Source organism: Pseudomonas sp. PDM01 (assembly GCF_014852325.1).
GTDB classification, from domain to species: domain Bacteria; phylum Pseudomonadota; class Gammaproteobacteria; order Pseudomonadales; family Pseudomonadaceae; genus Aquipseudomonas; species Aquipseudomonas migulae.
Genome location: NZ_JACVBK010000007.1, coordinates 1 through 57671, shown reverse-complemented (window position 1 = coordinate 57671; position 57671 = coordinate 1). Strand labels below are relative to the sequence as shown.

Annotated in this window: 51 protein-coding genes, 3 tRNA genes and 1 other RNA gene (1 of these 55 running past the window's edge); 16 read left to right on the top strand and 39 right to left on the bottom strand. The window is 57.1% G+C overall.

Going from position 1 to position 57671, the window contains the following annotated elements:
- The 4 genes from IB246_RS18465 to IB246_RS18450 form a co-directional block, all read right to left on the bottom strand.
- Window positions 1-478, bottom strand: partial view of a methyl-accepting chemotaxis protein gene (locus IB246_RS18465; RefSeq protein WP_008036228.1) — the beginning only. 1553 nt of this gene lie to the left of the window's left edge; only the first 478 of its 2031 coding nucleotides appear in the window; its start codon is at window positions 476-478; its stop codon lies beyond the left edge, outside the window.
- Window positions 479-728: 250 nt separating this feature from the next.
- Window positions 729-1565: a regulatory signaling modulator protein AmpE gene (gene ampE, locus IB246_RS18460; protein ID WP_008036227.1), complete on the bottom strand. Its 837-nt coding sequence runs from the start codon at window positions 1563-1565 to the stop codon at window positions 729-731.
- Complete coding sequence (gene ampD / locus IB246_RS18455; RefSeq protein WP_008024447.1) at window positions 1562-2122, bottom strand: 1,6-anhydro-N-acetylmuramyl-L-alanine amidase AmpD; 561 nt, start codon at window positions 2120-2122, stop codon at window positions 1562-1564. The genes ampE and ampD overlap by 4 nt, the downstream gene beginning before the upstream one ends.
- A gap of 64 nt (window positions 2123-2186) precedes the next feature.
- Window positions 2187-4397, bottom strand: coding sequence for a DUF1631 domain-containing protein (locus IB246_RS18450; RefSeq protein ID WP_008036226.1), 2211 nt, complete (start codon window positions 4395-4397; stop codon window positions 2187-2189).
- Window positions 4398-4757: 360 nt separating this feature from the next.
- Between IB246_RS18450 and nadC the strand changes: the two genes are divergently transcribed.
- The gene (gene nadC / locus IB246_RS18445; RefSeq protein ID WP_192230114.1) at window positions 4758-5606 is read left to right on the top strand and encodes a carboxylating nicotinate-nucleotide diphosphorylase; all 849 of its coding nucleotides are present in this window, start codon (window positions 4758-4760) and stop codon (window positions 5604-5606) included.
- Window positions 5607-5711: 105 nt separating this feature from the next.
- On the opposite strand, the gene IB246_RS18440 is transcribed toward nadC, so the two are convergent.
- The gene (locus IB246_RS18440) at window positions 5712-6017 is read right to left on the bottom strand and encodes a DUF6388 family protein (RefSeq protein ID WP_008024451.1); all 306 of its coding nucleotides are present in this window, start codon (window positions 6015-6017) and stop codon (window positions 5712-5714) included.
- A 316-nt stretch (window positions 6018-6333) separates the two neighbouring features.
- On the opposite strand from IB246_RS18440, the gene IB246_RS18435 reads away from it, so the two are divergent.
- Window positions 6334-7371 (top strand): hypothetical protein, encoded by a 1038-nt coding sequence (locus IB246_RS18435; protein WP_008035869.1) that lies wholly within the window; start codon window positions 6334-6336, stop codon window positions 7369-7371.
- Window positions 7372-7378: 7 nt separating this feature from the next.
- On the opposite strand, the gene IB246_RS18430 is transcribed toward IB246_RS18435, so the two are convergent.
- The 16 genes from IB246_RS18430 to rlmE form a co-directional block, all read right to left on the bottom strand.
- Window positions 7379-7454 (bottom strand) — tRNA-Thr (locus tag IB246_RS18430).
- A gap of 139 nt (window positions 7455-7593) precedes the next feature.
- On the bottom strand, window positions 7594-9699 hold the full coding sequence (gene pnp / locus IB246_RS18425; RefSeq protein ID WP_008024453.1) for a polyribonucleotide nucleotidyltransferase: 2106 nt from the start codon (window positions 9697-9699) through the stop codon (window positions 7594-7596).
- A 196-nt stretch (window positions 9700-9895) separates the two neighbouring features.
- Complete coding sequence (gene rpsO / locus IB246_RS18420) at window positions 9896-10165, bottom strand: 30S ribosomal protein S15 (RefSeq protein ID WP_003177875.1); 270 nt, start codon at window positions 10163-10165, stop codon at window positions 9896-9898.
- A 117-nt stretch (window positions 10166-10282) separates the two neighbouring features.
- Window positions 10283-11200 carry a tRNA pseudouridine(55) synthase TruB gene (truB, locus tag IB246_RS18415; protein ID WP_008024455.1) on the bottom strand — a complete coding sequence of 306 codons (918 nt, stop codon included), beginning with the start codon at window positions 11198-11200 and terminating at the stop codon, window positions 10283-10285.
- A 3-nt stretch (window positions 11201-11203) separates the two neighbouring features.
- Window positions 11204-11605, bottom strand: a complete 402-nt coding sequence (rbfA, locus tag IB246_RS18410) for a 30S ribosome-binding factor RbfA (protein ID WP_008024456.1) — start codon at window positions 11603-11605, stop codon at window positions 11204-11206.
- 159 nt (window positions 11606-11764) lie between these two features.
- Window positions 11765-14293, bottom strand: coding sequence for a translation initiation factor IF-2 (infB, locus tag IB246_RS18405; RefSeq protein ID WP_008024457.1), 2529 nt, complete (start codon window positions 14291-14293; stop codon window positions 11765-11767).
- Between the two features lie 27 nt (window positions 14294-14320).
- Window positions 14321-15802, bottom strand: coding sequence for a transcription termination factor NusA (nusA, locus tag IB246_RS18400; RefSeq protein WP_008024459.1), 1482 nt, complete (start codon window positions 15800-15802; stop codon window positions 14321-14323).
- Window positions 15803-15849: 47 nt separating this feature from the next.
- A complete protein-coding gene (gene rimP / locus IB246_RS18395) occupies window positions 15850-16308 on the bottom strand; it encodes a ribosome maturation factor RimP (RefSeq protein WP_032828556.1) in 459 nt (152 codons plus the stop codon).
- Between the two features lie 138 nt (window positions 16309-16446).
- Window positions 16447-16523, bottom strand: a tRNA-Met gene (locus IB246_RS18390).
- 96 nt (window positions 16524-16619) lie between these two features.
- Window positions 16620-16705 (bottom strand) — tRNA-Leu (locus IB246_RS18385).
- Between the two features lie 22 nt (window positions 16706-16727).
- Entirely contained in the window at window positions 16728-17111 is a 384-nt protein-coding gene (secG, locus tag IB246_RS18380; protein WP_017336473.1) for a preprotein translocase subunit SecG, read from the bottom strand.
- A 4-nt stretch (window positions 17112-17115) separates the two neighbouring features.
- Window positions 17116-17868, bottom strand: a complete 753-nt coding sequence (tpiA, locus tag IB246_RS18375) for a triose-phosphate isomerase (protein ID WP_008035871.1) — start codon at window positions 17866-17868, stop codon at window positions 17116-17118.
- A gap of 66 nt (window positions 17869-17934) precedes the next feature.
- Window positions 17935-19272 carry a phosphoglucosamine mutase gene (gene glmM, locus IB246_RS18370; RefSeq protein ID WP_008035886.1) on the bottom strand — a complete coding sequence of 446 codons (1338 nt, stop codon included), beginning with the start codon at window positions 19270-19272 and terminating at the stop codon, window positions 17935-17937.
- A gap of 16 nt (window positions 19273-19288) precedes the next feature.
- The gene (folP, locus tag IB246_RS18365) at window positions 19289-20140 is read right to left on the bottom strand and encodes a dihydropteroate synthase (protein WP_192227692.1); all 852 of its coding nucleotides are present in this window, start codon (window positions 20138-20140) and stop codon (window positions 19289-19291) included.
- Window positions 20141-20148: 8 nt separating this feature from the next.
- Window positions 20149-22059, bottom strand: a complete 1911-nt coding sequence (ftsH, locus tag IB246_RS18360) for an ATP-dependent zinc metalloprotease FtsH (RefSeq protein ID WP_032828773.1) — start codon at window positions 22057-22059, stop codon at window positions 20149-20151.
- A gap of 202 nt (window positions 22060-22261) precedes the next feature.
- Complete coding sequence (gene rlmE / locus IB246_RS18355; RefSeq protein WP_008029769.1) at window positions 22262-22891, bottom strand: 23S rRNA (uridine(2552)-2'-O)-methyltransferase RlmE; 630 nt, start codon at window positions 22889-22891, stop codon at window positions 22262-22264.
- Between the two features lie 101 nt (window positions 22892-22992).
- On the opposite strand from rlmE, the gene IB246_RS18350 reads away from it, so the two are divergent.
- Window positions 22993-23301, top strand: coding sequence for a YhbY family RNA-binding protein (locus IB246_RS18350; protein WP_007942889.1), 309 nt, complete (start codon window positions 22993-22995; stop codon window positions 23299-23301).
- Between the two features lie 9 nt (window positions 23302-23310).
- Here the strand turns inward: IB246_RS18350 and IB246_RS18345 are convergent, their stop codons facing one another.
- From IB246_RS18345 to grpE, 8 genes are all read right to left on the bottom strand, one after another.
- Window positions 23311-23715 (bottom strand): hypothetical protein, encoded by a 405-nt coding sequence (locus tag IB246_RS18345; protein ID WP_008036520.1) that lies wholly within the window; start codon window positions 23713-23715, stop codon window positions 23311-23313.
- A gap of 28 nt (window positions 23716-23743) precedes the next feature.
- Window positions 23744-24220 carry a transcription elongation factor GreA gene (gene greA, locus IB246_RS18340; protein ID WP_008029775.1) on the bottom strand — a complete coding sequence of 159 codons (477 nt, stop codon included), beginning with the start codon at window positions 24218-24220 and terminating at the stop codon, window positions 23744-23746.
- A complete protein-coding gene (gene carB / locus IB246_RS18335; RefSeq protein WP_008029777.1) occupies window positions 24217-27438 on the bottom strand; it encodes a carbamoyl-phosphate synthase large subunit in 3222 nt (1073 codons plus the stop codon). The genes greA and carB overlap by 4 nt, the downstream gene beginning before the upstream one ends.
- Before the next feature lie 118 nt (window positions 27439-27556).
- On the bottom strand, window positions 27557-28693 hold the full coding sequence (carA, locus tag IB246_RS18330; RefSeq protein ID WP_008029779.1) for a glutamine-hydrolyzing carbamoyl-phosphate synthase small subunit: 1137 nt from the start codon (window positions 28691-28693) through the stop codon (window positions 27557-27559).
- Between the two features lie 259 nt (window positions 28694-28952).
- Window positions 28953-29759, bottom strand: coding sequence for a 4-hydroxy-tetrahydrodipicolinate reductase (gene dapB / locus IB246_RS18325; protein ID WP_008036522.1), 807 nt, complete (start codon window positions 29757-29759; stop codon window positions 28953-28955).
- Window positions 29760-29768: 9 nt separating this feature from the next.
- The gene (gene dnaJ, locus IB246_RS18320; protein WP_008029785.1) at window positions 29769-30893 is read right to left on the bottom strand and encodes a molecular chaperone DnaJ; all 1125 of its coding nucleotides are present in this window, start codon (window positions 30891-30893) and stop codon (window positions 29769-29771) included.
- Between the two features lie 296 nt (window positions 30894-31189).
- On the bottom strand, window positions 31190-33106 hold the full coding sequence (gene dnaK, locus IB246_RS18315) for a molecular chaperone DnaK (protein ID WP_008029786.1): 1917 nt from the start codon (window positions 33104-33106) through the stop codon (window positions 31190-31192).
- Between the two features lie 102 nt (window positions 33107-33208).
- The gene (gene grpE / locus IB246_RS18310; protein ID WP_008029789.1) at window positions 33209-33775 is read right to left on the bottom strand and encodes a nucleotide exchange factor GrpE; all 567 of its coding nucleotides are present in this window, start codon (window positions 33773-33775) and stop codon (window positions 33209-33211) included.
- A 241-nt stretch (window positions 33776-34016) separates the two neighbouring features.
- Between grpE and recN the strand changes: the two genes are divergently transcribed.
- Window positions 34017-35690 carry a DNA repair protein RecN gene (gene recN / locus IB246_RS18305; protein ID WP_007942901.1) on the top strand — a complete coding sequence of 558 codons (1674 nt, stop codon included), beginning with the start codon at window positions 34017-34019 and terminating at the stop codon, window positions 35688-35690.
- A 75-nt stretch (window positions 35691-35765) separates the two neighbouring features.
- Here recN and fur read toward each other — a convergent pair whose 3' ends face one another.
- Complete coding sequence (gene fur, locus IB246_RS18300; RefSeq protein WP_003197684.1) at window positions 35766-36170, bottom strand: ferric iron uptake transcriptional regulator; 405 nt, start codon at window positions 36168-36170, stop codon at window positions 35766-35768.
- Between the two features lie 97 nt (window positions 36171-36267).
- On the opposite strand from fur, the gene IB246_RS18295 reads away from it, so the two are divergent.
- Window positions 36268-36795 (top strand): outer membrane protein assembly factor BamE, encoded by a 528-nt coding sequence (locus IB246_RS18295; RefSeq protein ID WP_008029791.1) that lies wholly within the window; start codon window positions 36268-36270, stop codon window positions 36793-36795.
- 61 nt (window positions 36796-36856) lie between these two features.
- Here IB246_RS18295 and IB246_RS18290 read toward each other — a convergent pair whose 3' ends face one another.
- The 3 genes from IB246_RS18290 to IB246_RS18280 are packed head-to-tail and all read right to left on the bottom strand — an operon-like array spanning window position 36857 to window position 39009.
- Window positions 36857-37171: an RnfH family protein gene (locus IB246_RS18290; protein WP_008036537.1), complete on the bottom strand. Its 315-nt coding sequence runs from the start codon at window positions 37169-37171 to the stop codon at window positions 36857-36859.
- Complete coding sequence (locus tag IB246_RS18285; RefSeq protein ID WP_008029796.1) at window positions 37164-37598, bottom strand: type II toxin-antitoxin system RatA family toxin; 435 nt, start codon at window positions 37596-37598, stop codon at window positions 37164-37166. The genes IB246_RS18290 and IB246_RS18285 overlap by 8 nt, the downstream gene beginning before the upstream one ends.
- 7 nt (window positions 37599-37605) lie before the next feature.
- Window positions 37606-39009: a sodium-dependent transporter gene (locus IB246_RS18280; protein ID WP_008029797.1), complete on the bottom strand. Its 1404-nt coding sequence runs from the start codon at window positions 39007-39009 to the stop codon at window positions 37606-37608.
- 118 nt (window positions 39010-39127) lie between these two features.
- Here IB246_RS18280 and smpB point away from each other — a divergent pair, with 118 nt between their 5' ends.
- Window positions 39128-39610, top strand: a complete 483-nt coding sequence (gene smpB, locus IB246_RS18275; protein ID WP_008029800.1) for an SsrA-binding protein SmpB — start codon at window positions 39128-39130, stop codon at window positions 39608-39610.
- Between the two features lie 110 nt (window positions 39611-39720).
- Here the strand turns inward: smpB and IB246_RS18270 are convergent, their stop codons facing one another.
- Entirely contained in the window at window positions 39721-40488 is a 768-nt protein-coding gene (locus IB246_RS18270) for a GntR family transcriptional regulator (RefSeq protein WP_008029801.1), read from the bottom strand.
- Window positions 40489-40750: 262 nt separating this feature from the next.
- Between IB246_RS18270 and IB246_RS18265 the strand changes: the two genes are divergently transcribed.
- The 10 genes from IB246_RS18265 to IB246_RS18220 all read left to right on the top strand — a co-directional run bounded on the left by IB246_RS18265 (window position 40751) and on the right by IB246_RS18220 (window position 53081).
- Window positions 40751-42445 carry a lactate permease LctP family transporter gene (locus tag IB246_RS18265; protein WP_008036538.1) on the top strand — a complete coding sequence of 565 codons (1695 nt, stop codon included), beginning with the start codon at window positions 40751-40753 and terminating at the stop codon, window positions 42443-42445.
- A 151-nt stretch (window positions 42446-42596) separates the two neighbouring features.
- Window positions 42597-43421, top strand: a complete 825-nt coding sequence (locus IB246_RS18260) for a (Fe-S)-binding protein (RefSeq protein ID WP_008036539.1) — start codon at window positions 42597-42599, stop codon at window positions 43419-43421.
- Window positions 43418-44872: a LutB/LldF family L-lactate oxidation iron-sulfur protein gene (locus IB246_RS18255; RefSeq protein WP_008029808.1), complete on the top strand. Its 1455-nt coding sequence runs from the start codon at window positions 43418-43420 to the stop codon at window positions 44870-44872. Before IB246_RS18260 ends, IB246_RS18255 begins: the two co-directional genes overlap by 4 nt.
- On the top strand, window positions 44872-45543 hold the full coding sequence (locus tag IB246_RS18250) for a LutC/YkgG family protein (protein ID WP_008036540.1): 672 nt from the start codon (window positions 44872-44874) through the stop codon (window positions 45541-45543). The genes IB246_RS18255 and IB246_RS18250 overlap by 1 nt, the downstream gene beginning before the upstream one ends.
- Entirely contained in the window at window positions 45540-48359 is a 2820-nt protein-coding gene (locus IB246_RS18245) for an FAD-binding and (Fe-S)-binding domain-containing protein (RefSeq protein ID WP_008036544.1), read from the top strand. Before IB246_RS18250 ends, IB246_RS18245 begins: the two co-directional genes overlap by 4 nt.
- 120 nt (window positions 48360-48479) lie before the next feature.
- Window positions 48480-48752: a hypothetical protein gene (locus IB246_RS18240; RefSeq protein ID WP_008036547.1), complete on the top strand. Its 273-nt coding sequence runs from the start codon at window positions 48480-48482 to the stop codon at window positions 48750-48752.
- Window positions 48753-49083: 331 nt separating this feature from the next.
- Window positions 49084-49338, top strand: coding sequence for a hypothetical protein (locus tag IB246_RS18235; protein ID WP_008036550.1), 255 nt, complete (start codon window positions 49084-49086; stop codon window positions 49336-49338).
- Window positions 49339-49451: 113 nt separating this feature from the next.
- Window positions 49452-49845, top strand: a transfer-messenger RNA (tmRNA) gene (gene ssrA, locus IB246_RS18230).
- Window positions 49846-50032: 187 nt separating this feature from the next.
- Window positions 50033-51289: an integrase domain-containing protein gene (locus tag IB246_RS18225; RefSeq protein ID WP_192230112.1), complete on the top strand. Its 1257-nt coding sequence runs from the start codon at window positions 50033-50035 to the stop codon at window positions 51287-51289.
- Between the two features lie 874 nt (window positions 51290-52163).
- Window positions 52164-53081, top strand: a complete 918-nt coding sequence (locus IB246_RS18220; RefSeq protein ID WP_192230110.1) for a hypothetical protein — start codon at window positions 52164-52166, stop codon at window positions 53079-53081.
- Window positions 53082-53206: 125 nt separating this feature from the next.
- On the opposite strand, the gene IB246_RS18215 is transcribed toward IB246_RS18220, so the two are convergent.
- The 5 genes from IB246_RS18215 to IB246_RS18195 form a co-directional block, all read right to left on the bottom strand.
- Window positions 53207-53962 carry a hypothetical protein gene (locus IB246_RS18215; protein WP_192230108.1) on the bottom strand — a complete coding sequence of 252 codons (756 nt, stop codon included), beginning with the start codon at window positions 53960-53962 and terminating at the stop codon, window positions 53207-53209.
- 514 nt (window positions 53963-54476) lie between these two features.
- Window positions 54477-55466 carry a reverse transcriptase family protein gene (locus IB246_RS18210; protein ID WP_192230106.1) on the bottom strand — a complete coding sequence of 330 codons (990 nt, stop codon included), beginning with the start codon at window positions 55464-55466 and terminating at the stop codon, window positions 54477-54479.
- On the bottom strand, window positions 55420-55749 hold the full coding sequence (locus IB246_RS18205; protein WP_192230104.1) for a helix-turn-helix transcriptional regulator: 330 nt from the start codon (window positions 55747-55749) through the stop codon (window positions 55420-55422). Before IB246_RS18205 ends, IB246_RS18210 begins: the two co-directional genes overlap by 47 nt.
- Window positions 55750-55788: 39 nt before the next feature.
- On the bottom strand, window positions 55789-55956 hold the full coding sequence (locus tag IB246_RS18200) for a hypothetical protein (RefSeq protein ID WP_192102760.1): 168 nt from the start codon (window positions 55954-55956) through the stop codon (window positions 55789-55791).
- 870 nt (window positions 55957-56826) lie between these two features.
- Window positions 56827-57297 carry a hypothetical protein gene (locus IB246_RS18195; protein WP_192230102.1) on the bottom strand — a complete coding sequence of 157 codons (471 nt, stop codon included), beginning with the start codon at window positions 57295-57297 and terminating at the stop codon, window positions 56827-56829.
- Window positions 57298-57671 lie beyond the last annotated feature (374 nt).

Below are 57671 nucleotides of genomic sequence, written 5' to 3'. Positions count from 1 at the left end.
AAATCTGTGCATTGCCGAGCAACTTGCCGATCAGCGCACTTTTACTTTGCAGGGAGTTTTCCGCTTGCTGGGCCTTGAACGCGCTGATCATTTCGTCGCGTTTGCCATCGAAAACGGTGACCAGTTCCGGATCGGTGGTCATCGCTGTCAGCCCTTGCAGGCGGGCCAGAACGTTTTGTTCCAGGGATGTGATCTGGGATTCGAGATTACCGGCCTTGCCGGACTGGCCAAGGATGACGTTGATCTGCACCAGGTTGTTCAGGGTTTCCAGGTCGCGTCGAAGCGACAGGCTGCTGCCCAGCAGGTCGAGGCTCTGCAGTTCCACCCGGGTGCCCTGGAATTCGCGATAGGAATCACGCACCAGATAAAAGTTGGTCACCAGCATGGGCACCAGGAACAGAACGCTGATCAGGCTGAACTTCATGCCGAAGCTCAGGCGATTCATTAGCGCGACGGCGGGATAGAGCAAGCTCTTCACTGGAAGTCTCCCTTGGGTTTCTTATTTTTATTGGCAGGCACAGACAAGCAGCAGATAGCCACTATTGAGTGCTATCTCTGTATAGCTTAAATCGACGGGAGGTTTTGTAACTTAAGGTTAACGGCACAAATCGCCTTGCCGCTAACGCCCGTGTAGGAGCCGGCTTGCTGGCGATGGTTGCACCTCGGTGTCTCAGGAACACCGCGTCGATGCTATCGCCAGCAAGCCGGCTCCTACAGGGGTGTGGTGTTTAGGGGAAGACTGTCCACAGCGCGAAACCGGCGTACCAGAGCACTGCCGCACGCAGCAGCAGCTCCCAGATCCGGTCGAGGCTGTTGATGCCATCGGGCCCGACCACCGGCGCAGGAATTTCACCGGCCACCAGCCCGACCTTCTCGATCAGTTGGGCGGCACTGATGTTCCAGTTCAGCAGTTCGCTCAGCATCACCCGACTGACGGCAACAAAGTTGCCGACCAGCGCGAAACTCGCCGCCAGCAGACGCACCGGCACCCAATCGAAGGCGTGACGCAGTTGTGCGGCGCGCTCGACGACGGCCGGGTTCTGCCCGTGTTCTTCGGCGAGGGCCAGCAGTCGATAGCTCAGCGCCGCCACCGGGCCCAGCAGGAAATACCAGAAAATCACCGCAAAAAAACTCTGGTACGCCTCCCAGAGCAGATGCCCCTCAACCCGTTCCAGTAGTTGCTCGCCGTTTTCGGCACAAATGTCCAGGTCACGTTTCGCTACATGAGCGGCAGCTTGCAGGTCTTCCCGGCGCCAGGCATCGCGAAACGGTCCGAGATCGGCCAGCAGATCACCGCGCCCCAGGCTATAAATCACCACCAGCAAATGCACCGGCAGCGCCAACAGACCGTAAGCGACCGGCTCCAGCACCACCAGCAGCAACCCCAGCAGTGCCACCGGCAGCAGCACCAGAATCAGCAAAATCAACCACGGGCGATTGACCATACGCGGGTTGGCTTCAAGCTTGTGCAACTCGGCCACCCAACCGCCATCACGTTGAACCCGATGGCGCAGGGCCGAGAACTTCTCGATCCAGACCGCCAACAGCAACACCAGAAAACTCATTGTGGTTCCTCTTTAGCCAGGGCCGCGCGATAACGCGCCCAGTCGAACGCAGGTCCGGGATCCGTCTTGCGCCCCGGCGCGATGTCGCTATGCCCGCAGATGCGCTGCGCGGTGATGCCCGTAAAAGCGCTTTGCAGTTGCAAGGTCAGGGCCGTCAACGCGTCATATTGAGCATCGGTGAACGGCAGATCATCCGTGCCTTCAAGCTCGATGCCCACGGAAAAATCGTTACAGGTTTCCCGGCCGTCGAAACACGACACACCGGCATGCCAGGCGCGTTCAAGACAAGAGACAAACTGAGTGACGGTGCCGTCACGCTCAATCAGAAAATGCGCAGACACCCGTAGGTCAGCGATCCCTTCAAAGTAGGGATGCTCTGTGACATCCAGCCGGTTCTGGAAAAATTCCTGCACCTTGCCGGTGGCAAACTGCGCCGGCGGCAGACTGATGTTGTGGATCACCAGCAGGGAAATTTCGCCCGTGGGGCGCGCATTGAAGTTGGGTGAAGGGCAAACGTTCACGCCCTGACACCAACCGCTCGCGGGGTCCAACTGCATACAGGTTCCTTCAACGACGACTGTGTTGGTGCCCAGTATGCCGCGATAGACCCTCGGCGCGCGATCACTTGCCGCGATTGAGCCGCCGCAGGTTGCCGACCACCGACTCCAGGGCCCGATCGAACAGCAAGGTGTCGTCGAGGGTGCGCACCGCGCCACGACGGAAATCCAGTGCCAGCCCGGTACGGCTGCGCTCCAGCACTTTCATGCCGGTGCGGTTGACGAAAATGTACTTGCCCGTGGCTTCGATGATCGCGGCGAGCTTGCAGCGCAGGGTGTTTTCCTCGTCTTCCTGAAATTCGACCCAGCAGCCCGCGTGCAACTGATCGACCTGAAGCAGGCCCGGATCATCCGCCGGCAAGCGCACCGAGACCGATTCCACCGGCCCTTCGTCGGCGGTGAGCAGCACGATTTCTTCGCGCACTTCAACCATCAGCGGCGCATCGGCAGGACGGGTGGCGGCCGGTGCCTGGTCCGCTCGTTCGAACAATTGAACGTGCAAGCCTTCCAGCTCGCTGAAAAACTCTCCGGTGGCGAACGGATCGAACGCCGAACTGCTCAACCCGTCGCGCAAGGACTTGAGCAACCCCGGCACCAGTGCCAACAGGCGCAGGCTTGCGTCAGCGTCGTCATGGCGCTGCACGCTCCAGATCAATTGCTCCATGGTTTGCACATCCGCATGCCACTCGGCGGACTGATCGCCGTGCTTGAGGCAGGTCAGCAGCAGCACCTGGCTCCAGGCGTCCTGAACAAACGCCACCACCCGTTGCGGCAGCACTTTGCCCAACAACGCCTGATTCAACGCCAGCTCGACGCGTTGCCGGGCCAGTTCGGTTTTGGCGCGGCCCTCTTCGGCGTCGCGGGTACGCTGCTCCAACAAATCGCTGCGACGACGCTCGTCGCTGGTGAACGCCAGAAAATCCGCCAGCAATTCGGAGAAGATCGCCGGATCGTCGACAAAGTCGTTCAACAAACGCTGCACCACTTGCTCGATGCGCAGGTACAGGCTGTCGCGCTCGTGGTCATCGCACTCGCCCCAGCCCAGGGCCGCGGCGGCGATTTCGTTGAGCAGACGGCGGGCCGGGTGACTGCTGCGGCTGAAGAAACTCTTGTCGATCACCGCCACTTTCAGCATCGGGATCTGCAAGCGCCCGATCAGCGCCTTGAGAGAATCCGGCAGATTGCGGTCATCGAGGATGCATTCGAAGAGCATGGCGATCAGGTTGATCACATCTTCGTCAGCGACGCCGACTACACGCGACTTGCCACTTTTGACGCTGACCCGGGTCAGCAGTTGCTCAAGCTGGTTTCGCAGGTCGAATTCGTCCTGGACCGCCGGAGCCGGCACGTACTGCTGCAAGTGCGAGAGCAGCCGCAGCAGGTCGCGGGTGGATATCGGTTGCGTCTGAGCACTGGTTTCCAGCGTTGGCGCGACACTGCCACGCACGTGGAGCAGCAATTCCTGCAATGCCGCGAACACTTCCTGCACGCTGTCGTCGATTGGCGTGCTGTCCCAACGGTTGCCAGCCTCGTCGGGCTCGGCACGAACACTGGCCTGCGCACGATCAATGGCACGCCGATTCGGGGCCGGCTTCAGGTCGGGCAATATGCCGGTGGCGATCAATATCTGATTGGCTTCGGTGTAGAGCTGATCGGCATCACTGAGCACATAACGCTCGAAAAGCTTGAGGATGATCAACTTGACCTTGATCTCGACCCCCAGGTTACGCCCGGCCTGCATGAAATACTCACAGAGCATCGCCGGGCCCAGGGGATTGCGCGTAGTCACCAGCTGCTTGCCCAGCAACGTGCTGAGCCGGGCGGTCAATTGATCAAGCGCAAAACCGTCGCGGCTCAGCACTTTATTGACCATGGCCTCCACCGCCACGCGACGTTCCAGCTCATCACCGGACTGTTGCGCCTGAATATCGAGGGTCAATGTCTGCGGCAAGACCGTCTGAATACTGCCTGCGAGACCGACAAACGCTTCGAAGAACTGTTCGAGAAACGCCCGCTCGATATTTTTGCGCTTGAGGCGCAAATCGCGCATGGCTTCAAAAAAGATGTTCTGCTCGACGTCATTGCGGGCCCGGTCAGCCATTTCGAACAGCGTGTCGTCGGCGTTATCGAACAACTCCTGCAGAGCATGCCGGAGCTGTTGAGCGGCCTTGTCGCGAACCTGAAGCAGAATCACAGGCAGGCGGGCGAGCGGCGAGTGACTCGCCTGATCGGTAGTTGCCTTGTGCAAAGGCACTACATTCCCGTCGTTGTGCATCCTGGCCTCCTGAAACGGTGATGCTTCGGTTCGGTTGGAAAGATCGAGTACGCCAGCCTCACAGCCGTGCGCAACAGAAGACAATGCCCGCCCGCTGTCATTCAATAATCGGCGAACCAAAGACACGTCAAAGTCATGACGTCAAATGCAAGGCGCATTATCTTGCAAAAGATGTCCCGTATGCCAGCAGACTCTGTGTTTCTCTTTGAAATAGACGCCCGCAAAGGACCGCTGCTGAACCTCGCAGGCTCAAGAGATTCGACCAAATGCAGGTTTCAGAACGACCGGAAGGTCTCGCGCGCCTTGGGTTGCCCCGCGCCATGGCCCTATAATCGAGCCACTTTGTTTGTGGAGTCCGTTATGCCGAATCTACGTCTCGCCGATCTGACCGCCGAAATCGAAGCCAACGTACGCCGTGCGTTGCGCGAAGACATCGGCAGCGGCGACATCACCGCGCAGCTGATCCCGGCCGAACGCCTGGCCAAAGCCACCATCATCACGCGCGACGCCGCGGTCATCGCCGGCACCGCTTGGGTTGACGCGGTTTTCCGGCAACTGGACCCACGAGTTGCCGTGCATTGGCAGGTGGCCGATGGCGAACGGGTGAAGCCCAATCAAGTGCTGTTCCACCTTGAAGGCCCTGCCCGCTCGCTGCTCACAGGCGAGCGCAGTGCGCTGAATTTCCTGCAATTGCTCTCCGGCGTGGCCACTCGTGCGCAATACCTGGCGGATTTCGTCGCCGAGACGCAAGTGAAGCTGCTCGACACCCGCAAAACCCTGCCGGGGCTGCGCCTGGCGCAAAAGTACGCCGTGACCTGCGGCGGCTGCCACAACCACCGCATCGGCCTGTACGACGCCTTCCTGATCAAGGAAAACCACATTGCTGCCAGCGGCGGCATCCCTGAAGCGATCAACGCCGCGCACAAGATCGCCCCGGGCAAACCGGTGGAGATCGAAGTGGAAAGCCTAGATGAGTTGAAAGAAGCGCTTGCGGCGGGTGCCGACATCATCATGCTCGACGAGTTGAGCCTGGATGACATGCGCGAGGCCGTGCGCCTGAATGGCGGCAAGGCAAAACTGGAAGCCAGCGGCGGCATCAACGAAAGCACGCTGCTGCCGATCGCCGAAACCGGGGTGGATTACATTTCGATTGGTGCGATGACCAAGGACGTGAAGGCTGTCGATCTGTCGATGCGACTCAGCCTCTGAAATTTCCTGAACGACATGAAACTGTAGGAGCCGGCTTGCTGGCGATCCAGGCGACGCGGTTTACCCGTTACGCCGCCTTCGCCAGCAAGCCGGCTCCTACATGGGTCAGACCACCAGATTATTCATCTCGCAGTACTCTTCCCACTCGACGCCCAATACCTCGGCCGCCTCTTTGTGCAGCACCAGTCGCGCCGCTTCAAACTCTTCCGGGCTCGAGGTGTACTTGAGCGTCAGCTCCCACGGCTGCAGGCCCTGGGCTTCTGCTTCATCCTCGAACGCCCATTGAATCTGGTCTTTTTGATCGTCGGCGGGCAAGTCCTTGATCTCTTCCAGCAGTTGGGGCGCGTCCAGCACGTACTTCTTCAGCGCTTCTTCGTGCCTGGCTTCCTGGGTCAATTCTTTAACGGTCATGTCGTTCTCGCTGATCGGGGGAATGGAAGATGGATCTGGATCATCAAGGATCTCTCTGACGCAAAAAACCGTGTGAAGCCCGGTTTGTCTGGCCTTCAGAACCATTCGTGGATCATTTGAAAACTGCAGGGTGATGCTCGTGCAATATCCGAATATAGGACGTTTGGAAGACGATTTATATGGACTTTTACATCAAATCTACAAAAAAAATGCCGAGCGGTTTTTCTGAAAATATTCCCTCGCCACACAGGAACAACCTTCAAAAAGCAAAGTCATAGCGATGTGCCATCTAGGCACTTCACAAGGAACTCAGGTGATGCGTATTTTCAAGAAGCTTCCGTCTACCCTGTTGGCAACAGGCATGGCCGCCCTTTTTCTTGGCAACATGGCAATGGCCAATACGGCCCAAGCCGGTCTGGAGTTCGCCTCAGACAACCCTTCCTCCACCGACAGCTTCCTCGTCTTTCACAGACTGTATGGTAAAGACGTCATGGTCAGGAGCAATCTCAGTGTCGAGGGTGTGGAAACACTGCAACGCACCGCTAAAACCAACACGGATGACATCAAGGAACTCAAGAATCTCCTCGAAGCGCAGGCTCGTCTCATCGAGGAACTCAAGCGCAACAACGGAACAAGCTCCAGTTCGAGTGCCAGTGAAATAACCAACCTCAAACGCACTGCCACCGAACAGGACAAGGACCTGAAAGAACTCACCAAGCAATTGGAAGAGTTCAAACGCAACAGTGGTTCGAGTTCCAGCTCCAGTTCCAGCGAAGTGGCCAACCTCAAGCGCACGCTCACTGAACAGGAAACCGGCCTGAGAAACCTCGCCAAAGCAGTGGACGAACTCAAGCGCAACAGCAGCTCGAACTCCGGTTCAAGCGCCAGTTCCAGCGAAGTGAGCGACCTCAAGCGCACGGTCAGTGAACAGGACAACGGCCTGAAAAACCTTGCTAAAGCGGTGGACGATCTCAAGCGCAGCAGCAGCTCGAATTCCGGCTCAAGCGCCAGTTCCAGCGAAGTGAGCGACCTCAAGCGCACGGTCAGTGAACAGGACAACAGCCTGAAAAAGCTCGCCAGCCAAATGGACGATCTCAAGCGCAGCAGCGGCTCGAACTCCAGTTCAAGCTCCAGCTCCAGCGAAGTGAGCGACCTCAAGCGCACCGTCAGCGCACAGGACAACGACTTGAAAAGGCTCGCCAGTCAGGTGGAAGACTTGAAACGTAGCGCCGGGTCGAGTTCCAGCGCGAGTTCCAGCGACCTGTCCAGCCTCAAGCGGGACGTCAGCAATCAGGACAGCCAACTGGATCAGCTGAAACGTGCCGTGGATGATCTGAGAAGCAAGGTGAAATAACAGGGGATGGTGCCCGAGACAGGAATCGAACCTGCGACCTTCGCGTTACGAGTGCGCTGCTCTACCGGCTGAGCTACACGGGCGGTGAGCTAAACCTAGCATCGAGATTGGAAGCGGGCAAATCCACAAACCGTTTCCAGTTTTCGCAGACAAAAAAATGCCCCGCAGTTTTCACTGCGGGGCATTTTTTATAACGTTGAAGCGGTCAGGCGTGGGGAGTGATTAAACGCCCGAAGCCTTGGCTGCTGCTACGTCTTTGATGGAGAGCTTGATACGGCCGCGGTTATCCACGTCCAGTACCAGCACTTCCACTTCCTGGCCTTCTTTCAGGATGTCGGTCACTTTCTCAACGCGAGCATCGCTCAGCATGGAGATGTGAACCAGACCGTCCTTGCCCGGCAGGATGTTGACGAATGCGCCGAAATCGACGATGCGCTCAACTTTACCGACGTAGATCTTGCCGATTTCAGCTTCTGCGGTGATGCCCAGAACGCGCTGACGTGCTGCTTCAGCCGCTTCCTTGGTTTCGCCGAAGATCTTGATCGAGCCGTCGTCTTCGATGTCGATCGAAGCCTTGGTCTCTTCACAGATCGCACGAATGGTCGCGCCGCCTTTACCGATGACATCACGGATTTTGTCGGTGTCGATTTTCATCGCGATCATGGTCGGAGCGTTTTCCGACAGTTCGGTACGCGACTGGCCAATGATCTGGTTCATCTGACCGAGGATGTTCAGGCGCGCTTCCAGGGCTTGGCCCAGAGCGATCTCCATGATTTCTTCGGTGATGCCTTTGATCTTGATGTCCATCTGCAGCGCGGTAACACCTTTGGCGGTACCCGCTACTTTGAAGTCCATGTCGCCGAGGTGGTCTTCGTCACCCAGGATGTCGGTCAGGACAGCGAATTTCTCGCCTTCTTTAACCAGACCCATCGCGATACCGGCAACCGGTGCCTTCATCGGAACGCCGGCGTCCATCAGGGCCAGGGAAGCGCCGCAGACCGAAGCCATGGAGCTCGAACCGTTGGATTCGGTGATTTCCGATACAACACGGATGGTGTACGGGAACACGTCGGCAGCAGGCAGCATGGCCTGAACCGAACGACGGGCCAGACGGCCGTGACCGATTTCGCGACGACCAGCGCCACCCATGCGACCACACTCACCTACCGAGAACGGAGGGAAGTTGTAGTGCAGCATGAACGGGTCTTTTTTCTCGCCTTCCAGGGTGTCCAGCAGTTGTGCGTCACGGGCGGTGCCCAGTGTTGCAACGACCAGAGCCTGGGTTTCGCCACGGGTGAACAGAGCCGAACCGTGGGTCTTTGGCAGAACACCGACTTCGATGTTCAAAGGACGTACGGTCTTGGTGTCGCGGCCGTCGATACGTGGCTTGCCGTTTACGATGTTTTCGCGAACGGTGCGGTATTCGATTTCGCCGAAGGCAGCTTTGACTTCGCTGGAAGAAGGCTGGCCTTCTTCACCGGACAGCTTGGCAACAACCTGATCCTTCAGCTCACCCAGGCGAGCGTAACGGTCGGCCTTGATGGTGATGGTGTAAGCCTGGGAGATCGCGTCGCCGAACTCGGCACGGATAGCGCCCAGCAGAGCAGTGGCTTCTGGTTGTGGAGCCCAGGTCCAGGTCGGCTTGGCAGCTTCGGCGGCCAGTTCCTTGACGGCGTTGATCACCACCTGGAACTCGTCGTGAGCAAACAGTACCGCGCCCAGCATCTGGTCTTCGGTCAGCTCTTTGGCTTCCGATTCAACCATCAGAACGGCTTCCGAAGTACCGGCAACGACCATGTCCAGGCTCGATGCTTTCAGTTGTTCGTAAGTCGGGTTCAGCAGGTAACCGGTGCTTTCGTGGAACGCAACGCGGGCAGCGCCGATCGGGCCATCGAAAGGAATGCCGGAGATGGCCAGCGCAGCCGAGGTACCGATCATCGCAGCGATGTCCGGATCGGTCTTCTTGCTGGTGGAAACGACGGTGCAGACAACCTGCACTTCGTTCATGAAGCCTTCCGGGAACAGCGGACGGATCGGACGGTCGATCAGTCGGGAAGTCAGGGTTTCTTTCTCGGAAGGACGGCCTTCGCGCTTGAAGAAACCGCCAGGGATCTTACCGGCAGCGTAAGTCTTTTCCTGGTAGTGAACGGACAGAGGGAAGAAGCCCTTGCCTGGATCGGCTTGCTTGGCACCGACTACGGTCACCAATACGCTGACGTCGTCGTCAACGGTGACCAATACTGCGCCGGAGGCCTGACGGGCGATACGGCCAGTCTCGAGGGTAACGGTCGACTGACCGAACTGGAATTTTTTGATTACCGGGTTCACGGTGTCCTACCTTCTTTTGTGGCTCTTGGGGAACTTGTCTTCTTGCGAAATTCTTGGGCAATGTCGGGAATCGGCCCAACGCCTGTCCAGGGTAAAACGGTGTATCCAGATAAAACTTGAGGCTGGGAGCCTGCCATGCACCAGCGGGAAACCCACTGATGCACGGCAGACAACCAACCTCTAGCGCAATCGCTTATTAGCGACGCAGACCCAGGCGACCGATCAGAGTCTGATAACGACCCAGATCCTTGCCTTTCAGGTAGTCCAGCAGCTTACGACGCTGGTTTACCATGCGGATCAGACCACGACGGGAGTGGTGATCTTTACCGTTGGCCTTGAAGTGACCTTGCAGCTTGTTGATGTTGTGGGTCAGCAGTGCAACTTGCACTTCTGGCGAACCAGTGTCACCAACAGCTTGCTGGTAGTCAGCTACGATTTGAGCTTTTTCTTGAACGTCGAGAGCCATGAGGCAATCCTTTTATCAGGAAACTGTTTCAAAGAAACAGTTTCAACAGGCCAGGGACAAATCCCTGTATCTAAAAATGAGTAGTGACCGTGCCTGTTAACAGCCACCCTCGTCCGGTCATTCTGACCGAATCAGTCGACGCGGCGCGATGCGCCCGTCTTCGCTCACTTCACCGATACCGATGAAGCGACCATTGTGATCCTGTACCCGTACCATGCCGAACTTCGGAGCATCCGGGGCGCGAACCGGCTGGCCGTTGAGCCAGTAGAACGCGCTCGCTTCCGAGAACTGCAGCAGCGGCCAATCCAGCAGCCCGCTGTCCGATGGCATCAGGAAGCGGTCGACCGCTTCGTTGCCGCCTTCGGCATGTACCGCTTCCAGCTCTTCAAGCGTGACAGTCTGCGCCAGCGTGAAAGGCCCGGCCTGGGTACGTCGCAATTCAGCAACGTAAGCGCCACAACCGAGTTGCTCACCGATATCCTCCACCAGGGTGCGGATATAGGTGCCTTTGCTGCAATCCACCGCAAGCCGCGCAGTATCACCTTCAAAGGCCAGCAATTCCAAGCGCGCAATAGTAACAGAACGCGGTTCGCGCTCCACTACTTCGCCTGCACGTGCCAGCTTGTACAGCGGCTGGCCATCACGCTTGAGCGCCGAGTACATCGGCGGTATCTGACTGATTTGCCCACGAAATTTCGGCAGTACCGCTTCGACATCGGATCGACCAACGGTCACCGGGCGCTCCTGCAAAACTTCACCTTCGGCATCCGCCGTGGTGGTGGTTTTGCCCAGTTGCGCCAGGGTTTCATAACCCTTGTCGGAATCGAGCAGGTATTGCGAGAACTTGGTCGCCTCACCGAAGCACAACGGCAACACGCCGGTGGCCAGCGGATCAAGACTGCCGGTGTGCCCGGCCTTCTCGGCGTTCAGCAACCAGCGAACCTTCTGCAACGCTGCGTTGGAGGTGAACCCCAGCGGTTTGTCGAGCAGGATAATGCCGCTGACGTTACGACGGATACGTTTGACCTGAGCCACCGATTACTCCTTGGTGTCTTCGACTTCTGCCGCAACCGGGTGCTGATTGTCTTCAGCCACCGCACGCTCGATCAGGGCCGACAGGTGCGCACCACGCACGACGCTTTCGTCGTAGTGGAAGTGCAACTGCGGAACGCTGCGCAACTTCATTTCGCGGGCCAACTGCATACGCAGGAAACCGGCGGCGGAGTTGAGCACCTTGATGCTTTGCGCGATATCTTCGGCGCTGTCCTGGCCCATCACGGTGATGAAAATCTTGGCGTGACCGACGTCACGACTGACTTCAACAGCGGTAATGGTGACCAGGCCTACGCGCGGATCTTTGACTTCACGACGGATCAGCTGTGCCAGCTCACGCTGCATCTGATCGCCGATACGCTGGGTACGGCTATATTCTTTTGCCATGTCTTGTTACCTGTTACTGCCTCACGGTGAAACCCGTGGGGTCTGAAAGCGGCAAACGCCCGGCCTGACAAAAGCCAGACCGGGCGTTGCGTTTAGAGTCCTGACGCTGTGCCGCGCATTTGCATGCAGCGGCCCATCGTGGCCCTTGAAGTGCGCGAGTTAGAGGCTGCGAGCAACCTGAACCTTCTCGAAGACTTCGATCTTGTCACCGACTTTGACGTCGTTGTAGCTCTTCACGCCGATACCGCATTCCATGCCGGCACGTACTTCGGAAGCGTCATCCTTGAAGCGGCGCAGGGATTCCAGCTCGCCTTCGAAGATAACGATGTCTTCACGCAGTACACGGATTGGACGGTTACGGTGAACAACACCTTCGATAACCATGCAACCGGCGATCGCGCCAAACTTCGGCGAACGGAACACGTCACGCACTTCGGCCACACCCAGGATGTTCTCGCGAACATCACTGCCGAGCATACCGGTCAGGGCTTTCTTGACGTCTTCGATGATGTCGTAGATCACGTTGTAGTAACGCATATCCAGACCTTCCTGCTCGACGATCTTGCGAGCGCCGGCATCGGCACGCACGTTGAAGCCGAACAGTACAGCGTTGGAGGCCAGTGCCAGGTTAGCGTCGGACTCGGTGATACCACCGACACCGCCACCGACAACACGCACTTGCACTTCGTCGTTACCCAGGCCATTCAAGGCACCGTTCAACGCTTCCAGCGAACCACGGACGTCGGATTTGAGGACGATGTTGAGCGTCTTCTTCTCTTCCTGACCCATGTTCTCGAAGATGTTTTCAAGCTTGCCGGCGTGAGCACGGGCCAGCTTGACTTCGCGGAACTTGCCTTGACGGAACAAAGCCACTTCACGGGCTTTCTTCTCGTCGGCAACCACGCTCATCTCGTCGCCAGCATCCGGCGTACCGTCCAGGCCGAGGATCTCGACAGGGATGGAAGGACCGGCTTCTTTGATTGGCTTGCCGTTCTCGTCGAGCATGGCACGTACACGGCCATAGTTCGAACCGACCAGGACCATGTCGCCTTGGCGCAGGGTGCCGTCTTGAACCAGAACGGTAGCAACCGGGCCACGACCTTTGTCGAGACGCGATTCAACCACAACGCCACGACCCGGAGCCGACGGAGTTGCTTTCAGTTCGAGAACTTCAGCTTGCAGCAGAACAGCTTCGAGCAACTCGTCCACGCCAGTACCGACTTTCGCCGAAACCGATACGAACGGGGTGTCGCCGCCCCACTCTTCCGAAGTCACGCCGTGAACCGACAGTTCGCTACGGATGCGATCGAGATCGGCGCCCGGCTTGTCGATTTTGTTCACAGCTACAACCAGCGGAACACCGGCAGCCTTGGCGTGCTGAACGGCTTCAACGGTCTGCGGCATCACGCCGTCGTCCGCTGCAACCACCAGGATCACGATGTCGGTCGCCTTGGCACCACGAGCACGCATGGCGGTAAACGCGGCGTGACCAGGGGTGTCGAGGAAGGTGACCATGCCGCGTTCGGTTTCAACGTGGTACGCGCCGATGTGCTGGGTGATACCGCCGGCTTCGCCAGCAGCAACCTTGGCACGACGGATGTAGTCGAGCAGCGAGGTCTTACCGTGGTCAACGTGGCCCATTACGGTCACGACCGGAGCACGGGAGAACGCTTCACCTTCAAACTTCAGGGACTCGGCCAGGGAATCTTCCAGGGCGGTGTCGCTGACCAGGGTCACTTTGTGGCCCAGCTCTTCGGCAACCAGTTGGGCAGTTTCCTGATCCAGTACCTGGTTGATGGTCGCTGGGGTACCCAGTTTGAACATGAACTTGATGATTTCAGCAGCCTTGACCGACATCTGCTGGGCGAGATCGCCAACAGTGATGGTCTCGCCGATCTTCACTTCGCGCACTACAGGGCCGGTTGGGCTCTGGAAACCGTGAGCGTTGCGTTTCTTCAGCTTGGCCTTGCCGCGACCACCACGACGGAAGCCATCGCTTTCTTCGTCGGTAGTACGTGGCGCAACACGTGGAGCAGGCGCTTTCTCTTTAACCGAAGCACGATGCGGAGCGTTTTTGCGCTCGCCATCGCCACTGCCACGACGATTGTTATCGTCGGCACGTGGTTTGTCCGGACGGCGCTGTTCGTTCTGCTTGTTGCGAACATCAGCAGACGGAGCTGGAGCAGCTGCAACCACCGGAGCGCTTTCACGCACTGGCTCGGCAACGGCAACCGGCGCTGCAACAGCGTCGTTGGTAGCGGTTTGCGCAGCAGCAGGCTGGCGACGCGCTTCTTCTTCGGCGCGACGCTTGGCTTCTTCTTCAGCCTTCTGACGAGCAGCATTTTCTACTGCGCGACGTTCATCCAGTTCGCGTTTGCGCTCGGCTTCGATTTCTTCCGGGCTGCGTTGTACGAAAACCTTCTTTTTACGGACTTCAACACTGATGCTTTTGCTGCCAGCAACACGCAGGGTGCTGGTGGTTTTACGCTGCAGTGTGATCTTGCGTGGTTCTTCCACTTTCGCCTTGTGGCTGCTTTTCAAGTGAGTCAGCAAAGATTGCTTCTCACTGTCAGTCACATGTTCTTCGGCGGCGGTGTGCGGCAGACCTGCCTCACGCATCTGCTGCAACAGGCGCTCTACCGGTGTTTTGACCTCATCGGCCAGTTGTTTCACCGTGACTTGCGTCATGCACTTCTCTCCTCAGGCCGCGCCTAATTACTCGAACCAGTGGGCTCGGGCGGCCATGATCAACTTGCCGGCACGATCATCGTCAATGCCGTCGATGTCGAGCAGGTCGTCAATAGACTGCTCGGCCAGGTCTTCGCGGGTAATTACGCCGCGCACCGCCAGTTCCATCGCCAAATCCTTGTCCATACCCTCAAGCGAGAGCAGGTCTTCGGCCGGATGGGCGTCTGCCAGCTTTTCCTCAGTAGCGATGGCTTTGGTCAACAAACGATCCTTGGCACGAGCGCGAAGCTCGTTGACGGTTTCTTCGTCAAAGCCGTCGATGTTGAGCATTTCTTCCAACGGTACGTAGGCAATCTCTTCCAGGCTGGTGAAGCCTTCATCTACCAGCACCTGTGCCAGGTCTTCGTCGACTTCCAGCTCGTCGATGAAGTTGCGCAGGATGTCGCCGGTTTCTGCTTGCTGCTTAGCCTGGATGTCCGATTCGGTCATCACGTTCAGGGTCCAGCCAGTCAACTGGCTAGCCAGACGCACGTTCTGACCACCGCGACCGATGGCCTGAGCCAGATTGTCTGCGCCAACGGCGATGTCCATTGCATGGGCATCTTCGTCAACGATAATTGCCGCAACCTCAGCCGGGGACATGGCGTTGATTACGAACTGAGCCGGGTTGTCGTCCCACAGGACGATATCAACACGCTCACCGCCCAACTCACCCGACACTGCCTGGACGCGCGAACCGCGCATACCGATGCAAGCGCCCTGCGGGTCGATGCGTTTGTCCTTGGAGCGGACCGCGATCTTGGCGCGCGAACCCGGGTCACGGGAGGCAGCCATTACTTCGATCAGGCCTTCAGCGATTTCCGGCACTTCGATGCGGAACAACTCGATCAGCATTTCCGGCGCGGTACGCGACAGGATCAGCTGCGGGCCGCGGTTCTCGGTGCGGATTTCCTTGAGCAGCGCACGCAGACGCACGCCAACCCGGAAGGTTTCGCGAGAGATGATGTCTTCACGAGCCAGCAACGCTTCAGCGTTGTTGCCCAGGTCGACGATCACATTGTCGCGGGTCACTTTCTTCACGGTGCCGGAGATGATTTCCCCCAGGCGCTCGCGATAGGCGTCAACGACTTGAGCGCGCTCGGCTTCGCGAACTTTCTGCACAATGACTTGCTTGGCAGTCTGTGCAGCAATGCGGCCGAACTCGATGGATTCGATTTTTTCTTCGACTACATCACCAACCTGGGCACCAGGATGCGTTTCGGCAACCTTGCTCGGCCAGGTTTCGATGGCCGGATCGTCCAGGTCTGCTTCTTCGACAACCGTCCAGCGACGGAAGGTCTCGTAAGCACCGGTGTGGCGATTGATTTCCACACGCAGATCGACTTCGTCCTCGAAACGCTTTTTGGTAGCAGTGGCCAGAGCCAGCTCCAGCGCCTCAAAAATTACGTTTGCCGGTACGCCCTTTTCATTGGATACCGACTCAACAACCAGCAGTACTTCTTTGCTCATCGTACGCCTCGCCTTTCGCAAGCCATTGGATCCGCGGGATCCGCGTCTCAGTCAAAACTGGGAATAATGTTGGCCTTGTCGATCATATCGATCGGCAACAGGAACTCGTGGTCTTCTACCTGCACCACGACATCCTGCTCTTCTACACCGCGCAGAAGGCCCTGAAAGTTGCGTCGCCCTTCAAAAGGCGAGCGCAGCCTGATCTTCACTTGTTCACCGGCAAATTTTGCAAACTGCTCAATAGTGAACAGCGGGCGTTCCATGCCAGGCGAGGAAACTTCAAGGGTGTACTCAACGGCGATTGGATCTTCAACATCCAGGACACCGCTGATCTGACGGCTGACGATGGCGCAATCGTCCACCAGCACGCCGCCTTCTTTATCAATATAAACGCGCAACATTGAGTGGCGACCTTGAGCCGAAAACTCAATACCCCAGCATTCATAGCCTAGGGCCACGACCACCGGGGCCAACAAGGCCTGCAACTCTTCTAGCTTGCTCGACACCTGAACCCCCTCGTGCATGTATGTGCATGCTATGCAAAATAAAAAAATGGGCGAAACGCCCATCCTTGAAACGCCGTCGAACAGCGGCGTAGAAAGTGTCCAGCTAACAAAAAGCCCCTTAAAAGGGGCTCCTTAAACTGGTTGCGGGGGCCGGATTTGAACCGACGACCTTCGGGTTATGAGCCCGACGAGCTACCAGACTGCTCCACCCCGCGACAAAGCTGGGGCGGAAGTATACGACCGATCCCTGACAGGGTCAATGTAACCTTCCACCTACAAGAAAGCCCGCAACAGCGGGCTCTCCTGATAATTGGTACCGAGAAGGGGACTCGAACCCCTACACCCTATGGGCACAACCACCTCAAGGTTGCGTGTCTACCAATTCCACCACCTCGGCAATACTACGTTTGAAACCCTTCTTACTTCTGCTCTTGAGCTGGAGGTACGTCAGTCGCTGGAGTAGCCGACTTTTGCTCTTGAAGCACCGGTACATCATCAGAAGCCGGTTGTTGCTTTGGAACTTCCAACACTGCTGGATTTGGCAAACCTACTTGAGTCAGCTGGTGAGCCTTCTCTTTAGCAAAGTAACCTAACCCTAAGCTGGTTATGAAGAAACCGGCGGCAAGTATAGCAGTAAACTTACTAAGAAAGGTAGAGGAACCTTGGCTTCCGAACACAGTATTTGAAGCACCTGCTCCGAAAGACGCGCCAGCATCCGCACCCTTACCCTGCTGCAGCAATACCAGAGCAACTACGCCCAATGCACCCAGCAGATGAAAAACGACTACGACTGTTTCCAGCATTTTTTCAGTTTCCCGCGGCGCGAATAATCGCACCGAACTCATCTGCATTCAGGGAAGCTCCACCAATGAGCCCCCCATCGATATCCGGCATGCCGAACAGTTCGACCGCATTGGCCGCCTTCACGCTGCCGCCGTATAGAAGCCGCACACCTTGTGCGACCTCAGAATTCTCTGCCGCCAACTGAGCGCGAATGGCTGCGTGCACATCCTGCGCCTGTTGCGGCGAAGCAGTCAGCCCGGTGCCAATGGCCCAGACCGGCTCGTAAGCAATGACTGCATTTGCAAAAGCACCAACACCCAGCTCCTCAATGATACTGCCAAGCTGACGCCCGACAACCTCAAGAGTTTTTCCAGCTTCGCGTTGCTCCAGGGTCTCCCCTATACACAACACTGGAATCAAGCCACATGCCTGTGCCGCTGCGAACTTGCGAATCAGCATTCCGTCCTGCTCGCCCATTTGGCGGCGCTCGGAATGCCCGACAAGTACAAAGGCACAACCTGCATCCACCAACTGACTCGGTGCAACTTCGCCGGTCAAAGCACCTTGCATGGATTCCACTGCAGAGTTCTGCGCGCCGACCGAAATCGACTTGCCTTTCAAACCTTCAATCACTTGATTGATATGCAGGAAAGGCGGGAATACCGCGACATCAACACCGCTCGGCAAGGCCAAATGACTCAGGCCGTTGATCAGCTCAGCGACGCTGGCGCGGGTACCGTGCATCTTCCAGTTACCAGCTACCATAGGGCGACGCATGCTGTACCTCGTCGGTCAAAGTGGGCGCAGATGTTACCCAACACAATCATGGCTGGCAAGCCGAATTCAGGCAGAAACTTCAGTAACCAGTTTTGCCAGCTCTTCGGCATAGCCGCGAACCTGTGTTTCGTCCTCGCCTTCGACCATGACTCGCACCAACGGCTCGGTGCCGGACTTGCGCAACAGCACGCGCCCACGCCCGGCCATGGCCTTGGTAACGCGCTCGCTGGCCTCTTTGACCGACGGATGATTCAGCGGGCTCGCACCGCCACTGAAACGCACGTTGATCAGCACCTGAGGACACTTGCGCAGCGACTGACGGGCTTGAGCCAGCCCTTCGGAGCGAGTCTGCAATGCCATCAGCACCTGCAACGCGGCAATGATCGCATCACCGGTGGTGGTGTGATTGAAGCAGACGATATGACCCGAGTTCTCACCACCGACCAGCCAGTTACGCTCCAGCAGATCCGCGATCACATAACGGTCACCGACGTTGGCACGCACAAACGGAATCGACAGATCTGCCAGGGCCAGCTCCAGCCCCAGGTTACTCATCAATGTTCCGACCACACCGCCTTTCAGCAGATCACGCTCATGCAAGTCGCGGGCGATGATGAACAGCAGCTCGTCACCATCGACAACAGCACCCGTGTGATCGACCATCAGGACCCGGTCGCCATCACCATCGAACGCAATACCGAGATCAGCATGTTCGGCAAGGACGGCAGCCTGCAACTGACCCATATGGGTCGAACCGCAGTTGTCATTGATGTTCAGGCCGTTTGGCTGCGCTGAAAGCACAACAACCTCGGCGCCCAACTCGCGGAACACACTCGGTGCTACTTTGTAGGTCGCACCGTGAGCGCAATCGATCACGATCTTCAGGCCCGTAAAGCTGGTGCCGGTCGGCACGCTGCTCTTGCAGAATTCAATATAACGGCCCGAAGCATCGTTGATTCGCGACACTTTGCCGATCTTGCTCGACTCAACCACCGTCATCGGGGTGTCGAGCAACTCTTCGATCATATGCTCGACTTCATCCGGCAGCTTGGTGCCCTTGCCGGAGAAAAACTTGATGCCGTTGTCATCGTGAGGATTGTGCGAGGCACTGATCACGATGCCTGCTTCGGCATGGAACGTACGCGTCAGGTAGGCGATGGCCGGCGTCGGCATCGGGCCCAGGAGCATCACGTCGGCACCCGCCGAAGTCAGCCCGGCCTCGAGCGCCGATTCGAACATGTATCCCGATATCCGGGTGTCCTTGCCTACCAACACTTTGCAGGCGCCCATTTTGCGGAACGCCATGCCCGCAGCCCAGCCGAGCTTCAGCATGAATTCAGGGGTAATCGGGTACACGCCGACCCGACCACGAATACCGTCGGTGCCAAAATATTTCTTAGTCATAAGTGCTCCATCATTCTTATTCGGCTGATTCCACTGCGGCGATCATCCGCACCACATCGACGGTTTCGGCCACATCATGGACGCGCAATATACGCGCCCCCTTGAATGAAGCCAGCGCCGCGAGTGCCAAACCGCCATGCAGTCGTTCACCGACCGGGCGATTCAAGGCCTGACCTATCATGCTCTTTCGCGAAACCCCGACCAACAGGGGCCGCCCCAAGGCATGCAGGACTTCCATATGTTTGAACAAGCTCAGGTTGTGCTGCAAGGTTTTGGCGAAGCCGAAACCCGGATCCAGGATGATCCGTTCAGCCGGAATTCCGACTGACGCACACTGCGCCATGCGTTCGACAAGAAACTCGCCAACCTCTCGGGTGACATCCTGATAATGCGGATTGTCCTGCATGTCGCCCGGCTCACCGAGCATATGCATCAGACAGACCGGCAGACCAGTGGCGGCCGCCGCATCCAGAGCGCCCTCTCGACGCAACGAGCGGACGTCATTGATCAAACCCGCACCCAACCGCGCCGCTTCACGCATGACCGCTGGCGTGGAGGTATCGACCGAGATAATCACATCCAGCTCGCGGTTGATGCGCTCGACAATTGGCGCTACGCGCTCCAGCTCTTCGAGCGGCGAAACCGCCCTGGCACCGGGCCGGGTCGATTCGCCACCGACATCAATCAGCGTCGCGCCGGCCAGCACCATGGCCTCGGCGTGGCGCAAGGCCGCATCGAGCTGGCTGTATTGGCCGCCATCGGAAAAGGAATCAGGGGTGACATTGAGAATGCCCATGACATGCGTCTGGGCCAAATCAAGAACCCGGTTGCCGCAAGGCAACCGGGTCGAGGACTGAACAGAAGTCATTTCAAACCTTAAACGTCAGCAGCCGGACCGCCGATCGGTGTTTCCGGGCGCTCATCCTGTACCACCGGAGGCGTTCCGGAGGTACCGGTGCCGCCCGACCAGTCGCGAGGTTCGCGAGGCGTACGACCCGCCATGATGTCGTCGATCTGATCGGCGTCGATCGTTTCGTACTTCATCAAGGCATCAGCCATGGCGTCGAGCTTGTCACGGTTATCCGTGAGGATCTGTTTGGCCGTGCCATAGCACTGGTCAATGATGCTGCGCACTTCGGAGTCGATCAGTTTGGCTGTCTCACCGGAGAAGCTTGCACTCTGACCACCGCCGCCGCGACCGAGGAACACTTCGCCCTCTTCTTCGGCGTACATCAACGGACCGAGTTTCTCCGACAGACCCCACTTGGTCACCATGTTCCGTGCAATCTGACTGGCACGCATGATGTCGTTGGATGCACCGGTGGTGACACCGTCAAAGCCCAAAGTCATCTCTTCAGCGATACGGCCGCCGTACAGCGAGCAGATCTGGCTGATCAACGCACGCTTGGACAGGCTGTAGCGATCTTCTTCAGGCAGGAACATGGTCACACCCAGCGCACGACCGCGCGGGATGATCGACACTTTGTAGACCGGGTCATGCTCAGGCACGACGCGACCAACAATGGCATGGCCTGCTTCGTGATAAGCGGTGTTCTGCTTCTCTTTCTCGGACATGACCATGGATTTGCGCTCGGCGCCCATCATGATCTTGTCTTTCGCCAGTTCGAATTCTTTCATCTCGACAATGCGCTTGCCGGTACGGGCAGCGAACAGCGACGCCTCGTTCACCAGGTTGGCAAGGTCGGCACCGGAGAAACCAGGCGTACCACGAGCGATCACGGCCGGAGCGACGTCGTCACCCATTGGCACTTTGCGCATGTGGACCTTGAGAATTTGCTCGCGACCGCGGATATCCGGCAACCCGACCACAACCTGACGGTCGAAACGGCCCGGACGCAGCAACGCAGGGTCCAGTACGTCCGGACGGTTGGTTGCAGCGATGACGATGATGCCGTCATTCATTTCGAAGCCGTCCATCTCTACCAGCAACTGGTTGAGAGTCTGCTCGCGCTCATCGTGACCACCACCCATGCCGGCGCCACGGTGGCGACCGACGGCGTCGATTTCATCGATGAAGATGATGCATGGCGCGTGTTTTTTGGCTTGTTCGAACATGTCGCGAACACGGCTGGCACCGACACCGACGAACATTTCGACAAAGTCGGAACCGGAAATGGTGAAGAACGGCACCTTGGCTTCACCGGCAATTGCCTTGGCCAGCAAGGTTTTACCGGTACCTGGAGGACCGACCATCAGCACGCCGCGAGGAATGCGGCCGCCCAGACGCTGGAACTTGCCCGGATCGCGGAGGAATTCGACCAGCTCGCCGACTTCTTCCTTGGCTTCGTCGCAACCGGCAACGTCAGCCAGGGTAGTTTTCACCTGGTCTTCGGAGAGCAGGCGCGCCTTGCTCTTGCCGAAGCTCATCGGCCCGCCCTTGCCTCCGGCACCGCCCTGCATCTGCCGCATGAAGAACATGAACACGGCGATGATCACCAGGATCGGGAAGCTCGCGACCAGCAGTTGAGTCCAGATGCTTTGCTGCTCAGGCTGCTTGCCTTCGACTACCACGTGGTTGTCCACGAGATCGCCGATCAGACCGTTGTCCTGGATCGCAGGACGAATGGTCTTGAAGCTGTCGCCATCGTTGCGCTTACCGGTAATCACATAGCCATCAACGGCTACGCGCTCGACCTTGCCATCCTTGACCTGCTGGATGAAGTCGGAATAGTTGAGGGTCTGCGGCTCGTTAGGGCTGGAGAAGTTGTTCATCACTGTCACCAGGACAGCCGCGATGATCAACCACAGGATCAGATTCTTTGCCATATCGTTCAATTAACTACCCTCTGAAGCAAGCGCCGCTAATGGCGCGCGCTTCGCATGATATTCACCGGCCTAACTTACTACATTACCTACAACACTGGCAGGCGCCGTCTGTAACCCTTTGTGAAACACTTCCTACACAATATTCGCTAATTCCCACAAGGCGAAATACGAAAAACCTATCGCCCCGCAAAAAAACCTCGATTTACTCACTACGGCCGCGGTAGCCCCAAGCCAGCATGTATTGCTCGCGGGAACTGCCACGGGAAGAGTCCGGCTTGATCATCTGGACCTTGTCGAATTTCTGACGAGCGTCCTTCACGTAAGCATCAAACCCTTCGCCCTGAAACACCTTGATCACGAAATTACCACCCGGCTTGAGTATCCGGGCAGCCAGATCAAGAGCCAGCTCACATAGAAACATGGCTTTTGGCATGTCCACTTCAGGCGTACCACTCATATTGGGGGCCATATCGGAAATCACAAGGTCCACCTGCGAATTACCGACGGCCTCAAGGATCTGAGCGAGCACTTTATCCTCGGTGAAGTCACCCTGGATGAAAGTCACGTCCGGAATGCCGTCCATTTCCAGGATGTCCGAGGCGATCAGACGCCCCTGACCACCGATCAGCCGACTGGTGACCTGCGACCAGCCGCCGGGCGCCGCCCCCAGGTCGACAACGCTCATACCCGGACGGATCAGCTTGTATTTCTCCTGGACCTCCAGAAGCTTGTAACTCGCACGCGAGCGGTAACCATCCTTCTGCGCCTGCTTCACATAGGGATCGTTGACATGTCTTTTCAGCCAACCAAGGCTTGTCTTGGAACGCGCCATTGGGCACCTCGATGATAAGGGTCGTGATTAGTTGGGCGGATCCACGAACCCTCGGGTAAAATGGCCGCCATTTTACAGAATCCAGACGAAAGGGTCAGATTATGCCGCTCACTCAAGAGCAGAAGAAACAGTACAAATCCATTGGCCACCATCTGAAACCAGTTTTGATTGTGGCTGACAACGGTTTGACTGAAGGTGTGTTAGCCGAACTTGAACGCGCTTTGGCGGATCACGAGCTGATCAAGATCAAGCTCAACATCCTCGATCGCGAATCGCGCCTGGCGTCCATTGCAGAACTCTGCAAGGTCGGCAAAGCGGATCTGGTTCAAGTCATCGGCAAGATGGCACTGATTTACCGCAAGAACTTCAGCGTCAACAAGCAGCTGTCGAACGTCCATCGCTTCAAGTGATGGCAAGGGTCAAGGGTGTGCTTCGCGCACCCTGCCGCTCCATCCCGGTACCGGCTGCAAGACCAGCACCAGCCCGGAAAAGCCCAGAACAAGATAGCTGAACACTTGCCAACGCACTGCATCCGGCCAGCCGATACGCACCGCGAAAAACATCGCACACGCATACAGCGCCATCATCAGCAGTTGCCCGCGAATATCGCGCCATAGACTGGCAAGGCCCTCGGCCTGAACCAGCACCAAAGCCTGAAAAATTACACACGCCGAGGCGAAACCCACCATCAGCGCGTTCAGCATGCCTGCAATTTCTTCGATCAGCAGCGGCGCCAGGCCAATTTGGCCCAGCACCGGCAGCAGGCCGATGTGTAACAGCCACAAGCCGCCGACCCACAACATCTGAGTCAGCTGCCAAAGCATGGCGCCCGCACGCAGCGGGCGCCTTCTTTCAGATGTGGCGGACTTCGACAATCTCGTACTCGATAACGCCACCCGGCGTTTTCACGGCAACCACATCACCCTCTTCCTTGGCAATCAAGGCGCGGGCCAATGGCGAACCTACCGAAATCTTGCCGAGTTTGAAGTCAGCCTCGTCCTCACCCACGATGTGGTAAGTGACGCGCTCATCGGTCTCGACGTTGGCGATTTCAACGGTGGTGCCGAAAATCACTTTACCGGTGTGAGGAATGCTCGTGACGTCGATGATGACCTGATTCTGAATCCGGCCTTCGATGTCACGAATCCGCGCCTCGACCATACCTTGCTGCTCGCGAGCAGCGTGGTATTCGGCGTTTTCCTTCAAGTCACCCAATTCCCGGGCCGTACCGATGTCCTGGCTGAGCTTCGGGCGGACGACCTTGGTCAGGTGAGCGTGTTCTTCTTCCAGGGCTTTCGCGCCCTGGACGGTCATTGGGTACTTGATCATGCCTTCAATCCTGCGTGTAGATCCTGCAAGCGGCGTACGGTCTTCTCGGGACCGAACTTCAGCGCTTCGCAGATGGCTTCGCCAGCAGCAATGGTGGTGGTGCAGTAGATTTTGTGCTGCAAGGCATTACGACGAATGGAGTACGAGTCAGCAATCGACTGGCGACCTTCGGTGGTGTTGATGATCAGGGTGACTTCGTCATTCTTGATCATGTCGACCACGTGCGGACGACCTTCAGTCACCTTGTTCACACGGCGCACTTTCAGGCCTGCGGCTTCGATCAGCTTGGCAGTACCGGCAGTGGCAACCACTTCGAAGCCCAAGTTGATCAGATCACGGGCCACGCCTGCAACCAGTGGCTTGTCGTCGTCACGCACGCTGATGAACGCGGTACCGCCGGTCGGCAGCACTTCGCTGGCGCCCATCTGAGCCTTGGCGAACGCTTCGCCGAAGGTGTCGCCCACGCCCATCACTTCACCGGTGGACTTCATCTCTGGGCCCAGGATCGGGTCCACGCCAGGGAATTTGGCGAACGGGAAGACCGCCTCTTTCACACTGTAGAAGTTCGGGATGATTTCTTTGGTGAAGCCGATTTCTTTCAGGGTTTTACCGGCCATGACGCGTGCCGCGATCATCGCGAGGGAAACACCGATGCACTTGGACACGAACGGTACGGTACGGGAAGCGCGCGGGTTGACTTCGATGACGTAGATGTCTTCACCTTGCAGCGCCAACTGAACGTTCATCAGGCCGACAACGCCCAGTTCCAGGGCCATTTTCTTGACCTGTTCGCGCATCTCGTCCTGGATGTGCGCAGGCAGCGAGTACGGCGGCAGGGAGCATGCGGAGTCACCGGAGTGAACACCGGCCTGCTCAATGTGCTGCATGATCGCGCCGATCACCACGTCGGTGCCGTCGCAAACTGCATCCACGTCCATTTCGATGGCGCAGTTGAGGAAGTGGTCGAGCAGCACCGGGCTGTCGTTGGACACTTTCACTGCGTCACGCAGGTAGCGCTTGAGTTCTTCTTCTTCGTAGACGATTTCCATCGCACGGCCGCCCAGTACGTAGGACGGACGAACCACCAGCGGGTAACCGATCTTGGCCGCGGCACGAATCGCTTCGTCTTCGCTGCGCACGGTGGCGTTTGGCGGCTGACGCAGGTTCAGACGCTCAACCATTTGCTGGAAGCGCTCTCGGTCTTCGGCACGGTCGATGGCGTCAGGGCTGGTGCCGATGATCGGCACGCCGGCTTCTTCCAGGGCGCGAGCCAGTTTCAGTGGAGTCTGGCCGCCGTACTGGACGATTACGCCTTTCGGCTTCTCGACCCGGCAGATTTCCAGCACGTCTTCCAGGGTTACTGGTTCGAAGTACAGGCGATCGGAGGTGTCGTAGTCGGTGGAAACGGTTTCCGGGTTGCAGTTGACCATGATGGTCTCGTAACCGTCTTCGCGCAGGGCCAGTGCCGCGTGTACGCAGCAGTAGTCGAACTCGATGCCCTGGCCGATACGGTTTGGACCGCCGCCGAGGATCATGATCTTGTCGCGACCCGACGGCGCGGCTTCGCACTCTTCCTCGTAAGTCGAGTACATGTAGGCGGTGTCGGTGGCGAACTCGGCAGCGCAGGTGTCAACGCGCTTGTAGACCGGGAAGATCTCCAGCTTGTGACGGTGGCGACGCAAAGCTTTTTCGGTCACGCCCAGCAGCTTGGCGAGACGCATGTCCGAGAAGCCTTTGCGCTTGAGCTTGAACATCAGGTCGCGGTCGATGCTGGCCAGACCCAGGGTCTTGACCTTCTCTTCTTCCTTGATCAGATCTTCGATCTGCACCAGGAACCACGGGTCGATCATGTTCATGCCGAAGATGTCTTCGACCGACAGGCCGGCGCGGAAGGCGTCAGCCACGTACCAGATGCGCTCGGCGCCCGGCACGGTCAGTTCGCGCTTGAGGATGCTCATGCTTTCCGGGTTGCCCAGGTCGAGCTTCTCGTCCAGGCCGCAAACACCCACTTCCAGGCCGCGCAGGGCTTTCTGCAGGGATTCCTGGAAGGTCCGGCCGATGGCCATGACTTCACCGACCGATTTCATTTGAGTGGTCAGGCGTGCGTCGGCTTTCGGGAATTTCTCGAAAGCGAAACGTGGCAGCTTGGTGACGACGTAGTCGATCGACGGCTCGAACGACGCCGGAGTAGCGCCCCCGGTGATTTCGTTCTGCAGCTCGTCCAGGGTATAGCCGATCGCCAACTTGGCAGCGATACGCGCAATCGGGAAACCGGTGGCTTTCGAGGCCAGGGCCGAGGAACGGGATACCCGCGGGTTCATCTCGATGACGACCATGCGGCCAGTGTCCGGGCAGATGCCGAACTGAACGTTGGAGCCGCCGGTTTCCACGCCGATCTCGCGCAGTACCGCCAGGGAGGCGTTACGCATGATCTGGTATTCCTTGTCCGTCAGGGTCTGTGCCGGCGCAACAGTGATCGAGTCACCGGTGTGCACGCCCATCGGGTCAAAGTTTTCAATGGAGCAGACGATGATGCAGTTGTCCTTCTTATCGCGGACAACCTCCATCTCGTATTCTTTCCAGCCGATCAGGGATTCGTCGATCAGCAGCTCTTTGGTCGGAGACAGGTCCAGACCACGGGCGCAGATTTCTTCGAACTCTTCACGGTTGTAAGCGATACCGCCGCCGGTGCCGCCCATAGTGAAGGACGGACGGATGATGCACGGGAAGCCCAGGCGCTCAAGAACGGCGTTGGCCTCTTCCATGCTGTGGGCGATACCCGAACGCGGGCAGTCCAGGCCGATGGATTTCATCGCCTTGTCGAAACGCGAACGGTCTTCAGCCTTGTCGATGGTGTCAGCGTTGGCGCCGATCATCTCTACGCCGAACTTCTCCAGAACGCCTTCGCGCTCCAGGTCCAGTGCGCAGTTCAGAGCGGTCTGGCCGCCCATGGTTGGCAGCAGCGCGTCCGGACGCTCTTTCTCGATGATCTTGGCAACGGTCTGCCATTTGATCGGTTCGATGTAGGTGGCGTCGGCCATGTCCGGGTCGGTCATGATGGTCGCTGGGTTGGAGTTCACCAGGATGACGCGGTAACCCTCTTCGCGCAGGGCTTTGCAGGCCTGGGCGCCGGAGTAGTCGAATTCGCAGGCCTGGCCGATAACGATCGGGCCAGCGCCGAGAATCAGGATGCTTTTAATGTCTGTACGTTTTGGCATGGGTTTGTCACTCAAATCCGCAGGTCAGTCGGCAAGCCGTCTTGTTCAATCTGTGAAGCCTTGAGGGGGCCACCGGTGTCGGGACCGCCCTCAAGCTTTGCTGCATCAAGGCGAGCGATCAGCGTCGCTTGGCCATTTCGTTGATGAAGCGATCGAACAATGGCGCTACGTCGTTCGGGCCAGGGCTGGCTTCCGGGTGACCCTGGAAGCTGAAGGCGCTCTTGTCGGTACGCTCGATGCCTTGCAGGGTGCCGTCGAACAGCGATTTGTGAATCGCACGAACGTTGGCTGGCAGGGTCGCTTCGTCTACGGCAAAACCGTGGTTCTGGCTGGTGATCATCACCACGCCGCTGTCCAGATCCTGGACCGGGTGGTTGGCACCGTGGTGGCCGTGGCCCATTTTCAGGGTCTTGGCGCCGGAGGCCAGGGCCAGCAGCTGGTGACCGAGGCAGATGCCGAATACCGGAATCTCGGTTTCCAGCACATCCTTGATCGCCTGGATCGCGTAGTCGCAAGGCTCCGGATCGCCAGGGCCGTTGGACAGGAACACGCCGTCCGGCTTCATCGCCAGCACGTCAGCGGCAGGCGTTTGCGCCGGCACCACGGTCACACGGCAACCGCGCTCGACCAGCATGCGCAGGATGTTGAGCTTGACGCCGTAGTCGTAGGCAACCACGTGGTACGGCAGCTCGGAAGCGTCGATGGTCGCGTGGCTGTCGGTTTTCAACTCCCAGACAGTCGAGCGCCACTCGTAGGTTTCCTTGGTGCTGACGACTTTCGCCAGGTCCATGCCTTTGAGGCCAGGAAAGCCTTGAGCCGCGGCGATGGCCGCTTCTTCGGAAATGTTGTCACCGGCCATGATGCAGCCGTTCTGCGCGCCTTTCTCACGCAGGATGCGCGTCAGGCGGCGGGTGTCGATACCGGCGATTGCCACAACGTTGTTGGCTTTCAGGTAGTCGGACAGGGACATCGTGTTACGCCAGTTGCTCGCAACCAGCGGCAGGTCACGGATGACCAGGCCAGCGGACCAGACGCGGTCGGACTCGGCGTCTTCCGGCGTGGTGCCGGTGTTGCCGATGTGCGGGTAAGTCAGGGTAACGATCTGTTGGGCGTAGGAAGGATCGGTAAGGATTTCCTGATAGCCGGTCATTGCGGTGTTAAACACCACCTCACCAACGGTTTGACCGTCGGCTCCAATGGCTTCGCCGCGAAAAATGCTGCCATCAGCAAGGGCGAGTATGGCTGGCTTAGTCAAGAAGACCTCCCGTAAATAAAGCCTGAAAGGGCGATCGCAGGTTGTAAAAAAGCGGAGTGACGTATGGACACGTCACCCCGCTTCTTCACTGAATTATTCTGCGCGCTTTTAGTGGACACACTAAAGCTGTAGCTTACAGAAAAAGGCTTTTTTGGTCTACCGCCAATGAGCCCTAAAGGCCGGAGAATGCGACAGGACGTCGCTTGGCGTAATAAAACCGGGCCCAAACGCAATGTTGGAACCCGGTTTCGGCTGCATCTTAACGCAGGTCGAGCACGTCTTGCATGTCGTAGAGGCCAGGCTCACGACTGTCCAGCCACAACGCCGCACGCACAGCGCCTTTGGCGAAGGTCATGCGACTGGACGCCTTATGCGTGATTTCCAGGCGCTCGCCCTCACAGGCGAACAGCACGGTGTGATCACCGACCACATCACCGCCGCGCACAGTGGCAAAACCGATCGTTTCACGCTCGCGCACACCGGTGTGACCTTCACGCCCGTAGACCGCGACCTTCTGCAGGTCACGATCCAGCGCACTGGCAATTACCTCACCCATACGCAGGGCGGTGCCGGAAGGCGCATCGATCTTGTGCCGATGATGAGCTTCGATGATTTCGATGTCCGCATCATCACCCAGCACGCGCGCAGCCATGTCGAGCAGCTTCAGCGACAGGTTCACGCCAACACTGAAGTTGGCCGCGAACACGATAGGAATGTCCTTGCCCGCCTCGGCCAGCAACTGCTTCTGCGCAGCATCGAGCCCCGTCGTGCCGATGACCATGGCTTTGCCCGCCTTGCGGCAGAACGCCAGGTTTTTCAGCATGACTTCCGGCAGCGTGAAATCGATCAACACATCGAACTCATCCGCGACCGCATCCAGGTTACCGGACAACGGCACACCGATACGCCCCAGCGAAGCCAGCTCGCCAGCATCCACGCCAATCAGCGTGCTGCCAGGACGCACGATGGCGGCTGTCAGACCGGTCAGCGGTGCGCGTTGCTGCACCGCTTCGACCAGGATCTTGCCCATGCGGCCAGCGGCGCCCATCACAGCTATACGTCGCATGCTCACTCCTTACAGATCGCCGAAGAAGCGCTTCACGCCTTCGAACCAACCGGTGGTTTTCGGCGAATGGCTATTGTCGTCCGCCAGGGAGCTACGGAACTCTTCCAGCAATTCGCGCTGACGACGACCCAGATTGACTGGGGTTTCCACCGCAACACGGCACATCAAGTCACCGGCACCGCCGCCACGCACAGGCGCAACGCCTTTGCCGCGAACACGGAACTGCTTGCCGGTCTGAGTCCCCTCAGGGATTTTCAGTTTGACCCGACCATCAAGGGTCGGAATCTCCAGCTCGCCACCCAGCGCCGCATCGACGAAACTGATCGGCACTTCGCAGAACAAGTGCTTGCCGTCACGCTGGAAGATCGCGTGCTCGCGTACGTTGATCACCACGTACAGATCGCCCGTCGGACCACCCTGAGCGCCCGCCTCGCCTTCGCCGGACAGACGAATGCGGTCACCGGTGTCGACACCGGCCGGCACTTTCACGGAAAGGGTTTTGTACTCTTCAACGCGACCGTCACCGTTGCAGGAGTTGCACGGGTCGGAAATGATCTTGCCCTGGCCATGGCAGCGCGGGCAGGTCTGCTGCACCGAGAAGAAACCTTGCTGCATACGGACCTGACCGATACCGCCGCACGTCGGGCAAGTGACTGGCGAAGAGCCTTTCTTGGCACCCGAGCCATCGCACGGCTTGCAGTTGACCAGTGTCGGAACGCGGATATTCACGGTGGTACCGCGTACCGCTTCTTCCAGATTCAGTTCCAGGGTGTAACGCAGGTCGCTGCCGCGCTGAGCGCCGCCACGAGCACCGCCGCGACCGCCACCGAAGAAGTCACTGAAGACATCGCCAAAGATGTCGGAGAAATTCTGACCGCCAAACCCGGCACCGCCGCCGCCCATGCTTGGGTCGACACCGGCATGACCGTATTGGTCGTACGCCGCGCGCTTGCTGGAATCGGACAGCACTTCGTAGGCCTCGTTGGCCTCCTTGAACATCTCTTCCGACGCTTTGTCATCGGGATTACGGTCCGGGTGGTGCTTCATCGCCAAGCGACGGTAGGCCTTTTTCAGGTCCGCTTCGCTTGTGCCACGCTCAACACCCAATACTTCGTAATAGTCACGCTTTGCCATAAGTCTTTGCACTCTTAAGGACGTTCGGCAAACCTCTCCTGAGCCCTGCCGAACTCGTTGAGCCCCAATACAGGCCCGGACCCAACTCACGTCAATTCAACGATCCTGGTCTTTGATTCACTGCGGTACTTTCGGCTCGAAAAGCAGGAGCATTCCCGGCCATACCGCCAGCACACGAACTTGTCGCATGCTGTAAAAATTCGTGTACTCCAGACACGCCAACGCGGGAGCAGGCTCCCGCGCGGCGACATCCTACCAGTCACCGCCTAAAGGCAGTCAACCGGGCGACCAACAACTTACTTGTGGTCTTTGACTTCTTCGAACTCGGCATCGACAACGTCGTCGGCTTTTTCAGCTTTTTCGTCGTGCGGTGCTGCGCCTTCAGCAGGCTGAGCCTGTTCGGCGTACATCTTCTGCGCCACTGGAGCGGAGACTTTCGACAGCTCTTCAACCTTGGCTTCGATTGCAGCTTTGTCGTCGCCTTTAACAGCGGCTTCCAGAGCAACAACAGCAGCTTCGATTGCAGTCTTCTCTTCAGCAGTCACTTTATCGCCTGCCTCAGTGACCATTTTGCGAGTCGAGTGAACCAGTGCATCGCCCTGGTTGCGGGCAGTGGCCAGCTCTTCGAACTTGCGGTCTTCCTCGGAGTTCGCTTCAGCGTCGCGAATCATTTTCTCGATCTCTTCATCGGACAAACCGGAGTTTGCCTTGATCACGATCGATTGAGCCTTGCCGGTGGCCTTGTCTTTGGCGCCTACGTGCAGGATGCCGTTGGCGTCGATATCGAAGGTCACTTCGATTTGTGGCACGCCACGTGGTGCTGGTGGAATCTCGGCCAGGTCGAACTTGCCCAGGGACTTGTTCTGGGCGGCTTGCTTACGCTCGCCTTGCAGCACGTGGATGGTCACGGCGCCCTGGTTGTCGTCGGCAGTCGAGAACACTTGCGATTTCTTGGTAGGAATCGTGGTGTTTTTCTCGATCAGCGCGGTCATCACGCCACCCATGGTTTCGATACCCAGGGTCAGCGGGCTGACGTCCAGCAGCAGAACGTCTTTCACGTCACCGGCCAATACGGCGCCCTGGATAGCAGCACCCATGGCAACAGCTTCGTCCGGGTTCACGTCTTTACGTGCTTCTTTACCGAAGAACTCGGTCACCAGCTTCTGAACCAGTGGCATACGGGTCTGACCGCCTACCAGGATCACGTCGTTGATCGAGCCAACTTCGATGCCGGAGTCTTTCAGAGCGATGCGGCAAGGTTCGATGGTGCGTTGAACCAGGTCTTCAACCAGCGCTTCCAGCTTGGCGCGGGAGATTTTCACGTTCAAGTGCTTAGGACCGGTGGCGTCTGCAGTGATGTACGGCAGGTTCACGTCGGTCGACATGCTCGAAGACAGTTCGATCTTGGCTTTTTCAGCGGCCTCTTTCAGGCGCTGCATGGCCAGCGGGTCACCTTTGAGGTTCATGCCGCTTTCTTTCTTGAATTCGTCGACGAGGTAGTCGATCAGACGAATGTCAAAGTCTTCACCGCCCAGGAACGTGTCACCGTTGGTGGCCAATACTTCGAACTGGTGCTCGCCATCGACTTCAGCGATTTCGATCACGGAAACGTCGAAAGTACCGCCGCCCAAGTCGTAAACGATCACGGTGTGATCGCCTTTCGCCTTGTCCATACCGTAAGCCAGAGCGGCTGCGGTTGGTTCGTTGATGATACGTTTAACGTCCAGGCCCGCGATGCGGCCGGCGTCTTTGGTCGCCTGGCGCTGGCTGTCGTTGAAGTAGGCCGGAACGGTGATCACCGCTTCGGTCACTGGCTCGCCGAGGTAGTCTTCGGCGGTCTTCTTCATTTTCTTCAGAATTTCAGCCGAGATCTGTGGCGGCGACATTTTCTGGCCGTTCACTTCAACCCAAGCGTCGCCGTTGTCAGCCTTGGCGATTTTGTAAGGGACCATCTTGATGTCTTTCTGTACGACTTCTTCGTCGAACTTACGACCGATCAGACGCTTCACCGCATACAGGGTGTTGTGCGGATTGGTCACAGCCTGACGCTTGGCCGACTGACCAACGAGGATTTCGCCGTCGTTGGCGTAAGCGATGATCGACGGCGTGGTACGCGCGCCTTCAGCGTTTTCAATAACTTTGGCTACGCCGTTTTCAAGCACGGAGACGCAGGAGTTGGTAGTCCCCAGGTCGATACCGATAATTTTGCCCATGTTCACTCTCCCGAAACTTTGGATTTGGTTGCCGCAGCAGTGGTGGCTAACTGCGGTAGCACTTAAACGCTTGACTTCTAAATGGGGGCCTTGCGGCTAATTTCAAGCCTGCTCGTCAATCGAAGGCGAAACCGGTGCAGGTGCCTTGCTGACCACGACCATGGCCGGGCGCAGCAGACGACCATTGAGCTGATAGCCCTTCTGGAACACCTTGAGCACGCTGTTCGGCTCGACGTCAGCGCTTTCCTGCATGGCCATTGCCTGATGAAGAACGGCGTTGAACGGTTCGCCATGCGGATCGATCGCTTCCAGCTGATAACGCTTCAGGGTGTCCTGGAACATTTTCAGGGTCAGCTCGATGCCTTCGCGCATTGGGCGGATGCTTTCATCGTCCGGGTTGGACAACTCCAGACCACGCTCAAGGCTGTCGATGATCGGCAGCAGATCACCGGCAAATTTTTCCAGAGCGAATTTGTGAGCCTTTTCGACATCCTGCTCAGCGCGACGGCGGACGTTCTGCAGATCGGCGGCAACACGCAAAGCCTGATCCTGCGCGCCTGCCAGTTGCTCTTCGAGCACTTGTACACGAGCCGCGAGGTCTTCACCCGAAGCCGCGGAGCCCTGGTTGGCTTCTTGATTTTGCGTATCCACTGTCTGTTCGTCAGCCATAGATTTCTCCTTTCAATATCGTCCGCGAGCTCAACTCGCGCTTCTGCCCAGCTATATGGGGCCGCAAAAATCAGCTTCAAGGGGTTTGTTGTGATTAACCCTACAAAAAACAGCTGCATTGTCATTTCCCGATGCGCTAACGATTTCGTCGGATCAATCAAATCGAGCTAAGAGAGGGCATTGTCAGCCGCAAATAAAACACTGTATAAATAACCAGACCTAAAGCCTGGGAGCGGCCTTTATGCTGGTGCACCTGTCCGTACACAATTACGCCATCGTTGAACATCTCGATCTCGAACTCGATCGCGGGATGAGTGTGATCACAGGGGAAACCGGCGCCGGCAAGTCGATCATGCTCGACGCCCTCGGCCTGACCCTGGGCGATCGCGCCGACAGTGGCGTGGTCCGCCCAGGCGCCGACAAGGCCGACATCCTGGCCACCTTCGACCTGGTCGATATTCCCGAAGCCAGTGCCTGGCTGGCCGAGCGCGACCTTGAAAGCGACGGCCCGTGCATTCTGCGCCGGGTGATCACCGCCGAAGGGCGCTCCCGCGGCTATATCAATGGCACGCCCTGCCCGCTTGGTGATCTCAAGGCCCTGGGTGAGTTGCTGATCGATATCCACAGCCAGCACGAGCACCAATCCCTGCTCAAGACCGATACTCACCGCCGCCTGCTCGACGAATACGCCGGCGCCACCGACCTTGCCCGCCAGGTGCAATTGGCCGCCCAACGCTGGCGCCAGACTCGCCAGGAACTGGAGCGCCTCTCCAACTCCGGCGATGAACAACGCGCCCGCCATCAACTGCTCAGCTATCAACTCGAAGAGCTGGAAAATCTCGGCCTCGGTGACAACGAGCTGGAGCAGTTGGAGCAGGAACACAAGAACCTGACCAACGCCGAAACCCTGCTGGGCATCTGCCGGCAAGTGGTCGAACAATGCAGCGAAAGTGATTCAGGCAATGTCCTGAACGCCCTGACCGCCAGCCTCAACCGCCTGTCGAGCGTGAACAACTCGATCGGCGCGCTGGGCGAAGCCAGCAGCTTGCTGACCAGTGCGCAGATCCAGGTTGAAGAGGCCGTGGGCGAACTGAATCGCTTCCTCGATAACTTCGATGCCGACCCGGCGCGCCTGCAGTACCTGGAAGAACGCCTCGATGCGATCTACACCATGGCGCGCAAGCACCGCATCCAGCCGACCGAGGTCGCCGAGATGCAGCAGCGCTTGCTGGATGAAATTGAAACCCTCAATGCCAATGATGAATCCATTGAGCGCCTGAGCGATGAACTGGCCTCTTATGCTCGCCATTATCAGGAAAAGGCTCGCGAACTGAGCGACTTGCGCCACCAGGCCTCCAGCAGCCTGGCCAGCGCCGTGGAGCAGGAAATCCAGCGACTGGGCATGCCCGGCGGCCGCTTCACCATCGAACTGCGCCCCAACAGCAGCGATGAGCTGCTGCCTAACGGGCTCGAACAGGTAGAGCTGCTGGTCAGCGCCAACCCCGGCCAGCCCTTGAAAGCTTTGGCCAAAGTAGCCTCGGGCGGTGAACTGTCGCGGATCAGCCTGGCGATTCAGGTGATTACCGCACAGACTTCACGCGTACCCACCCTGGTATTCGACGAAGTGGACGTAGGCATCGGTGGCCCGACGGCCGAGATTGTCGGCCAGCTACTGCGTCGCCTCGGTGAGCGCGGACAGGTGCTGACAGTGACTCACTTGCCGCAAGTGGCGGCGCAAGGGCATCAGCATCTATTTGTGCACAAGGTGCGTGGCGAAGAGGCGACCCACACGGCCGTCTCCAAACTGAGCAAGAATGATCGCGTTGAAGAAGTCGCGCGGATGCTGGGCGGCATCGACCTCACCAAGGAATCCCTGGCGCACGCGAAAAAAATGGTCGTTACCGCAAAGATTTAAGAACGGCAGACAGCACGAAGGCGACCCTGGGGTCGCCTTCGTTCGTTTCGCGAATGTGAAATTCGCGCGACATGCTTACTTTTTCTTGCGCACGTACAGCACCAGATTGTGATCGACCATCTCGAAACCGTACTTGTCGACGATGGCTTTCTGCAGGCGCTCGATTTCTTCGTCGAAGAATTCGATCACTTCGCTGGTTTCGACGTTGACCATATGGTCGTGATGCTTGCCGTCATCCAGCTCGAAGACCGCATGGCCTCCGTCGAAGTTGTGCCGCACCACAAGGCCAGCTGCCTCGAACTGAGTCAGTACACGGTAAACCGTGGCCAGACCGACGTCCTCACCAGCCTCCATCAGCGCCTTGTAAACATCCTCGGCACTCATGTGGCGTTGCTCGGCGGAATCGAGCATTTGCAGAATTTTGACCCGTGGAAGGGTCACTTTGAGACCGGCTTTGCGTAGTTCGCTATTTTCAACCATGGTCAGCTTTCTCGCGATGCTGCTTCGCAGCTTCTCTTAATGCGGGTATGATCGGCGTTTACGTTGTCCCAGCCAAGATAGTGGAAGTCGCCCACCGATGCAAAACACCAAGCTCTTGCTAACCAGTTTCACCTTTGTGGGACTGCTCGCACTCGCCGGTTGTTCATTCCCCGGGGTTTACAAAATCGACATCCAGCAGGGCAATGTCGTCACGCAGGACATGATAAACCAGTTACGCCCGGGAATGACCCGTAAGCAAGTACGGTTTATCATGGGCAACCCCCTGTTGACCGACACGTTCCATGCCGATCGCTGGGATTATCTGTACAGCCTGCAACCCGGTGGCGGTGAACGCCAACAGGAACGCATTAGCGTTATCTTCAACCCAAATGACCAACTTGTCAGCCTCTCTGGTGATTTCATGCCAGGCGTGAGCCGGGACGAAGCCATTCTCGGCAAGGACAGTGGCACTAATGTGACCGCGCCTGTTGAAAACGCCGAGAAGCCGAAACCGGAAAAACCAGTCAAGCCAGGTTCGTTGCTGGATCAGATCCAGAAGGACGTGGACGGCGTAGAAACCGTTCCAGTCCCGACGCCAGAACCGCTGGAAACTTCGCCGCAATAATTTGCGACGCAATAAAAAACCCGGAATGTCCGGGTTTTTTATTGTCTGGCATTTAATCAGGTCACTGATTTCGGGCTTTTGCCTCGGCGGCCTTGGCCGCGCGCAACCGGCGAACCTCTTTCGGATCGGCCAGCAAAGGCCGATAGATCTCGAGACGATCCCCCGCCCGAACCTGGTGTGTGTCCGGATCGGCGATCACCTTGCCGAAAATCCCGACAGGGCATTCGCCCAGATCCAGCTCTGGAAACGCTTCGCCTATTCCCGAATCAAGCAGCGCTGCGCGCACTGTTGTGCCTGCGGGCACCGTCACACAGCGGAGCACCTGACGATCAACGGCGGCATACACCACCTCGATTTCGATCACGGGCTTAACCATGTATCTGTTTGGCGCGCTGGCAGAACGCATCGACCAGCGTATTGGCCGCCTGATTGAACAATGGCCCCAGGGTCGCGCGAACAATCGGCCCGGCGTAATCGAACGACAGGTCCAGGCTGATCTTGCAGGCCTTGTCGGTCAACGCCTTGAACACCCAAATGCCATGCAACTGGGTGAATGGGCCTTCCTCGAGATTCATCTCGATCGATTGCCCGGGGACCAGAGTGTTACGCGTCACGAAATGCTGACTGAGGCCACCCTTGGCCACGCCAACGCTCGCGCGCATGTACTCGGGAGAGTTTTCCAGGACTTCGGCCGACGAGCACCACGGCAAAAACTCCGGGTAACGTGCCACGTCATTGACCAGGTCATACAGCGCTTGTGCCGGGTACGGCAGCAGAGCCGAACGTTGAATGTGTGTCGTCATGTCAGCGTCACTTCCACAGCTGGGCGGCAAACACTACAAGAATGCCGATGGGCGCCACATAGCGCATCAAAAACAGGGACAGATTGAACAGCATGGGGTTGCGGATCGACAACTCGTCGCGCACCGCTTCACGCCCCATCACCCATCCTGCAAACACCACGAAACACAAACCACCGAGTGGCAACATGATCCGCGAGGTAAAGAAATCGATCACGCCAAAGAAATCCAGACCGCCGGCCGCACCCCATTGATAGAGATGGAACATCCCGCCTTCGTTCACGAAAAATTTGGCTTCCTTCCAGATATTGAAGGAAAACACCGTGCCCAGACCGACGAACCAGCAGGTGAACGCCAGCCAGAAAGTCACCCACGCGCGACTGACTTTAGTGCGTTCAACCAGGTAAGCCACCATCGGTTCGAGCAATGAAATCGCCGAACTCCAGGCTGCAATCGCGACCAGGACGAAGAACACTACCCCCATCAACTGGCCAAACGCTACGTTGCCAAAGGCAAATGGCAGGCTGACGAACATCAGGCCAGGGCCTTCGCTCGGGTTCAGGCCGGCGGCGAACACAATCGGAAACAATGCCAGACCCGCAACCAGCGAAACAAAGGTATCGAGCAGCGCGACACCGACCACGGTGCCGGAGATCGACGAGTGTTTCGGCATGTAGGCGCCATAAATCATGATCGAACCAACGCCCACGCTCAGGGAAAAGAACGCGTGCCCCATGGCCGGCAACAAGCCGTCGAGGACTTTTTCCGGATGGAAGTCGAACATGAAATGCACGCCCTCCATGAAATGGCCGGTGGTCATGCTGTAACCCAGCAGCACCAGAACCATCACGAAGAGCAGCGGCATCATGATGCGCAGGCTGCGCTCAAGGCCGGCGACTACGCCCCTGGCGATGACGACGGCGGACAACAGCATAAAAATCGTATGCCAAAGTGTCAGGCGCCATGGATCGGCGATCACCTTGCCAAAGTACGCACCGACCTGATCCGGCGTTACCCCCTGAAAGTCGCCGCGCCCCATGTCGATGATGTAATCCAGCGACCAACCACCGACGACACTATAGAAAGACAGGATCAGCAACGCCGTGATCATCCCGGCGAATGCGCCCCAGGACCACTTGCCCGAATGCCCGGCCTCCAGCGCCAGCACCTTCAAGGCATTGGCCGGACTTTGCCGGGCGCGGCGACCGATCAGGGTTTCAGCCAGCATGACCGGTACGCCGATCAGTGCGATACAGGCCAGGAACATCAATACAAAGGCACCGCCGCCGTAGACCCCGACCATGTACGGGAACTTCCAGATGCTACCCAGGCCCACGGCCGAACCGGTCGCGGCGAGTATGAAGACCCAGCGGCTAGCCCAACTGCCGTGGACAGAAACCTTGTCTGTCGACATCGCTACCACGTCCAAGCATTGAAAAAAGAGGGCGCATTGTCCGGGATTCAATCAACCTGCTCAAGCACGCAGCATCACCGTAGCCGACTCGCGTGCAACTCCCTATAATGCCGCCCCTATGGCTAAACAGAAGAAACACCCAACAGGGACCATCGCGCAGAATAAAAAGGCGCGACACGATTACTTCATCGAACATCGGTTCGAGGCTGGTCTGGTCCTGGCCGGCTGGGAAGTAAAAAGTCTGCGGGCAAGCAAGCTGCAACTGGTCGACAGTTACGTGCTGCTCAAGGATGGCGAAGCATGGCTGCTCGGCAGCCACATTACGCCCCTGACGACCGCCAGCACGCACGTCATCGCCGATCCGACGCGCACCCGCAAATTGCTGCTCAACCGCCGCGAGCTGGAAAAGCTGGCCGCCGCCGTGCAGCAAAAGGGTTACGCCTGCGTGTGCCTGTCCTGGTACTGGAGCAAGCACATGGTCAAGTGCGAGATCGCTCTGGGCAAGGGCAAGAAGGAATACGACAAGCGTGATACCGAACGCGAACGCGACGCCGGTCGCGAGTTGCAGCGAGCGGTGCGCAACAAGGGCAAGGAAGAGTAATTTTTCGCCTTGAGGCCCTCTTCGCGGGCAAGCCTCGCTCCTACACGTCACCCTGTAGGAGCGAGGCTTGCCCGCGAATGCAATCGCACGAACGATACAAAACCAACTGACTACATCCCCTTGCGCCGCTCCGCCCGGGCCATGCGCTGCACTTCCTGACGCACCTCTTCCAGCACTTCCTGTACATACAGAATGTGTCGACTGGAAACTTCCCGCGCCTGCTCCGCCCGCCCCTCAATAATCGCCATGTACAACTCCCGATGCTGCGTGATCAGCATGTCGCGGGTTTCCGTGCGCTGTTTGTACATGCCGCCAATGTTGGTCACCACGTTGCGTTTGAGCAGATCGAACAGCCCGCGAATGGTGTGCAGCAACACTGCGTTGTGACTGGCTTCGGCGATTGCCAGGTGAAACTTCGCGTCCGCCGCCCCCTCTTCCGCCCGACTCACTTCATCGTGACGGGTGTAGCAGTCCTGCAATTCATTGAAGGCCGCGGTCAACCGCTCGCGATCGACATCTGTCGCCCGCATTGCTGCGTAATAGGCGCAGGACGCTTCCAGGGTATGGCGAAACTCCAGCAGATCGCGCTGGGCCTCGGGGTTGCTTTCAAGCAGATGAAGCAGCGGATCACTGAATGTCGTGCCCAGTGACTCCACCACATAGTTGCCGCCACCCTGGCGACTGACCAGCAAGCCCTTGGCTGCCAGCTTCTGAATCGCTTCGCGCAACGAAGGGCGTGACACGCCGAACTGCTCGGCCAATGCACGCTCGGCCGGCAAGCGCTCACCAGCCTTCAGCGTGCCCTCGAGAATCATCCCCTCGAGCTGCTCGACAATATCGTCAGACAAACGGCGCTGACGAATTTGATCAAACCCCATAACTCAATTCTCCACGATCCCGACGGCTCGCCGGGCTCTCTATTCTGGCCTATCGGCGCTTTGCCAGCACCTACCAGACGGCATTTGTACGAGCGGATCAAGCAGGCGCCACAGCGCTTGTTCGACAAAAGTTTTAGGGCGGCAAATTGACACGCCGCCTACAAGGCTTTTACCCTAGCGAACAGCGATTGTAAATTGGTATTACCAATTATCCAAGAACGCTGATCAGTGCCTGACCAACAACAATTAGGGGCCACCCCATATGCAAACCTGGCAACAGCTCTATACCCCGCTCGGCAGCCTCGGCTTTTCCGCGCTCGCAGCCGTTATCCCCATCGTGTTTTTCTTCCTGGCGTTGGCCGTGTTCCGACTCAAAGGGCACGTGGCCGGCAGCATCACGCTGGCCTTGTCCATTGCGGTGGCCATCTTCGCGTTCCAGATGCCGGTCGATATGGCATTCGCCGCCGCCGGGTATGGCTTCGCCTACGGCCTGTGGCCGATTGCGTGGATCATCGTCGCCGCCGTGTTCCTCTACAAACTGACGGTCAAGAGTGGTCAGTTCGAAGTGATTCGCAGCTCCGTCCTGTCGATCACCGACGACCAGCGTTTGCAGGTGCTGCTGATCGGCTTCTGCTTCGGTGCATTCCTTGAAGGTGCAGCCGGTTTCGGCGCACCGGTAGCGATTACCGCCGCCCTCCTTGTAGGACTCGGCTTCAACCCGCTATACGCTGCTGGCCTGTGCCTGATCGCCAACACCGCGCCAGTGGCCTTCGGCGCCTTGGGGATCCCGATCATCGTGGCCGGGCAAGTGACCGGTATCGACGCGTTCAAGATCGGCGCCATGACCGGTCGCCAACTGCCGCTGCTGTCGCTGTTCGTGCCGTTCTGGCTGGTGTTCATGATGGACGGCCTGCGCGGCGTGCGGGAAACCTGGCCAGCAGCACTGGTGGCCGGATTGAGCTTCGCCATCACCCAATACTTCACGTCGAACTTCATCGGCCCGGAACTGCCGGACATCACTTCGGCCCTGGCCAGCCTGATTTCCCTGACGCTGTTCCTGAAAGTCTGGCAGCCGAAACGCGCCGCAGGCCAACACATCGTCGGTGCCGTTTCGGCCTCCGTTGTGACCGCCAGCGCCGGCGGTTTCGGCCAGCCGCGCACAACCGTGGCCTCGCCTTACAGCCTCGGTGAAATTATCAAAGCCTGGTCGCCGTTCCTGATCCTCACCGTGCTGGTCACCATCTGGACCCTGAAGCCGTTCAAGGCGATGTTCGCCGCCGGCGGCTCGATGTACAGCTGGGTGTTCAACTTCGCCATTCCGCACCTGGACCAAATGGTGATCAAGGTCGCTCCGATCGTGACCGCTCCGACCGCCATCCCGGCCGTGTTCAAACTCGATCCGATTTCCGCGACCGGCACGGCGATTTTCTTCTCCGCACTGATCTCGATGCTGGTATTGAAGATCAACATTAAAACTGGTCTGACCACTTTTAGAGAGACATTCTACGAGCTGCGTTGGCCGATCCTGTCCATCGGCATGGTGCTGGCGTTCGCCTTCGTCACCAACTACTCGGGCATGTCGTCGACCATGGCGCTGGTATTGGCAGGCACCGGCGCGGCGTTCCCGTTCTTCTCGCCTTTCCTCGGCTGGCTGGGTGTGTTCCTGACCGGTTCCGACACCTCGTCCAACGCACTGTTCAGCTCGTTGCAAGCGACCACCGCGCACCAGATCGGCGTCAACGACACCTTGTTGGTGGCGGCAAACACCAGCGGCGGTGTGACCGGCAAGATGATCTCGCCACAATCGATCGCCGTGGCCTGCGCCGCGACCGGTCTGGTCGGCAAGGAATCGGACCTGTTCCGTTTCACCCTCAAGCACAGCCTGTTCTTCGCAACCATCGTCGGCCTGATCACCTTGGCTCAGGCCTACTGGTTCACCGGCATGCTGGTGCACTAAGTACTACACGAAAAAACGCAAAAACCGACGCCGGACCACGATTCCGGCGTCAGCTATTCACAACCCGGTCTGTAAGGCTGCTGAAAGAATCTCTCTCTATATTCAGCAGCCTCAGCGGACGGATAACCGGGACCACCCGGAGACACGCCTGATGAGCGAGCTTTTTTACAACGCCGTGCCGAACGCGACCCGCGTCGCCCCGCCACTGCCCAAGCCTCGGCAATATCCCAGCGAAAAACCGGCACGGGTCTACCTGTTCGGGACCTGCGTGGTTGATCTGTTCTACCCGGAAGCCGGGATGGATGCGATTCACCTGCTGGAACGCGAAGGCATTCGTGTCGAGTACCCGCAAGGGCAAAGCTGCTGCGGGCAACCGGCCTACACCTCCGGTTACACCGACCAGGCCCGGACCGTGGCGCGCGCGCAACTGGCGCTGTTCGCTGGAGATTATCCGGTGGTGGTGCCGTCGGGATCGTGCGCCGGCATGTTGCGCGAGCACTATGCCGACTTGTTCAAGGACGAGCCGCAAACGTTGAAACAGGTTCAGGCCCTGGCGGCCCGGACGTATGAGCTGGCCGAGTTTCTGTTGTTTGTCTGCAAGGTGCAGCTCAAGGACAGCGGCGAACCGGTCAAAGTGGCGTTGCACACATCGTGTTCGGCACGTCGTGAGATGAACACCCACTTGCACGGCCGCGAGTTGTTGGCGCAGTTGGGGAATGTGGAGCGAGTCGAGCACAGCCATGAAAGTGAATGCTGTGGCTTCGGTGGGACTTTCAGCGTCCGTATGCCAGACATTTCCGGCGCGATGGTGGCTGACAAGACCCGGGCGTTGAAGGAATCTGGCGCGCACAAGGTACTCAGTGCCGATTGCGGTTGCCTGATGAACATCAACGGCTCGCTGGAGAAACAGAAGGAAGCGTTGCGCGGCCAACACCTGGCCAGTTTCCTTTGGCAGCGCACCGGAGGTGTTCAATGAACGCTTCCGCGATTATTCCTACGGTTGCCGTAGAAGAAGATTTCCGCACCCGTGCGCACAAGGCGTTGGGTGACAAGCAACTGCGAAACAACTTTCGCACTGCGATGGATTCACTGATGACAAAACGGGCAGCGTCCTTCAGCGATGCCCATGAAAGAGAACATTTGCGAGCACTGGGCAATGCTGTCCGCGCCCGTGCGTTATCGAAGTTGCCCGACCTGCTCGAGCAACTTGAACAGAACCTGACCCGCAACGGTGTAACAGTGCACTGGGCGGAAACGGTGGACGAAGCCAATGGCATCGTCCTCTCGATCATCCGCGCTCACGAGGGGCGGCAAGTGATCAAGGGCAAATCGATGGTCAGCGAAGAAATGGAGATGAACCATTTCCTCGCTGAACGGGGCATTGAATGCCTGGAATCGGACATGGGCGAGTACATCGTCCAGCTCGACCACGAGAAGCCTTCACACATTATTATGCCGGCGATCCACAAGAATGCCGGTCAGGTCGCGTCCTTGTTCCATGACAAACTTGGCGTGGAATACACCAAGGACGTTGACCAACTCATTCAGATCGGTCGCAAAGTCTTGCGGCAGAAATTCTTCGAAGCGGACATCGGCGTCTCAGGCGTCAACTTCGCCGTGGCCGAAACCGGCACTTTGCTGCTGGTGGAAAACGAAGGCAACGGGCGCATGACCACCACGGTGCCGCCGGTGCACATCGCCGTTACCGGCATCGAAAAAGTCGTGGAAAACCTGCGTGACGTGGTGCCGCTGGTGTCACTGTTGACCCGCTCGGCCCTCGGCCAGCCGATCACCACCTACGTCAACATGATCTCCGGCCCACGCAAGGCCGATGAACTCGATGGCCCGCAGGAAGTGCACCTTGTGCTGCTGGACAACGGTCGCAGCCAGGCCTTTGCCGACAGTGAATTACGCCAGACCCTGAACTGCATTCGCTGCGGCGCCTGTATGAATCATTGCCCGGTCTACACTCGAATCGGCGGCCACGCCTATGGGGAGGTTTACCCTGGGCCTATCGGAAAAATCATCACGCCGCACATGGTCGGCCTGGCGAATGTCCCGGATCATCCGAGTGCGTCATCGCTGTGTGGTGCTTGCGGCGAAGTCTGTCCGGTAAAAATTCCTATCCCTTCCCTACTGCGACGCCTGCGGGAAGAGAACGTCAAAGCCCCGGATAGCCCGCATCAAGTGATGCGCGGCCAGGGCAGCAAGTATTCGCGCAAGGAGCGTTTTATCTGGAATGCCTGGGCGAAACTCAACAGCTCACCGACGCTGTATCGACTGTTCGGCTTTGTCGCCACGCGTCTGCGTGCCCTCGCACCGAGCAACGTCGGCCCCTGGACGCAAAACCACAGCGCCCCGAAACCGGCTGCCCGCTCACTGCACGACATGGCCCGCGAGCATCTGGCCAAACAGGGAGATCGCTGATGAGCGCCAAGCAAAACATCCTCGCCAAGTTACGGAAAAGTCTGACCGGCACCACGCCCGTGCCTGACGAGTTCGACGTCGAACTGGTGACAGCGCCGTACACCTACGCACCCGAACAACGCATTCCGCAGCTGCGCAAACTGATGGAAGCGGTGCACACAGAAATCCACCTGACGTCCGGCGAAGCCTGGCCTTCGTTGCTTGCTCAGTTGCTGCAGGATCGTCAGCTGCCCAGCCTGTTGATCGCGCCGACGACGCCGCACGGTCAACGTGTCACTCAGCACTGGGCGAAAAATCCTGGCTTGCCGACGCTCAAGGCCTACGACCGTCCGGTGGAAGAATGGAAAGCCGAGCTGTTCAACGACACACCAGCCAGCCTGACCACCACCCTCGGCGCAATCGCCGCGACAGGTAGTCTGATTCTCTGGCCGACGCGGGAAGAACCGCGCTTGATGAGCCTGGTGCCACCCGTACATTTCGCCCTGCTCAAGGCCAGTGAAATCCGTGACAACTTCTATCAGGTGCAGCAGGAGTTCAACTGGGCTCACGGCATGCCGACCAACGCGCTGTTAGTGTCCGGCCCATCGAAAACGGCCGACATCGAACAAGTCCTGGCTTACGGTGCCCACGGCCCGAAAGACCTGGTGGTTTTGATCCTGGAGGACCAATGACTCTACCGGCGACTTTCCTGCGAGATGCGCAGCAACTGATACCTCAAGAACGACGGTTCGACGACCCGCTGTCGACATTGGCGTTCGGCACCGATGCCAGTTTCTACCGGTTGATTCCGCAACTGGTGATCCGCGTCGAGTCTGAAGATGAAGTGGTGGCGCTGCTGAAACTGGCGCAACGGGATCAGGTTCCGGTGACCTTCCGCGCCGCCGGCACCAGCCTGTCCGGCCAGGCCATCAGCGATTCGGTGCTGATCGTGCTTGGGGATAACTGGAACGGACGCGAGATCCGCGGCCACGGCACGCAAATCCGTCTGCAGCCGGGCGTCATCGGCGCGCAGGCCAACGCGTGGCTGGCGCCGTTCGGACGCAAGATCGGTCCCGACCCGGCCTCGATCAACGCCTGCAAAATCGGCGGTATCGTCGCCAATAACGCCAGCGGTATGTGCTGCGGCACGGCGCAAAATACCTATCACACGCTGGCCGGGATTCGCCTGGTGCTCGCCGACGGCAGCCGTCTCGACACCGAAGATGCGGCGAGTGTCGCGGCGTTTCGTGAGAGCCACGCAGCATTGCTTGAACGTTTAGCGACACTGGGCCGCGAGACCCGCGCCAATTCCGAACTGGCTGCAAAAATCCGCCACAAATACCGTCTGAAAAATACCACCGGCCTGTCACTCAACGCCCTGGTGGATTACGACGAGCCTGTGGATATCTTGAGCCACTTGCTGGTGGGTTCCGAAGGCACGCTGGGGTTCATCAGCGCCGTGACCTACGACACGGTGATCGACCACCCGAACAAGGCGTCGGCACTGATCGTGTTCCCGGATGTGGAGACCTGCTGCAACGCCGTCACCGTACTGAAAAGCCAACCGGTGTCGGCCGTGGAACTGCTCGACCGTCGCAGTCTGCGTTCAGTACAGAACAAACCCGGCATGCCGGATTTCGTACAGCACCTGTCGAACAATGCCTGCGCACTGCTGATCGAATCCCGCGCCGCGTCGTCGACTTTGCTGCACGAGCAACTGGCGCAAATCATGGCGTCGCTGACTTCGTTCCCAGTGGAAAAACAGGTCGATTTCACCGAAGACCCAATCGAGAACGCCCGCCTCTGGGCCATTCGCAAGGACACCTTCCCCGCCGTCGGCGCGGTGCGCAAAACCGGCACCACGGTGATCATCGAAGACGTGACCTTCCCGGTAGAACAACTGGCCATCGGCGTGAATCGTCTGATCGAGTTGTTCGACAAGCATCACTACGACGAAGCGATCCTTTTCGGACACGCGCTGGAAGGTAATCTGCACTTCGTCTTCACCCAAGGCTTCAACAACCCGGAAGAAGTCGCACGCTATCAGGCGTTCATGGACGACGTGGCGCAGTTGGTCGCGGTGGAGTTCGGCGGTTCGCTGAAAGCCGAGCATGGCACCGGTCGCAACATGGCGCCGTTCGTGGAGCTGGAATGGGGCAGCGATGCCTACCAGTTGATGTGGCAGCTCAAACGCCTGCTCGACCCCAACGGCATTCTCAATCCGGATGTGGTGCTCAGCGACGATCCGCAGATTCACCTCAAACACCTGAAGCCGTTGCCGGCCGCCGACGAGATTGTGGATAAGTGCATCGAGTGCGGTTTTTGTGAGCCGGTCTGCCCGTCGAAAGGCCTGACCCTGAGCCCGCGCCAGCGCATCGTGATCTGGCGAGACATTCAGGCAAAAAAACGTGCCGGTGTGGACACCACGGAACTCGAAGCCGCTTACGAATACCAGGGCATCGACACCTGCGCCGCCACCGGGTTGTGCGCACAGCGTTGCCCTGTAGGAATCAACACTGGCGAGCTGGTGAAAAAGCTTCGTGGCCGTAAGGCGACGCATACGAAAGCTGCCAGTTGGCTGGAAGGCAATTTCGCCACCGCGCTGCAAGGCGCCCGTTTCACCCTGCACGTGGCCAATGGGGCGCGGATGCTGCTGGGGGCGCCACGTCTGGCGAAGCTTTCGGCAACGCTGACGAAGTTGTCCAAAGGCCGGGTCCCACAATGGACCAACGCCATGCCGCAGCCAGAAAAAGCCATCCGCTTCAGCCCGATCGTGTCGGACGAGCGCCCTCGCGTGGTGTACCTGGCGGCTTGTGTCTCGCGGGTCATGGGGCCTGCGGCCGGTGATAAAGAGCAAATGTCGCTGTACGACAAAACCCGTGGTCTGCTGGAAAAAGCCGGTTACCAGGTCGTCTTTCCGGACAACCAGGACAGTCTCTGCTGCGGCCAGCCGTTTGCCTCCAAGGGCTACGCCGAACAGGCCGAACACAAGCGCCAGGAACTGATTGGCGCATTACTGCACGCCAGCCGTGGCGGGCTCGATCCGATCTACTGCGACACCAGCCCCTGTACCTTGCGACTGGTTCAGGACCTGGGAGATGTTCGACTGGACCTGTACGACCCGGTGCGTTTCATCCGTACGCATTTGATGGATCGTCTCGACTTCACGCCGCAGGAAGCGCCCATCGCCGTGCACGTCACGTGCAGCACTCAGCACCTCGGGGAAAGCCAGGCGCTGATTGATCTGGCGCGCAAGTGCAGCAAAAACGTGGTCATTCCCGAAGGCATTCACTGCTGTGGATTTGCCGGCGACAAGGGCTTCACCACGCCGGAGCTGAATGCCCATTCGCTGCGTACGCTCAAGGACGCGGTGCAACAGTGCAGCGAGGGGATTTCGACCAGCCGCACCTGTGAGATCGGTCTGACGCAACATGGCGGAATCGACTACCACGGGCTGGTCTATCTGGTGGATCGGGTCACACAGCCGAGGGGCTCTGAAGAAAAATAGAACCCTGACGAAACGTCGTAGTCCACTGGTTAAGCCCGGACATTGCCGGGCCTTACCCAACCTCGGCAGCCCGTTCTGATGGCCGGTAAACACCTGAGCCCTCAGTTCAAGGAGATACTCATGAAACGTTCTGTACTGTTAGGTCTGTTCGTTACTGTCTCGCTGATGGCATCCCCCTCGTTTGCCGCTGAAGACCTCTGTGCGGTCAACATTAAAACCATCGAAAATGCCAGGGCACAGACTCCTCCAGAAATGTCTGATCAGGTAATGGACAGCGTCAAGCAAGCCAAAGCCGATCAGGCAAAAGGCACCAAGGAAGGGACTGACGATTGCATCGCCGAGACAGAACAAACGATCAAGCAAATCAAGGACGCGAACAAAGGCGGGAAGTAACCCGGCACAATGCAGACCTTCGGGTGGGCTTTCCTTGCGTTCAACTCGCAGGCTTGTTGCTCATCAAGATTCACAGAGCAACAGGCCAGGGAGCGCTCAGGATGGCTCCACCCAATGCGAAACAAACCAAAACCCGCTAACTGCGGGTTTTGTTGCTTCTGGGGTTTGGGCATGCATGGACCTTTTTTCCATAGCCTTTGGGTGAAAAGCGAATTCTTGCGCAGCGTCGTAGTCTTTTAGTTAGGGCCGATCAATCGTGGCTTGTTTTTCGACCTCGGCCGAGCCCCCGTCCCTATGGCAGCACCGAGACTACCCGTACAAGGAAATATCCATGAAACGTACCGCGATCGCTGGTTTGCTCATGTCTGCTGCACTGTTGGCTTCTCCCGTATTTGCAGCGGACAACGACCTGTGTACGAGCAAGCTGCAACAGCTCAAAGCCAAAGTGAATGCACTGCCGGCGAGCCCTGACAACACCACAATGGAGATCAAAAGACTGCTGGCCAGCGCCGAAGCTTCAAAAGCTGCCGGGGACGACAAAAAATGCGTCACCGAGGCCACCCAGGCATTGTCGCTGGCAAACTGAGCAAAGATCCCAACCCATGATCACTCGCGCCAAGCATCGGGTGGCCTTCTGAGCCACGTTGGCGTACACTGCGCAGGCTTGCTGCTCACTTTGATTCACAGAGCAACAGGCACGGGGCCGTTTAGGATTCGACGCCGGTCGCGAAACTTTAGGTGCATGCCGAGTTGGTAACAGAACTCGTAAATCCACTGTTGCAACTTCTTATAGTTGCCAATGACGAAACCTACGGGGAATACGCTCTCGCTGCGTAAGCAGCCTTAGCCCTTCCCTTCTGGTACCTTCGGGTCCAGCAATCATCAGGGGATGTCTGTAAACCCAAAGTGATTGTCATATAGAACAGAATCGCCGTGCAGTACGTTGTGGACGAAGCGGCTAAAACTTACACAACTCGCCCAAAGCACCCTGCCCGTCGGGTCGCTGAGGGTTAACTTAATAGACACGGCTACGCATGTAGTACCGACAGCGGAGTACTGGCGGACGGGGGTTCAAATCCCCCCGGCTCCACCACTTCATCATCTAAAGACGTCCACGGACGTCTTTTTTTGTGCCTGAAATCCAGTGAAATCAAGGGTTTGAGCGTTACTGGGCTCCATAGAACGTTTTTGAGTTCCAGCCGACTTGGTATTCCCAGTGGTATTCCCGGCTACCCAGCGCTAATCTTGGGAATACCAAAAGGTGACATGGAGTACTTCTCATGTGCGCTCAAACCGCCCGCCTCTCGGACCGTCAGCTCAAGGCTGTCAAACCCAAAGACAAGGACTACGTCCTCACCGATGGTGACGGGCTTCAGCTGCGAGTCAGGGTCAATCGCTCGATGCAGTGGAATTTCAACTACAGGCATCCAGTAACGAAGAACCGAATCAACATGGCACTCGGTACCTATCCCGAGCTTTCTCTTGCACAAGCCAGAAAGAAAGCGGTTGAGGCCCGAGAGCTGTTGGCGCAAGGCATCGACCCCAAAGCTCAACGCAACGAGCTGGTGCAAGCCAAACGAGCGGAGACAGAGCACACGTTCGAGAACGTAGCCACGGCCTGGTTCGAACTGAAGAAAGATTCCGTCACACCGGCATATGCCGAGGACATCTGGCGCTCACTTACGCTGCATATTTTTCCGAGCATGAAATCGACACCCCTCTCGGAAGTCAGCGCCCCGATGGTCATCAAGCTCCTTCGCCCAATCGAAGCCAAAGGCAGTCTCGAGACAGTGAAGCGGTTGAGCCAACGGCTCAACGAGATCATGACTTACGGGGTGAACTCCGGGCTGATTTTCGCTAACCCTCTCAGTGGCATTCGGGCGGTCTTCAAGAAGCCCAAAAAAGAGAACATGGCCGCGCTACGACCCGATGAGCTTTCCGAGCTCATGATCGAAATCGCGAACGCCAGCATCAAGCGGATCACCCGCTGCCTGATCGAATGGCAACTGCACACCATGACCCGCCCTGCCGAAGCGGCTACCACCCGATGGACAGACATCGACTTCGACAAACGCATCTGGACCATCCCGCCGGAGCGCATGAAAAAGCGTCGTCCGCACACCATCCCGCTGACCGAACAGGCACTCGCCTTACTGGAGACGCTCAAGCCCCACAGCGGCCACAGGGAATACGTGTTCCCGGCAGATAGAAACCCGCGCACCCACGCCAACAGTCAGACTGCCAACATGGCGTTAAAACGCATGGGCTTCCAGAACCGCTTGGTCAGCCACGGCATGCGCTCCATGGCCAGCACCATCCTGAACGAGCATGGGTGGGATCCGGAGCTCATCGAAGTCGCGCTCGCGCATGTCGACAAGGACGAAGTCCGAAGCGCTTACAACCGGGCGGACTACATCGAGCGCCGGCGTCCGATGATGGCTTGGTGGAGTGAGCACATCCAGAAAGCGGCCACTGGCAACCTGTCGGCATCTGCGATCAATCAAACCAGAGACCACAACGTCGTGCCGATACGGTGAGCGCTCACCGGACACCGCCAGTAACCGAGAATGACTTCCCAGATGAAGCGATGGTTGATTTGGCGACAGCAGCGACAGCGGCGACAACCTGCGTAATACCTGGTTTGCAGCATGGCGACAGAGCTTGCGACTGTCGCCGCTGCAAACCTAGCTCTTGGGGCTTTCTCGGCCAAGCCCACGCGAGCGGGAAGGCTCCGCATTCCCCCTCGCATGGGCTCTGCGTAATTACATCTCACTCGACCACCTAATTGCATTGCCACTGACCAGTCATTTGCATTCGCACTGACCAGCCGTGTGCAGTTGATGGGGGTGTCAGCGGTTGCCACTCAGCGCGAGTGCGTCAGCCAAGCACTCAAGGACTGCAACCGACCGATTCTGTTGAAAAAGTCGGACGTGGTTTCCACGGTAGAAAAGTACGCGCCTGAGATTGAAATCCTTACCTTCGGCAGAGGCTACCGGGCTTGGATTTCACGTAGCAGCGTGCAGAAAAGGCGTTTTCACCGATCAATATGCGGGCAGTCTGGAAGGACCGACTTTTTCAACAGAATCGACACTAAAGAGACATTCGCTGTTCTCCTCTCCCTGCTGCAACCCGAACTGCTACAACCGCGGGCGAGAGGTCATTTACCTGCTCACCCCATAAACTGTATGCATAGCCGATATCAATGTTAACAGCACCGCAAAAGCCGGCAGGAGACAAATCTACTCCTGCTTGGAAACGGCCACTCTGTTGGGACAGCTTTTATAAAAGAGCCTATGGCACCAGCTAAATTGACGCGAAAGCAGTAGGAATCCATTCGGAGATTTCTTTTATGTTGCCCAATTGCCTGCGTCCTTATAGGCTCAGAGCCCTAAAAAACGAAGCGGATCCCCGATGATCACGGAAATTCCAACTAGTGATGAATTCGCAGCGGCTGCCTACGCGCAGTTCGACTTTGCGTGGGACATCGTCATTTCATTTCTGACGACACTGGACGAAGCCGGCCAGTATGTGGATGTGGACAAGGATGACCAGACTCAGTTCTGGGAGGCCGCACGGCAAAGGATTCTGACTTCACTCATTATTGCCCAGCAGGGCGTCGAACTCGCGATCAAAGGCAAGCTCGTAGGCTTCAGCCCGTACTTGCTACTGGCCGGATCTCCGTCGGATTGGCCTAAGGACAAGACTGGTAAGGGGATAGAGTATTCAGAGTTTCGTACCATTGACGCCCAAGACCTGATAAAGGCTTACAACACGGTAAGCCCTCAGCCTTTCGACCCCAAATTCATGGAGCTATTCGAGCGGGTACGGAGGCTTCGAAACTCAGCTATGCATTCAGTAAATGCGAAGCTTCAGATCTCACCCAAAGAAGTTATTTTGATCATCCTCGAAGCCCACGAGCACCTCTACTCAGGCCAAAGCTGGGTCATGGCGCGAAGAGACTTCTTGTTCTCAGCACCCGCGGCTCAGATTTATTTCGACAATGACCACATTGACGGCATCTTGGTCCGTGAGTTTTGGACAGTTTTCAACCTGCTATCCAAGTCCGAGCGCGAACGCTTCTTCAAGGTAGCCGCGGGTGTTCGCAAATATATCTGTCCAGCTTGCAAATATCACTCTGGCGAACTTGACGGGCCTCCCCCTCACTATGCCGTACTGAGTCCGAACAAACCGAAGTCCTCCACCTTATGGTGCTTCGTGTGTAACGATACGCACCTTGTGCGCCGAAAAAAATGTATCACCGAAGGGTGCAAGGGCAACGTCATCAGCGAAGAGTATGTTCACTGCTGTACCTGTGGTGAAGAGCAGTAAACGTGATCAAAGACTAGGAGCGGTGCGCTATCACTGATAGCGCGGCTCCGCTTCAAATCGCTCTGGCCCGCATCGACAATCAATTTTTTCGGGAGCATCATCGCACTCTCGCCGGCTTCCACCGCCTATAGCGTATCTAGGTCGGCTTTAAGTGCTGCAAGAAGCTTTTTATTCAAATCAACAGTTCGATCATTTAGTCCGGCAGCTTTTGCATTAACCTCATCAGGAATGCGCTTAGTATATCGAAACTCTTCACTGAAAATATAACCGATTACCCCTTCGAGGTACGACTTCGACTGGGTTATGGTTGCTCGCAGCGCATCCAGCAAATCAATTATTTCTTGAGCCGCATTTAGTTTTACACCGTTAACCTGTGCAAAAAGCTTAGCCTCCTGCGCCCTGACTGAACTGATGATAGCTGTAGCCTTATCATTAGCCTCGGCAAACAACTTGTTCGAAATACCAAAATCACTTGCGAACCATGCGCTGATCATTGGCCTAAGCTCATTTTCGATAATTTCGATATTCAGCCCGCGAAACGCATCAAGCTCATCCATAAACTTGTGATATTCGCGACTTTTGTTTTCATATTTATACTTACGCTTCTGTATATCGATCTCATGATCTCGCTTTTGCTTATCAAGTTTTTCAGCGCTCTGCTGCTTCAGGCTCTCGATTTCTTTAGCGTGAACTTGCTTCACCCTCTCAGTCTCTAAAGTATAATCGTGTATTACTCTTTGCTTTTCGACCTCAATGCGCCCAACGTCTTCAATCAACGCTCTATTCTTGGCCTTTTCTTTGTAAAGCGTTTTAAAAAAACCAATTACACAGACAACTAGCAATGATGTAACTGTAGCGAAGAGTGCTTCCATTAATTCCATAGTAATTCCTGGTGATAATTTTGATTATAGCAATCTCAACAACGCCCGATCCTAGAAGGGAATCTTTCCGGCGGTACGATGCTTGCACCACGCGAACCCACGAGAGACCGAGCAAGCTCAATGTATCTTCTTTGGCAAGTTACTACATTTTGAATTGCCTATTCAAATATCGAACCCTACACTCTTTCGGCCGTGATCTAATCTGGACCACTATCAGCACACGTATGAACTGGCCCCTTCCCATTTACTGGGGCATGGCTTTGACCATGTCCCTTGAGGAAGGGGCACATTGTCTTCACGATCCTGATGGTCATCACACGTTTTTTTGTCAGACAAACTGAAGAGGGCTACATATCCTAAGCCACCTCAGAGCTAGACACTGCGTGGTCAAGGATTCGCAGCTGAAGTTCGTCTAACCTAGGTGCTCAATTGGCGGTCGGGCCTCTGACGCTGGCGGCGCTTATTGCAGAACGTTGAACGCGGATGTCTTTAAAAAATTCAGCATAGCGAACAACTACTGATTGAGTTCGTCTTCAGCATCTTTACGACTGTAAACAGCCCATTTTTCATATTTCACGGCATCGATCGTGGCAGCTTCGTTAATTGTTCCCGCTAGCTTTTGTTTAAGTTGCGCCGCGGTAAAACCATACGCCTTTCCTTTTCCGTCGATAGCGTCTTGAATTTTACGTGCGCCTTTCAATCTCGCATGCGGAACAGAAAGTTTAGCTTTGTGTGAAATGACACCGGTGATATGGGCTGGGACTCCAAACCTAAATATCTTGGTTTTTTCTTTTGCTAATTCATAACCAAAGCGGCTGGCGATAATCTTTAGTTCAGATTGAAATTTTCCAGAGATTTGATCTCCAGAAAAGGTTAAGTCATCTATGTAACAGGTGAAATTTAATCCGTATTTGATTGCCAAGGCTTCGCATTTATCAAATAAGCCCTTAGCTGCCCAAAACGAAAGAAGAGGGCTAAGTGGGCTTCCGGTAGGCATTACACCATTCCAGGTTGTCAACGAGGCAAGCCTGCCTGCGATATCTGTTGGGCAGCACATAGTATTATGAAAGAAATCATGCACAAGACAGTAGCGGGTAGATCCATAGAAGTTTTTCAGATCGAACGTTGCTGTTTGTCGAGCGCCAAGATGAATAGCTGCATTCGTTTGATACGAGCGGTGCTTTACTCCACCTTGAACGTAGCCGGGGTACTGGACACGACGGAGTATGGATAAAATTCTCTCGTGTAGTTTCCGAAGGCGAGATTTAGGCTCCTGAACGGCTCGATTTTTACGGGATTTTCCCGTGAATGGATTAGGAGCTAAAACCTTGTTGAAGAGTTTGTAATTGCTTTCTGATTGCAAAATTACTTCAAGTTCGATAGTGCTAATATTGAGCAAGTCAGCCAATCGCTTCGGTGAGCCTACTTTATATAAGGCGCACTGATGAATTGGTAGTTCATTGTCGGGCTTTCGTTTTTTCCTTATATTTTTCTTTGGCTGCATTTCGATCTTCATTCCATTCAAGTAACGAAATAATTGTTTTCGCCAATCCGAAACGCAGGTTGTCAGTAGGGCGAGGGGAGTCGATACTCTCAGAAAAAAACAAAATCGATGATAGTGGTATCTCGAAATAATCGCTGTATTTTCTCAGCAACTCAATAGATGGTTGCTTCTTTCCAGACTCAATCTCGGATAGGTGAGAGTTTGATATTCCCAATCGAGAACATAACTCTGTTTGAGATAGGTCGTAGTAAGAACGAATTAATTTAAGGGCCTTGCCTAACATTTTGCACACCTCTGATGAATGTGACACCAGCGGGGTAGACTACTCATGGAAGAACGCGATGATCTTCATCCAGTGCTTGTCAATTATCGACAGTAACGGCACAAGAATCTTGATCACACCAAAGCAGGTTTTGAGTAATCTCAAACGCTGCTTTGTCTTCACTTTTGCCAGGTACAGTTCTTCGGCTTTCTCGTCACGTGGTTGCATATTGAATGCTCCTGTAAGGGTTTGCGTCAGTCCACGACATGTGGAACCGACCTCTCGATGCAACCTTTACAAGCCAAATGACCGATGTTTGAACTGTATTTTTCCCCCTCGCTGAAATCACCAGGCTTCGACGTCTCGACGAAGCCTACAAGACCGCACCACATACGCGCACGGTGACGACCGCACACGCCCGGCCCAAAAGTTAGAGGTCCAAAATCAACCCCCGCAGTGCCGTAGCACCTACAAGCAATCGAGAAATCATCGACCGCAAAATCATCATGGCAGAACACGATAGGCAGGTCAAAAAATATTTTCGCTCACAGCGAAAATATTTCGTGATTACCCTGTCCCCCACTACGTTGGACATGGCGCACGCCAGATTGGCGAAATGAGTACTTTTGACTGTTGCAGGCACTTTCACGAATCTCGCCTGACTCTACCTAAATGCTGCTGGACGCCCTGAAATTTGTGGAGCAGGTGAAGGGAAAATGAACCCTCGCTATCAGCGCGGGAAGCTTTTGATACCGCCTGAAGCCGTATTCAAGATCCGTGCTGAGCAAAATCCAATGAGGCTTCTATTTCCTTCTTCGAAGAAAGCCGCTTTGGCCGCTGAGCATCAGATCCCCAGGAGCCGCTTGATGATCATCGGGTGATACCCAGCGAGTTCCTCCCCCCTCACCAGGTATCGATTAGTCCGGTAAAATTCGTCCTCGATTTGAAATTCACCAGGCCTGAACGAGATCAATCACAAGTCGTACATATCTAGTGATCGCATCGGCCACCCGCTCCACTCTCCAAACGAAAAAGCCCTATTTGTACAGGGCTTTTTATTTCGTTTCTGGAAGCTGTCGAAACCTTTAGAGAACGGGATCAGGAAAGCTGACGTACACGCCCTTCAAGCAGACTTCTTCCTAGAGAAAAGAACCAGCACTGTGCCAACAATGCGAATCCCCAGACGAAAAAGAAGCTAGCCTTTGAGAGCTGAAATGTTTCGGGCTCATACCGCCACCAAAGAACCGGGATAGCAAAGAAAAGGCCGACCAACACACGCCACAGAGAGTGGAATGCTGTTCCGACTTCTGTCCAGGTGGAGCGCCAGAAAGCAGAACGAGCTTTCATCAGCTCTGTTTTCTTCCAAACAAAGCGGTCAAAGAGAACAGCTATGAGATAAGGCGCCGGCAAGGTGACCAGGTACCAGAGTACTTTATCAGGTGGCATCTGAGCTTTAACTGCAGCGTCCAGCAGCTTAACTCCACCTGACCAGTAAGCGATGAAGGTGGGGACGCTTCCCAAAGCCAAAGCAATGAAAAACTCTTGATACAGCCTCGTGCGCTTATCCATAACCACCATAAAGTCAATTTTAGAGCGCCATCATAACAGCATTGCGCCACTATCAGCCTGGGACCCGAGTCTGACCGCCGGCGTCAAGCAGGTGCTTCGGTGCCAGATGCGCATACCTCATCGTCATGCCGACGTCTCCCTCGCCGCAGTTAGCGCACTGAGAAGGCTTGACCGGTATCTGGTAGCCCCGGCAGCCTCCTCTACTGCTCCGAAAAAATAAATTGCCCTTGGTTTTCGTACTCACAAGATGACCGTATATGGACTCCTCCTCGTTGCAAGCCCCCTTCGCTTTGGCGCCCGTGCCGACTGCACACGTATATTCGGCCTCTGATTTCAGCATCGATTCGATGCAGGGCCATGATGGGCTATTCGCG

What these genes read in the sequence shown, in the direction of transcription:
- ampE (WP_008036227.1), bottom strand. Translation starts at nt 1,565, where the DNA reads ATGAGTTTTCTGGTGTTGCTGTTGGCGGTCTGGATCGAGAAGTTCTCG.
- ampD (WP_008024447.1), bottom strand. Translation starts at nt 2,122, where the DNA reads ATGCAGTTGGACCCCGCGAGCGGTTGGTGTCAGGGCGTGAACGTTTGC.
- IB246_RS18450 (WP_008036226.1), bottom strand. Translation starts at nt 4,397, where the DNA reads ATGCACAACGACGGGAATGTAGTGCCTTTGCACAAGGCAACTACCGAT.
- nadC (WP_192230114.1), top strand. Translation starts at nt 4,758, where the DNA reads ATGCCGAATCTACGTCTCGCCGATCTGACCGCCGAAATCGAAGCCAAC.
- IB246_RS18440 (WP_008024451.1), bottom strand. Translation starts at nt 6,017, where the DNA reads ATGACCGTTAAAGAATTGACCCAGGAAGCCAGGCACGAAGAAGCGCTG.
- IB246_RS18435 (WP_008035869.1), top strand. Translation starts at nt 6,334, where the DNA reads ATGCGTATTTTCAAGAAGCTTCCGTCTACCCTGTTGGCAACAGGCATG.
- rpsO (WP_003177875.1), bottom strand. Translation starts at nt 10,165, where the DNA reads ATGGCTCTCGACGTTCAAGAAAAAGCTCAAATCGTAGCTGACTACCAG.
- rbfA (WP_008024456.1), bottom strand. Translation starts at nt 11,605, where the DNA reads ATGGCAAAAGAATATAGCCGTACCCAGCGTATCGGCGATCAGATGCAG.
- infB (WP_008024457.1), bottom strand. Translation starts at nt 14,293, where the DNA reads ATGACGCAAGTCACGGTGAAACAACTGGCCGATGAGGTCAAAACACCG.
- nusA (WP_008024459.1), bottom strand. Translation starts at nt 15,802, where the DNA reads ATGAGCAAAGAAGTACTGCTGGTTGTTGAGTCGGTATCCAATGAAAAG.
- secG (WP_017336473.1), bottom strand. Translation starts at nt 17,111, where the DNA reads ATGCTGGAAACAGTCGTAGTCGTTTTTCATCTGCTGGGTGCATTGGGC.
- tpiA (WP_008035871.1), bottom strand. Translation starts at nt 17,868, where the DNA reads ATGCGTCGCCCTATGGTAGCTGGTAACTGGAAGATGCACGGTACCCGC.
- glmM (WP_008035886.1), bottom strand. Translation starts at nt 19,272, where the DNA reads ATGACTAAGAAATATTTTGGCACCGACGGTATTCGTGGTCGGGTCGGC.
- folP (WP_192227692.1), bottom strand. Translation starts at nt 20,140, where the DNA reads ATGACTTCTGTTCAGTCCTCGACCCGGTTGCCTTGCGGCAACCGGGTT.
- ftsH (WP_032828773.1), bottom strand. Translation starts at nt 22,059, where the DNA reads ATGGCAAAGAATCTGATCCTGTGGTTGATCATCGCGGCTGTCCTGGTG.
- rlmE (WP_008029769.1), bottom strand. Translation starts at nt 22,891, where the DNA reads ATGGCGCGTTCCAAGACAAGCCTTGGTTGGCTGAAAAGACATGTCAAC.
- IB246_RS18350 (WP_007942889.1), top strand. Translation starts at nt 22,993, where the DNA reads ATGCCGCTCACTCAAGAGCAGAAGAAACAGTACAAATCCATTGGCCAC.
- IB246_RS18345 (WP_008036520.1), bottom strand. Translation starts at nt 23,715, where the DNA reads ATGCTTTGGCAGCTGACTCAGATGTTGTGGGTCGGCGGCTTGTGGCTG.
- greA (WP_008029775.1), bottom strand. Translation starts at nt 24,220, where the DNA reads ATGATCAAGTACCCAATGACCGTCCAGGGCGCGAAAGCCCTGGAAGAA.
- carB (WP_008029777.1), bottom strand. Translation starts at nt 27,438, where the DNA reads ATGCCAAAACGTACAGACATTAAAAGCATCCTGATTCTCGGCGCTGGC.
- dapB (WP_008036522.1), bottom strand. Translation starts at nt 29,759, where the DNA reads ATGCGACGTATAGCTGTGATGGGCGCCGCTGGCCGCATGGGCAAGATC.
- dnaJ (WP_008029785.1), bottom strand. Translation starts at nt 30,893, where the DNA reads ATGGCAAAGCGTGACTATTACGAAGTATTGGGTGTTGAGCGTGGCACA.
- dnaK (WP_008029786.1), bottom strand. Translation starts at nt 33,106, where the DNA reads ATGGGCAAAATTATCGGTATCGACCTGGGGACTACCAACTCCTGCGTC.
- grpE (WP_008029789.1), bottom strand. Translation starts at nt 33,775, where the DNA reads ATGGCTGACGAACAGACAGTGGATACGCAAAATCAAGAAGCCAACCAG.
- recN (WP_007942901.1), top strand. Translation starts at nt 34,017, where the DNA reads ATGCTGGTGCACCTGTCCGTACACAATTACGCCATCGTTGAACATCTC.
- fur (WP_003197684.1), bottom strand. Translation starts at nt 36,170, where the DNA reads ATGGTTGAAAATAGCGAACTACGCAAAGCCGGTCTCAAAGTGACCCTT.
- IB246_RS18295 (WP_008029791.1), top strand. Translation starts at nt 36,268, where the DNA reads ATGCAAAACACCAAGCTCTTGCTAACCAGTTTCACCTTTGTGGGACTG.
- IB246_RS18290 (WP_008036537.1), bottom strand. Translation starts at nt 37,171, where the DNA reads ATGGTTAAGCCCGTGATCGAAATCGAGGTGGTGTATGCCGCCGTTGAT.
- IB246_RS18285 (WP_008029796.1), bottom strand. Translation starts at nt 37,598, where the DNA reads ATGACGACACACATTCAACGTTCGGCTCTGCTGCCGTACCCGGCACAA.
- IB246_RS18280 (WP_008029797.1), bottom strand. Translation starts at nt 39,009, where the DNA reads ATGTCGACAGACAAGGTTTCTGTCCACGGCAGTTGGGCTAGCCGCTGG.
- smpB (WP_008029800.1), top strand. Translation starts at nt 39,128, where the DNA reads ATGGCTAAACAGAAGAAACACCCAACAGGGACCATCGCGCAGAATAAA.
- IB246_RS18270 (WP_008029801.1), bottom strand. Translation starts at nt 40,488, where the DNA reads ATGGGGTTTGATCAAATTCGTCAGCGCCGTTTGTCTGACGATATTGTC.
- IB246_RS18265 (WP_008036538.1), top strand. Translation starts at nt 40,751, where the DNA reads ATGCAAACCTGGCAACAGCTCTATACCCCGCTCGGCAGCCTCGGCTTT.
- IB246_RS18260 (WP_008036539.1), top strand. Translation starts at nt 42,597, where the DNA reads ATGAGCGAGCTTTTTTACAACGCCGTGCCGAACGCGACCCGCGTCGCC.
- IB246_RS18255 (WP_008029808.1), top strand. Translation starts at nt 43,418, where the DNA reads ATGAACGCTTCCGCGATTATTCCTACGGTTGCCGTAGAAGAAGATTTC.
- IB246_RS18250 (WP_008036540.1), top strand. Translation starts at nt 44,872, where the DNA reads ATGAGCGCCAAGCAAAACATCCTCGCCAAGTTACGGAAAAGTCTGACC.
- IB246_RS18245 (WP_008036544.1), top strand. Translation starts at nt 45,540, where the DNA reads ATGACTCTACCGGCGACTTTCCTGCGAGATGCGCAGCAACTGATACCT.
- IB246_RS18240 (WP_008036547.1), top strand. Translation starts at nt 48,480, where the DNA reads ATGAAACGTTCTGTACTGTTAGGTCTGTTCGTTACTGTCTCGCTGATG.
- IB246_RS18235 (WP_008036550.1), top strand. Translation starts at nt 49,084, where the DNA reads ATGAAACGTACCGCGATCGCTGGTTTGCTCATGTCTGCTGCACTGTTG.
- IB246_RS18225 (WP_192230112.1), top strand. Translation starts at nt 50,033, where the DNA reads ATGTGCGCTCAAACCGCCCGCCTCTCGGACCGTCAGCTCAAGGCTGTC.
- IB246_RS18220 (WP_192230110.1), top strand. Translation starts at nt 52,164, where the DNA reads ATGATCACGGAAATTCCAACTAGTGATGAATTCGCAGCGGCTGCCTAC.
- IB246_RS18215 (WP_192230108.1), bottom strand. Translation starts at nt 53,962, where the DNA reads ATGGAATTAATGGAAGCACTCTTCGCTACAGTTACATCATTGCTAGTT.
- IB246_RS18210 (WP_192230106.1), bottom strand. Translation starts at nt 55,466, where the DNA reads ATGCAGCCAAAGAAAAATATAAGGAAAAAACGAAAGCCCGACAATGAA.
- IB246_RS18205 (WP_192230104.1), bottom strand. Translation starts at nt 55,749, where the DNA reads ATGTTAGGCAAGGCCCTTAAATTAATTCGTTCTTACTACGACCTATCT.
- IB246_RS18200 (WP_192102760.1), bottom strand. Translation starts at nt 55,956, where the DNA reads ATGCAACCACGTGACGAGAAAGCCGAAGAACTGTACCTGGCAAAAGTG.
- IB246_RS18195 (WP_192230102.1), bottom strand. Translation starts at nt 57,297, where the DNA reads ATGGATAAGCGCACGAGGCTGTATCAAGAGTTTTTCATTGCTTTGGCT.